General features: G+C 69.1%; 54 protein-coding genes (2 of these 54 running past the window's edge). 34 read left to right on the top strand and 20 right to left on the bottom strand.

Translation table 11 applies throughout. From position 1 onward, the window contains the following. Positions 1-314, bottom strand: the start of a protein-coding gene (locus U858_RS33530) for a LysR substrate-binding domain-containing protein (RefSeq protein ID WP_025135444.1). 640 nt of this gene lie to the left of the window's left edge; only the first 314 of its 954 coding nucleotides appear in the window; it begins with the start codon at positions 312-314; the stop codon falls past the left edge of the window. A 101-nt stretch (positions 315-415) separates the two neighbouring features. Here U858_RS33530 and U858_RS0101600 point away from each other — a divergent pair, with 101 nt between their 5' ends. Continuing rightward, positions 416-1771, top strand: coding sequence for an MFS transporter (locus tag U858_RS0101600; protein WP_025135443.1), 1356 nt, complete (start codon positions 416-418; stop codon positions 1769-1771). Positions 1772-1853: 82 nt separating this feature from the next. Here U858_RS0101600 and U858_RS0101595 read toward each other — a convergent pair whose 3' ends face one another. After that, a complete protein-coding gene (locus tag U858_RS0101595; protein ID WP_025135442.1) occupies positions 1854-2747 on the bottom strand; it encodes a LysR substrate-binding domain-containing protein in 894 nt (297 codons plus the stop codon). Positions 2748-2889: 142 nt separating this feature from the next. Here U858_RS0101595 and U858_RS0101590 point away from each other — a divergent pair, with 142 nt between their 5' ends. Continuing rightward, entirely contained in the window at positions 2890-3549 is a 660-nt protein-coding gene (locus tag U858_RS0101590; RefSeq protein ID WP_025135441.1) for a flavodoxin family protein, read from the top strand. On the opposite strand, the gene U858_RS0101585 is transcribed toward U858_RS0101590, so the two are convergent. The 8 genes from U858_RS0101585 to U858_RS0101550 form a co-directional block, all read right to left on the bottom strand. Then, positions 3458-4480 (bottom strand): alpha/beta fold hydrolase, encoded by a 1023-nt coding sequence (locus tag U858_RS0101585; RefSeq protein ID WP_025135440.1) that lies wholly within the window; start codon positions 4478-4480, stop codon positions 3458-3460. The two genes, U858_RS0101590 and U858_RS0101585, sit on opposite strands and share 92 nt — an antisense overlap. 122 nt (positions 4481-4602) lie before the next feature. After that, the gene (locus U858_RS0101580) at positions 4603-5433 is read right to left on the bottom strand and encodes an AraC family transcriptional regulator (RefSeq protein ID WP_025135439.1); all 831 of its coding nucleotides are present in this window, start codon (positions 5431-5433) and stop codon (positions 4603-4605) included. A 52-nt stretch (positions 5434-5485) separates the two neighbouring features. Then, entirely contained in the window at positions 5486-6445 is a 960-nt protein-coding gene (locus tag U858_RS0101575) for a proline dehydrogenase family protein (RefSeq protein WP_025135438.1), read from the bottom strand. 90 nt (positions 6446-6535) lie between these two features. Next, positions 6536-7450, bottom strand: a complete 915-nt coding sequence (locus U858_RS0101570) for a DMT family transporter (protein WP_025135437.1) — start codon at positions 7448-7450, stop codon at positions 6536-6538. 190 nt (positions 7451-7640) lie between these two features. Beyond that, positions 7641-8888 (bottom strand): D-amino acid dehydrogenase, encoded by a 1248-nt coding sequence (locus tag U858_RS0101565; protein ID WP_025135436.1) that lies wholly within the window; start codon positions 8886-8888, stop codon positions 7641-7643. 178 nt (positions 8889-9066) lie between these two features. Beyond that, a complete protein-coding gene (locus tag U858_RS0101560; protein ID WP_025135435.1) occupies positions 9067-9504 on the bottom strand; it encodes an Rrf2 family transcriptional regulator in 438 nt (145 codons plus the stop codon). Positions 9505-9523: 19 nt separating this feature from the next. Beyond that, positions 9524-10741 carry an NO-inducible flavohemoprotein gene (gene hmpA, locus U858_RS0101555; protein WP_025135434.1) on the bottom strand — a complete coding sequence of 406 codons (1218 nt, stop codon included), beginning with the start codon at positions 10739-10741 and terminating at the stop codon, positions 9524-9526. Between the two features lie 111 nt (positions 10742-10852). Next, complete coding sequence (locus U858_RS0101550) at positions 10853-11515, bottom strand: 4'-phosphopantetheinyl transferase superfamily protein (RefSeq protein WP_025135433.1); 663 nt, start codon at positions 11513-11515, stop codon at positions 10853-10855. Positions 11516-11628: 113 nt separating this feature from the next. Between U858_RS0101550 and U858_RS0101545 the strand changes: the two genes are divergently transcribed. The 19 genes from U858_RS0101545 to U858_RS0101455 all read left to right on the top strand — a co-directional run bounded on the left by U858_RS0101545 (position 11629) and on the right by U858_RS0101455 (position 27762). After that, entirely contained in the window at positions 11629-12381 is a 753-nt protein-coding gene (locus U858_RS0101545) for a beta-ketoacyl synthase chain length factor (protein WP_025135432.1), read from the top strand. Beyond that, on the top strand, positions 12378-13256 hold the full coding sequence (locus U858_RS0101540; RefSeq protein ID WP_025135431.1) for a 1-acyl-sn-glycerol-3-phosphate acyltransferase: 879 nt from the start codon (positions 12378-12380) through the stop codon (positions 13254-13256). Before U858_RS0101545 ends, U858_RS0101540 begins: the two co-directional genes overlap by 4 nt. Before the next feature lie 44 nt (positions 13257-13300). After that, positions 13301-13561 carry a phosphopantetheine-binding protein gene (locus tag U858_RS0101535; protein ID WP_025135430.1) on the top strand — a complete coding sequence of 87 codons (261 nt, stop codon included), beginning with the start codon at positions 13301-13303 and terminating at the stop codon, positions 13559-13561. A gap of 16 nt (positions 13562-13577) precedes the next feature. Then, positions 13578-13835 carry an acyl carrier protein gene (locus tag U858_RS0101530; RefSeq protein WP_025135429.1) on the top strand — a complete coding sequence of 86 codons (258 nt, stop codon included), beginning with the start codon at positions 13578-13580 and terminating at the stop codon, positions 13833-13835. Continuing rightward, positions 13832-14380 carry a membrane protein gene (locus U858_RS0101525; protein ID WP_025135428.1) on the top strand — a complete coding sequence of 183 codons (549 nt, stop codon included), beginning with the start codon at positions 13832-13834 and terminating at the stop codon, positions 14378-14380. Before U858_RS0101530 ends, U858_RS0101525 begins: the two co-directional genes overlap by 4 nt. 3 nt (positions 14381-14383) lie before the next feature. Next, positions 14384-16072: an AMP-binding protein gene (locus U858_RS0101520; RefSeq protein ID WP_025135427.1), complete on the top strand. Its 1689-nt coding sequence runs from the start codon at positions 14384-14386 to the stop codon at positions 16070-16072. Continuing rightward, a complete protein-coding gene (locus tag U858_RS0101515) occupies positions 16059-16811 on the top strand; it encodes a glycosyltransferase family 2 protein (protein ID WP_025135426.1) in 753 nt (250 codons plus the stop codon). Before U858_RS0101520 ends, U858_RS0101515 begins: the two co-directional genes overlap by 14 nt. Further along, positions 16808-17731, top strand: coding sequence for a glycosyl transferase (locus U858_RS0101510; RefSeq protein ID WP_025135425.1), 924 nt, complete (start codon positions 16808-16810; stop codon positions 17729-17731). The genes U858_RS0101515 and U858_RS0101510 overlap by 4 nt, the downstream gene beginning before the upstream one ends. Continuing rightward, a complete protein-coding gene (locus U858_RS0101505) occupies positions 17724-18173 on the top strand; it encodes a thioesterase family protein (RefSeq protein ID WP_025135424.1) in 450 nt (149 codons plus the stop codon). The genes U858_RS0101510 and U858_RS0101505 overlap by 8 nt, the downstream gene beginning before the upstream one ends. Beyond that, complete coding sequence (locus U858_RS0101500) at positions 18170-18910, top strand: outer membrane lipoprotein carrier protein LolA (protein ID WP_232786467.1); 741 nt, start codon at positions 18170-18172, stop codon at positions 18908-18910. The genes U858_RS0101505 and U858_RS0101500 overlap by 4 nt, the downstream gene beginning before the upstream one ends. Continuing rightward, the gene (locus tag U858_RS0101495) at positions 18894-21221 is read left to right on the top strand and encodes an MMPL family transporter (RefSeq protein WP_025135422.1); all 2328 of its coding nucleotides are present in this window, start codon (positions 18894-18896) and stop codon (positions 21219-21221) included. The genes U858_RS0101500 and U858_RS0101495 overlap by 17 nt, the downstream gene beginning before the upstream one ends. 42 nt (positions 21222-21263) lie before the next feature. Beyond that, positions 21264-22511: an NAD(P)/FAD-dependent oxidoreductase gene (locus U858_RS0101490; protein WP_025135421.1), complete on the top strand. Its 1248-nt coding sequence runs from the start codon at positions 21264-21266 to the stop codon at positions 22509-22511. Positions 22512-22518: 7 nt separating this feature from the next. Beyond that, a complete protein-coding gene (locus U858_RS0101485) occupies positions 22519-23088 on the top strand; it encodes a DUF3261 domain-containing protein (RefSeq protein ID WP_029953420.1) in 570 nt (189 codons plus the stop codon). After that, positions 23085-24284, top strand: a complete 1200-nt coding sequence (locus U858_RS0101480; protein ID WP_025135419.1) for a beta-ketoacyl-ACP synthase — start codon at positions 23085-23087, stop codon at positions 24282-24284. Before U858_RS0101485 ends, U858_RS0101480 begins: the two co-directional genes overlap by 4 nt. After that, entirely contained in the window at positions 24281-24736 is a 456-nt protein-coding gene (locus U858_RS0101475; RefSeq protein WP_025135418.1) for a hotdog family protein, read from the top strand. The genes U858_RS0101480 and U858_RS0101475 overlap by 4 nt, the downstream gene beginning before the upstream one ends. Continuing rightward, entirely contained in the window at positions 24733-25464 is a 732-nt protein-coding gene (gene fabG / locus U858_RS0101470) for a 3-oxoacyl-ACP reductase FabG (RefSeq protein WP_025135417.1), read from the top strand. The genes U858_RS0101475 and fabG overlap by 4 nt, the downstream gene beginning before the upstream one ends. Next, the gene (locus tag U858_RS0101465) at positions 25464-26687 is read left to right on the top strand and encodes a beta-ketoacyl-ACP synthase (RefSeq protein WP_025135416.1); all 1224 of its coding nucleotides are present in this window, start codon (positions 25464-25466) and stop codon (positions 26685-26687) included. Before fabG ends, U858_RS0101465 begins: the two co-directional genes overlap by 1 nt. A gap of 36 nt (positions 26688-26723) precedes the next feature. Beyond that, entirely contained in the window at positions 26724-27164 is a 441-nt protein-coding gene (locus tag U858_RS0101460; RefSeq protein ID WP_025135415.1) for a hypothetical protein, read from the top strand. Between the two features lie 136 nt (positions 27165-27300). Beyond that, entirely contained in the window at positions 27301-27762 is a 462-nt protein-coding gene (locus tag U858_RS0101455) for a GatB/YqeY domain-containing protein (protein ID WP_025135414.1), read from the top strand. Between the two features lie 58 nt (positions 27763-27820). Here the strand turns inward: U858_RS0101455 and dinB are convergent, their stop codons facing one another. Then, complete coding sequence (dinB, locus tag U858_RS0101450) at positions 27821-28903, bottom strand: DNA polymerase IV (protein WP_025135413.1); 1083 nt, start codon at positions 28901-28903, stop codon at positions 27821-27823. A 183-nt stretch (positions 28904-29086) separates the two neighbouring features. Between dinB and U858_RS0101445 the strand changes: the two genes are divergently transcribed. Beyond that, entirely contained in the window at positions 29087-29512 is a 426-nt protein-coding gene (locus tag U858_RS0101445; RefSeq protein WP_025135412.1) for a PaaI family thioesterase, read from the top strand. A 273-nt stretch (positions 29513-29785) separates the two neighbouring features. Here U858_RS0101445 and U858_RS0101440 read toward each other — a convergent pair whose 3' ends face one another. Beyond that, the gene (locus U858_RS0101440; protein ID WP_025135411.1) at positions 29786-30223 is read right to left on the bottom strand and encodes a BPTD_2524 family lipoprotein; all 438 of its coding nucleotides are present in this window, start codon (positions 30221-30223) and stop codon (positions 29786-29788) included. A gap of 182 nt (positions 30224-30405) precedes the next feature. Here U858_RS0101440 and U858_RS0101435 point away from each other — a divergent pair, with 182 nt between their 5' ends. Continuing rightward, the gene (locus U858_RS0101435; RefSeq protein WP_369797628.1) at positions 30406-32310 is read left to right on the top strand and encodes an alpha/beta hydrolase family protein; all 1905 of its coding nucleotides are present in this window, start codon (positions 30406-30408) and stop codon (positions 32308-32310) included. Here U858_RS0101435 and U858_RS0101430 read toward each other — a convergent pair. Beyond that, positions 32300-33526 (bottom strand): GGDEF domain-containing protein, encoded by a 1227-nt coding sequence (locus U858_RS0101430; RefSeq protein ID WP_025135409.1) that lies wholly within the window; start codon positions 33524-33526, stop codon positions 32300-32302. The genes U858_RS0101435 and U858_RS0101430 overlap by 11 nt on opposite strands. 554 nt (positions 33527-34080) lie before the next feature. Between U858_RS0101430 and pgaA the strand changes: the two genes are divergently transcribed. Genes pgaA through pgaD form a run of 4 tightly spaced genes read left to right on the top strand, consistent with a single transcriptional unit; the run spans position 34081 to position 40433 of the window. Beyond that, positions 34081-36603, top strand: coding sequence for a poly-beta-1,6 N-acetyl-D-glucosamine export porin PgaA (pgaA, locus tag U858_RS0101425; RefSeq protein WP_025135408.1), 2523 nt, complete (start codon positions 34081-34083; stop codon positions 36601-36603). Between the two features lie 7 nt (positions 36604-36610). Continuing rightward, complete coding sequence (gene pgaB / locus U858_RS0101420; RefSeq protein WP_025135407.1) at positions 36611-38650, top strand: poly-beta-1,6-N-acetyl-D-glucosamine N-deacetylase PgaB; 2040 nt, start codon at positions 36611-36613, stop codon at positions 38648-38650. Further along, the gene (gene pgaC, locus U858_RS0101415) at positions 38647-39984 is read left to right on the top strand and encodes a poly-beta-1,6-N-acetyl-D-glucosamine synthase (RefSeq protein WP_025135406.1); all 1338 of its coding nucleotides are present in this window, start codon (positions 38647-38649) and stop codon (positions 39982-39984) included. The genes pgaB and pgaC overlap by 4 nt, the downstream gene beginning before the upstream one ends. Continuing rightward, positions 39981-40433, top strand: a complete 453-nt coding sequence (gene pgaD / locus U858_RS0101410; protein ID WP_025135405.1) for a poly-beta-1,6-N-acetyl-D-glucosamine biosynthesis protein PgaD — start codon at positions 39981-39983, stop codon at positions 40431-40433. Before pgaC ends, pgaD begins: the two co-directional genes overlap by 4 nt. Here pgaD and U858_RS0101405 read toward each other — a convergent pair whose 3' ends face one another. Next, positions 40434-41699: an MFS transporter gene (locus U858_RS0101405; RefSeq protein WP_025135404.1), complete on the bottom strand. Its 1266-nt coding sequence runs from the start codon at positions 41697-41699 to the stop codon at positions 40434-40436. A 202-nt stretch (positions 41700-41901) separates the two neighbouring features. Between U858_RS0101405 and U858_RS0101400 the strand changes: the two genes are divergently transcribed. Then, the gene (locus U858_RS0101400) at positions 41902-42705 is read left to right on the top strand and encodes a helix-turn-helix domain-containing protein (RefSeq protein WP_025135403.1); all 804 of its coding nucleotides are present in this window, start codon (positions 41902-41904) and stop codon (positions 42703-42705) included. Positions 42706-42921: 216 nt separating this feature from the next. Then, the gene (locus U858_RS0101395; protein WP_025135402.1) at positions 42922-45609 is read left to right on the top strand and encodes a penicillin-binding protein 1A; all 2688 of its coding nucleotides are present in this window, start codon (positions 42922-42924) and stop codon (positions 45607-45609) included. A gap of 105 nt (positions 45610-45714) precedes the next feature. On the opposite strand, the gene U858_RS0101390 is transcribed toward U858_RS0101395, so the two are convergent. Next, the gene (locus tag U858_RS0101390) at positions 45715-46431 is read right to left on the bottom strand and encodes a metallophosphoesterase (RefSeq protein WP_025135401.1); all 717 of its coding nucleotides are present in this window, start codon (positions 46429-46431) and stop codon (positions 45715-45717) included. A 188-nt stretch (positions 46432-46619) separates the two neighbouring features. Here U858_RS0101390 and U858_RS0101385 point away from each other — a divergent pair, with 188 nt between their 5' ends. Further along, positions 46620-47795 carry a PepSY domain-containing protein gene (locus U858_RS0101385; protein WP_025135400.1) on the top strand — a complete coding sequence of 392 codons (1176 nt, stop codon included), beginning with the start codon at positions 46620-46622 and terminating at the stop codon, positions 47793-47795. Next, the gene (locus tag U858_RS0101380; RefSeq protein WP_025135399.1) at positions 47792-47986 is read left to right on the top strand and encodes a hypothetical protein; all 195 of its coding nucleotides are present in this window, start codon (positions 47792-47794) and stop codon (positions 47984-47986) included. Before U858_RS0101385 ends, U858_RS0101380 begins: the two co-directional genes overlap by 4 nt. Positions 47987-48002: 16 nt before the next feature. Here U858_RS0101380 and U858_RS0101375 read toward each other — a convergent pair whose 3' ends face one another. Further along, on the bottom strand, positions 48003-48830 hold the full coding sequence (locus U858_RS0101375) for an aldo/keto reductase (protein ID WP_025135398.1): 828 nt from the start codon (positions 48828-48830) through the stop codon (positions 48003-48005). Between the two features lie 170 nt (positions 48831-49000). Here U858_RS0101375 and U858_RS0101370 point away from each other — a divergent pair, with 170 nt between their 5' ends. Then, on the top strand, positions 49001-50806 hold the full coding sequence (locus U858_RS0101370) for an ABC transporter ATP-binding protein/permease (RefSeq protein WP_025135397.1): 1806 nt from the start codon (positions 49001-49003) through the stop codon (positions 50804-50806). 51 nt (positions 50807-50857) lie between these two features. Next, positions 50858-51247, top strand: coding sequence for a Rieske (2Fe-2S) protein (locus U858_RS0101365; protein ID WP_025135396.1), 390 nt, complete (start codon positions 50858-50860; stop codon positions 51245-51247). 73 nt (positions 51248-51320) lie between these two features. Here U858_RS0101365 and U858_RS0101360 read toward each other — a convergent pair whose 3' ends face one another. Continuing rightward, complete coding sequence (locus U858_RS0101360) at positions 51321-52307, bottom strand: bile acid:sodium symporter family protein (protein ID WP_025135395.1); 987 nt, start codon at positions 52305-52307, stop codon at positions 51321-51323. 106 nt (positions 52308-52413) lie between these two features. Between U858_RS0101360 and U858_RS0101355 the strand changes: the two genes are divergently transcribed. Next, the gene (locus tag U858_RS0101355; protein WP_025135394.1) at positions 52414-53256 is read left to right on the top strand and encodes a LysR substrate-binding domain-containing protein; all 843 of its coding nucleotides are present in this window, start codon (positions 52414-52416) and stop codon (positions 53254-53256) included. A 60-nt stretch (positions 53257-53316) separates the two neighbouring features. Here the strand turns inward: U858_RS0101355 and U858_RS0101350 are convergent, their stop codons facing one another. The 3 genes in view from U858_RS0101350 to U858_RS0101340 are tightly spaced (at most 57 nt apart) and all read right to left on the bottom strand, a layout consistent with a single transcriptional unit that may run on beyond the window. Further along, complete coding sequence (locus U858_RS0101350; protein ID WP_025135393.1) at positions 53317-53850, bottom strand: OsmC family protein; 534 nt, start codon at positions 53848-53850, stop codon at positions 53317-53319. Positions 53851-53907: 57 nt separating this feature from the next. Next, positions 53908-55377 carry a cytochrome c gene (locus tag U858_RS0101345; protein WP_232786466.1) on the bottom strand — a complete coding sequence of 490 codons (1470 nt, stop codon included), beginning with the start codon at positions 55375-55377 and terminating at the stop codon, positions 53908-53910. Next, positions 55371-55554: the final stretch of an ABC transporter ATP-binding protein gene (locus U858_RS0101340; RefSeq protein WP_025135391.1), read on the bottom strand. It continues 629 nt past the right edge of the window; 184 of the gene's 813 nt are visible here — the last part of the coding sequence; its start codon lies beyond the right edge, outside the window; its stop codon occupies positions 55371-55373. Before U858_RS0101340 ends, U858_RS0101345 begins: the two co-directional genes overlap by 7 nt.

Below are 55554 nucleotides of genomic sequence, written 5' to 3'. Positions count from 1 at the left end.
CCGAAGTCCTCTTGCAGGCCCAGGCGCACCTGGCCCTGCAACTGCGCGCCGCGCACCGCCACGGCGGCCTGGTCGTTCAATTCGAGCAGCCGGCGCGCGTAGGCCAGCATGGTCTCGCCCGCGTCGGTCAGCGCCAGGCCGCGGCCGGCCTTGCGCAGCAGCGGCACCCCGGCCTGGTCTTCCAGCTTTTTGAGCTGTGCGCTGACGGCGGACGTGGATCGCCCGAGCCGGTCGGCCGCACGGCCGAAGCTGCCCAGTTCGACGCCGGCCACGAAGCTGCGCAGCACGTCCAGGTCAAACGTGATCGATCGCATGATCGTCCTGTTTTTCAAAACCTTCAGTTGAAAATTTCCTGATTTTCAGAACCATCTTACGAGCGCAGACTCAGACGCGTCAATCCTGCCTGGAACGCGCCATGTCCCTGTCCACCCTGTCCGCCTCGGCCACCCTGCCCGCCTCGTCCCCCCTTCGCCCTGCCCATCGCTGGAAGGTGTTGGCGGTGGGCGTGGCCGCCAATGCGGCGTTTTCGGCCGCCGCGGCCGGGCTGCCCGCCACGGCGGTCTTCATGCGCTCGGGCTATCGCCTGGACAACGACCAGTTGGGCCTGGCGCTTGGCCTGATGGGGCTGGGCGTGGCGCTGCTCGAACTGCCTTGGGGCATGCTGGCCGACCGCTGGGGCGACCGGCCCGTGCTGCTGGGCGGCCTGGGCGCCACGGCGGCGGCGCTGGCCTGGATGAGCGTGTTTGCCGCCCCCGTGCACGGCGCCGCGCCGGCTTTGTGGCTGCTGGCGCTGGGCCTGCTGCTGGTGGGCGTGATGGGCGGCAGCGTCAACGGCGCCAGCGGCCGCGCGGTGATGGCGTGGTTCGACGAGGGCGAGCGCGGCCTGGCCATGAGCATCCGCCAGACCGCCGTGCCGCTGGGCGGCGGGCTGGGCGCACTGGTGCTGCCGTGGCTGGCCTCGCAGGTCGGCTTTGCGGCGGTGTTCGGGCTGCTGGGCGGGCTGTGCGCGGGGGCTGCGCTATTGACGCTGGGATGGCTGCGCGAACCGGATCGGGCACCGGCCAAACCAGCTCGCGCCGCGAATGCTGGCCGGACGTTCAACGGTGCCCCTCCTGCTGGCGCGGCCCGCGTCCAAGCCATATCGTCCAACGCGTCCTCTGCCGCCCACCCGGTGCCCTCCAGCCCGCTGCGCGATGCCCGTGTCTGGCGGGCCGCGCTGGCCATCGGCCTGTTGTGCAGCCCGCAATTCGCGGTGCTGACGTTCGCCACGGTATTCCTGCACGACTACAGCGGCGCCGGCATCGCCACGCTGACCGCGGTGATGGTGGCGGTGCAGGTGGGTGCGATGGTGGCGCGCATCGCCAGCGGCCGCTGGACCGACCGCCGCGGCAACCGCCGCGCCTACCTGCGCGGCTGCGTCTGGCTGGGCTTCACGTTGTTCGCCGCGTTGGCCGGCGTGGCGTGGGCCGTGCGCGACACGGCGACCGATCCCGCCGCCGTGGCGGCGGTGGCCGCGCTGCTGGCGGTGGCGGGCATCTGCGTATCGGCCTGGCATGGCGTGGCCTATACCGAACTGGCTACGCTGGCCGGCGCGCAGCGCGCCGGCACCGCGCTGGGGCTGGCCAATACGTGCGTCTATCTGGGGCTGTTCCTGACGCCGCTGGCGCTGCCGCACCTGGTGGCGGCGGCGTCCTGGCCGCTGGCGTGGGGGGTGGCAGGCGGGTTGATGCTGGCGGCGCTGCCGCTGCTGCCACGAACGGCGCGGGCTTGAGCGACGACCACCCATACCGACCTGCCCGGGCCACACATGCACGCGCTCTTGGAGCGTCGGCGCGAGATCTGCCCTCCGGACCTTAGCCCTTGAATTCCTGCCGCAACCATGCCAGGAACGCCTTGACCGGCGGATGCCGTTCCCGCCCCGGCGCGCACAGGGCGGTGTAGGCGGCCCCCGGCACGCTGACCAGGGGCCGCAACGGCACCAGCGTGCCGGCCTTGACGCTGTCGGACACCATCACCGAGCTGGCCAGCACCAGCCCCTGCCCTGCAATGGCGGCCTGTAGCGCGTAGTGCTCTTCCTCATAAGCGTGTACCGCTGCCGGCTTGCGCCACGCCGGCAACCCGGCCGCCGCGCACCATTGCTGCCAGCCGTCTTCATACAGCGCGGAATCACGCCAGCGCACGGTCACCAGCGCGGGCCGGGTTCGGCCTGCGCGCTGCGCCTGCGCCACCACGGCCGGCGCGCCATAGACGCCAAACCATTCCTGCAATGCGCAGGCCGCGTGCAGCGCCGGATAGCGCCGGCTGCTGTAGCGGATCGCTACGTCGACGCTGGCATCCTGCAGCAGGTCGATGGTTTCGGCCTGGGCCGACAGGCGCAATTGGTATTGCGGATACGCCTGGTAGAAGCGCCCCAGCCGCGGCACCAGCCACAACGCCGCGAAGGAATGGGTGGTGGACAGCGTCAGCGCCCCCGCCGCGCTGGCCGGCCGCAGGGCGTCAAGCGTCTGCGCAATATCGAGCAAGGCGCCGTGCGCGCTGGCGAACAGGCGCGCGCCGCTGTCGGTCAGTCGCACGCCCTGCGGCACGCGGTCGAACAGCGCCACCCCCGCATGGCGCTCCAGCGCCTTGATCTGGTGCGACACCGCCGTGGGCGTGACGGACAGCTCGGCTGCGGCCAGCTTGAAGCTGCGCAGCCGCGCGGCGGCTTCGAACGTGCGCAGCGCCGTGACGGGCAACGAGGCGAACATGAGGAGGCCCTCGTGGATGAATTCAATTCATCGTAGGCGAGAAATGCTCGTTTGTCGCGGCCCGGGCGGGTGCCTACATTTTGAAATCGGCGAGGGTGTCCTTTCCGGCCCGCCCGCCCTTCCTTCATTCGAGGCCTTGAACATGAATTCAAATCATCAGTTGAAGTTGTTGATCCTGGCGGGCAGCCCGCGCCGGGACGGCAACAGCGCCGCCCTGGGCGCCGCCGCCCGACGCGGCGCGCAAGCGGCGGGCACGTCGGCCACGCTGCTGTTCCTGGACGACTACATCAAGGGTTTTCTACCGGACCTGCGCCACGCGTCGGCGCCCGATGACCGCTATGCCGAATTGTTCCTGGACCACTACCTGCCCGCCGACGGCGTGTTGTTCTGCACGCCGCTGTACTGGTATGGCATGTCGGCCCAGACCAAGGCGTTCTTTGATCGTTCGTTCACGCACTATGCCGGCACGGGTCCGGAGCCCGAGCGGGTCAAGGCGGCCATGGCCGGCAAGCGCCTGGGCCTGGCGGTGGCGTCGGAAGAAACCTATCCCGGCGCGGTGCTGGGCGTGGTGCACCAGTTGCAGGAATTTGCCCGCTACACGCACGCGGACTTCGTCGGCTGCGTGCACGGGTCGGGCAACACCCGCGGCGAGATCGCGGCAGACCCGCGCCACCCGCTGCAGGCTGCCCAGGCCCTGGGCGCCGAGTTCTTCACGCGGAAATACTCGGACTACCGGTTAGAGACGCCACGCAGTCGCAACGTATGGGGGTCGCCCCCGCCAGACGACGCTCGCCCCGCGTAAGCCAGCCCAACGCGATGGGCCAGAGCGAGTCGCGGAAACGTTCGTGGAAGAAGGCGAAATGGCCGATGCCGTCCAGCCCCAGCGAGGCCGGGGCCAGCCGCAGATGGGTGCGGGCGCTGCCCGTGAAGTAGCCGAGCAGCCGGCCGATGGCGGCCTCGGTGCCGAATTCGTCGTCGGTCACGCTCAACGCCAGGATGGGCGCCGTGACCGCCGCCATCGCGGCCACGCGGCGCGCGCCCGCCGGCCCGCCGCGCGTCTCGAAGCGCGGGCCCATGAAGCTCCAGTCCCGTACCACGCCACGCGGCGTGTCTTCCAGCCAGCCCAGCCGGCGTCCCGGGAAGTAGCCCAGGCTGGCGGCCAGCAGCGGCATGGCCACGTGCCATTTGGCCAGCATGCGCAGGCGATGCCCTGCGGCGTAATCGCGCCAGTAGGCGTACTGCGCACCCATGGTGAAGATGCGGCGCAGCCCCTGCGCGGACGGTGCCAGGCCCGTGACGAAGCCGCCGATGCTGTGCGCCACCACGTCCACGGGCTGCCCTGGAAAATGCGCCGCGACAAAGCGCAGAACTGCTTCGAAGTCCTGCTCGCCCCAATCCATCCACGAGGCCTGGAAGCCGCGCAAGGAGTCCGGACGCGACTCGCCGATGCCGCGGTAGTCGTAGGTGACGACGTCAAAGCCATGCTGGTACAGGTAGGCCGCAAAGCGCGCGTAGTAGCGGCAGCGCACGGAAGTGGCCGCGTTGATGACGACGACAGGCCGCCGGGCTACCCCAGGTTCAGCGTCATCAGGCCGATCCCCATCAGGCCGGATGGCGTCAAACCAGGCCGCCTCTGGATCGGCGCCGCTTGCGGCCGCATCCGCATGGCGCCACATATAGCCCCCCAGCGCCACCCCGTCCGCGGCGCGCAAGGTGATGCGTTGAGCTTCCATTTTCACATTCCTTTCTATCAATCGATCAAGCAAAGAAACCTGGCGAACAACTCGATTAAATCCGGAGAAAATACCCGATTCAACCGATTATTCGTTGCTCATCACATGATTTATAGGAATGTCTATAGCCCCATTGCGCGGGCGGCCGACCGGTTCATCATCCCCGGCGGACTGCCGTAGACCTGCTTGAATACCCGCGTCAGATGGGCCTGGTCGGCGAACCCGACCGCCGCCGCGGCCTGCGCCAAGGGCAGGCCGCCACGCAGCAGCGCACGGGCGCGCGCCACCCGCCAATTGCGCAGCCAGGCTTGCGGGGGCAGGCCGTAGCGCCGCGCGAACTGCTTGACCAGCGTGCTGCGGTGCTTGCCTTCGGCCCGCGCCAGCGCCTCCAGGTCCGGTGCACAGGCCGGATCGGACCGCATGCGTTCGAACAGCAGCGCACAGACATCCGGCTCGGTCGAACCCGTTGCCTTGCCCCCGTCCATCGCCTCGCCCACCGGCTGCCCATGCGCGGCCAGCAACGCGAACAACGCCGCCGACAAACGGCCGCGGCGCACGGCGGCGCCGGTGTCGTCCGGCGCCAGCGCCGCCAGCCATTGATCGCACAGCGCCGCGCCGCGGATGACCGGCCCCGGCAACGTCAGGCCGTTCTCACGCAACGCCCACGCATGGTCCCGAAACCAGGCCGGCTCGATATACGCCATGCGGTACGCCAGCAGGCCCGCCGAAGTGCCGCCGGTATGCACCTGCCCGGGCGCGATCACCACCAGGTCGCCCTCGCCCGCCTCGAAGGCAGCGCCGCGCACGGTGAAGGTACAGCGCCCCTGGGCGATGGCGCCAATGGACCAGGCGTCGTGAAAGTGGGCCTCGAAGCGGTAGGCGCGCAGGTCGGCAATCAGCACGTCGCCGGGCAGGCCCGCGCCGCAATGCCAGATATGTTGGGAAACCGCCATCGAAGAATCGCCAGGAAAGAAACAGGACCCGCCGCCGCGGCGGCGATGGCGGCTATCCGAAATAGTCGGCCTCCGACGCCAGCGACCGCGCCAGCAGCCAGGCGTTGCGGGGATTTTCGCCCACCCGGCGGATGGCATAGGGCCACCAGTCGGCGCCGAACGGCAGATACACCCTGACGTTATAGCCCAGCCGGCGCAGCGCCAGCTGCCAGTCGGGCCGCACGCCGTAGAGCATCTCGAATTCAAAGGCATCGGGCGCCCAGCCGCGCTCGCGGGCCAGCGCCATGATGGCGCCGGCCAGGCGGTCATCGTGGGTGCCGAACACCGGCAGAAAGCCGGCCGCGCGCGCGGCGGGCGACAACATGATGGACGCGGCGTCCAGATAGGCGTGGTCGATGCCGGCGCGGCCCGGGTGATCCAGCGCGCGTTCGGGAAAGGCGCCCTTCACCAACCGCAGCGAGGTGCGCTGGCCGATCGCCCAGGCCAGGTCTTCGGGGGTGCGGCGGCGCCGCGCCTGCAAGGTCAGGCCGATGGGCAGGCCCGCCGCCAGCAACGCGCGATGCAGCGCGCAGGTGCGGTCGCGGATGGCCGAGTCTTCCATGTCCAGCACCACCCAATCGCGGCCGCCGGCCGCCGCCTGGCGCGCACTGTCGGCGATGCGCCGCGCGTTGCCCGCCCCCAGCGCGTCATCACGCATGTAGCCGATGGCGGTGGGGTCGATGGAGACGTGCACATCCAGCCCCGCCTGGCCCAGGGCCGTTGCCGCCTCGATCGCCTGGCCCACGTTGTGTTCGATGGCGGCCGGGTCGGCCACGTATTCACCCAGGTAGAACAGCGACGCGCGGATGCCGTGCGCTTCGCGCAGCCGGACCGCGGTGCGCACGGCCTGGTCGATGTCGGCCCCGCCGACGAAACGCCGCGCCAGCGAGGTCCGGGCGGCCAGGCCGCGCATGGCCCGGCCGATGCCCGGGCTGCGCGCCAGCGTGATGGCGGTTTTCTGGAATAGGCTCATGGGCGCTCCGTGCGAAAAGCGCCACTATGGAAGGGCCGCGCGGGCCTGTCTTGAACAGGAGTGAATCCCGCGCGGCCAGAACCGATTGCGTCAGACCTTGCCGGCGGCCAGCCCCGCCGCCCGGTCGCGGCCGAACAAGGGCCGCTGCACCGTCTGCGCCAGCAACACCCCGGCCAGCGTCACCGCGCCGCCCAGCAGGTGATAGCCGTGCAGTTGCTCGCGCAGCAGCACGAAGGCGGCCAGCGCGGTGAACAGCGGCAGCAGGTTGATGAAGATACTGCAGCGGTTGGGCCCCAGGCGGTGCACGCCTTCGATCCACAGGAACGACAGCAGCACCGACGAGAAAATGCCGGCATACAGGATCAGCGGAATCGTCTTCGTGTCCAGCGCGGCCTGCGCCGCGGGCACCTGCAAATACAGCGGCAGCATGTACAAGAGCGCAAAGATCGACTGCACGAAAGTGGACTGCCACGCCGGCACCGGCACCTTCCAGTGGCGCAGCAGCACGCCGTACAGCGCATAGGAAAACGCCGCCAGCAGCATCAGGCCGTCGCCCACGTGGATGCCGTGCTGGAACACGCTGAGCATGTCGCCCTGCCCCACCAGGTACATCAGCCCCAGGAACGACAGTGCGCCCCCGGCCGCCATGCCCAGCGTCAGCGGATCACGCAGGATCACCACGCTGAGCAGCATGCTCAGCAGCGGGATCAGCGCAGTCAGGATGGCCATGTTGGTGGCGGTGGTGGTTTCGGCGGCGCGATACGACAGCGCCTGGAACAGGGCCGAGGACAGCGCGCCGTACAGCGCCAGCTTGGGCCAATGGCGCAGGATGGTCTTGCGGTTGCGCCAGGCGGGCACGGCCGTGAACAGACTCATGATCGCCAGCGCCAGGATCAGCCGGTAGAAGGTGATGGCGGTGGGCGAGATGGCGCTGGCGGCCATCTTGGAGACGATGACATTGCCCGCCCAGAACAGGATGGCGAACAATGGAAACAGGTAGGACATGATGGGTTCACTCGCAGGAGGGGAATCGGCTCATCCGCGGCGAGGCAAGCGCCCGGCCAGCAGATGACCGCCATCCTATTGAGCGCCCGCGCGCCCGTCTGCCGATGAACTGGCACAGACTATCTTGAAATGGACATTTCGCTAGCCCCGCCGCCACGAGGCGGCGACGCCAGCCTGGATCACGCCGCGGTCAGGGCCGGAACATCGCCTCGTCCAGCGGCGCCTGCAACCCCGCCATGCGCGCCGTCAGCAGCGCCGCGCTGCCGCAGGCCAGGGTGAAGCCCAGCGCGCCCTGGCCGATGTTCAGCCACAGGTTGTCGGCGGCCGGGCTGCGGCCGATCAGCGGCTTGCCCGTGGGCGTGGCCGGACGCAGGCCGGCCCAGGGAATGGCCTGCGCCAGGTCCAGCGCCGGAAAGGCTTCGGCCACCTGGCGCTTGAGCAGCGCGATACGCACGGGGTCGATGTCGGCGTTGCCGCTGCCGATGTCGACCATGGCGGCAATGCGCAACACTCCGCCGACGCGGGCGTAGACGATGCGGCGTTCGTAGTCGGTGACGCTGATGCGCGGCGCCACGGTGTCGTCGCCCGCCAGCGGCACGGTCAGGCTATAGCCCTTCAGCGGATACAAGGGCACGTCGTGCCCCAGCGGCCGCAGCAGGTCGCGCGTACCGATGCCCGTGGCCAGCACGATGGCGTCCGCCCCGATATCGCCGTCGCGGGTGTGCACGGCCACGATGCGGCGGCCTTCCCGCTGCAAACCCGACACCGGGTTCGACATGGCGCACTGCACATTGGCCACGCCTTGCAGCCGGTCGAACAGGGCCTGCGTGAACTGGCGGCAATCGCCCGCCTCTTCGCTGGGGGTGTAGATAGCACCTGCCAGGCTGGCGCCCATACCGGCCAACGCGGGTTCGCGCGCCAGCGTCTGGGCGGCATCCAGCACCTGCTGGTCGGACCCATGGGCGGCCTGGTAGGCCACCAGCGCGCGCGCCTTGTCCAGCAGGGCCACGCTGCGGTAGGCGATCAGCTTGCCGTTCTTGAGATGGCCGAATTCCAGGTTTTCCTGTTCCAGCAGGGTGTGCATGGCGTCGCGGCTCAGATACGACAGCGCCAGCAGTTGCGCGGTGGAGTCGCGCGCCACCGACGCGCGGCAGGCCAGAGCGAATTGCAGGCTCCAGCGCCATTGGTGGGGGTCCAGCCGCGGCCGAAAGCGCAGCGGCGAATCGCCACGCAGCAACCAGCCGGGCACGCTGGGCAGCACCCCTGGCCCGGCCAGCGGCGCCACGTAGCTGTAGCTGAGCTGGCCGCCATTGGCATAGCTGGAGACCTCGGCCGGGTGCGCATGCGCATCCACCAGCACCACGTCATGCCCCTGGCGCGCCAGGAAATAGGCCGACGTTACGCCCACCACCCCGGCCCCGATTACGCACACGCGCATACCTGCATCCAAATAAAAGATTGGCAACCTTTCTATTCTGGAGGGTGAGACGAACGGTAGCAAATCACCAGGTTCGGGGTGGCCATAACCCAGGCTCATGGGCCTGGGCGCGAGCCGGCCCACGCGACGGACGACATGCGCACGACAGAGCCGGCCGTACGCCGCGACAGGGGCAGGCCTACGCCGCGCGATGCAGCTTGATGATGGCCGCGGCCGTGGGGTCGCGCACCAGGTCGGCCAGCGTATGGCTGTTGAGTGCCTCGTAGAAGGCTTGCAGCGTCTGCGCCAGCACGCCCGCCAGGCGGCAGGCGCCGTCCAGCGCACAGGGCGGCTCGCGGCAGTCGATCAGGGGGCCCTGCTGTTCCAGTTCGCGCACCAGGTCGCCCAGCCGGTACTGCCCCGGCGGATGCGCCAGCGCCAGGCCGCCGCCCTTGCCGCGCGACGTGCTGACCCAGCCGCGCTGCGACATGAAATGCACCACCTTGACCAGGTGGTTGCGCGACACGTCAAAGCGCGCGGCGATCTCCGGAATGGTGACCGCCGCGGGCCGGTCGCGGCATTGCGTCAGGTACATCAGGACGCGCAGGCCGAAGTCGGTGAATCGGGTCAGTTGCATGGGCGCCAGGATACACCGGTCAGGCGGGTGCGCCGCCGCTGCCGAAGGCCTCGGCGTGGATCCGGTCCGCCGCCACCCCCAACGCCAGCAGCGTCTCGCGCTGGGCCCGCATGAAGCCGGCCGGGCCGCACAGGTAGTAGTCGGCGTCCGGCACGATGGCCTGGTCGCGGATGGCGCGCAGGTCGACGCGGCCGGCATGGTCGTAGTCGCGCCCCGGCTGGTCGCCGCTGGCGACTTCTTCGTAGAACACCGCTTTGCGCACGTTGCCGCGCGCGGCGGCCACTGCGTTCACGTGGTCTTTCATGGCATGCACCGCGCCATTGCGACAGCCATGCACGAAGCGGATCTGGCGCGGATCGTCGGTGGCCACCAGGTGGTTCAGCATCGACATCATGGGCGTCAGGCCCACCCCGCCGCTCACCAGCACCACGGGCGCGGCGTTGTCTGCGCGCAGGTGAAAATCCCCCTGCGGCGGGGCCACGTCCAGCACGCCGCCTTCCTGCAGGCGGTCATGCAGCGCGTTGGAGACGCGGCCGGCAGGCGTCTCTGCGCCCGCGGGTTCGCGCTTGACGGAAATACGCAGGCGGTCCTGCCCCGGCGCGTCCGACAGGCTGTATTGGCGCGGCTGCATCAGGCCCAGTTCGGGCACGAAGATGCGCACCGACACGTACTGGCCGGGACGGTAGTCGGGCACCGTGCCGCCGTCGGCCGGCGCCAGGTAGAACGAGGTGATGTCCGCGCTTTCGGGCTGTTTGCCCACCACGCGGAAGGCGCGCCAGCCGGTCCAGCCGCCCGGCTTGGCCGCCGACTCCGCGTACAGGCGGGCCTCTTCGGCGATCAGCATGTCGGCCAGTTGGCCGTAGGCGGCCGCCCAGGCGTCCACCAGTTCATCGGTGGCGGCCTCGCCCAGCACCTCGCGGATGGACGCCAGCAGGTGGCGGCCCACGATCGGGTAATGCTCGGGGCGGATACCCAGGCTGACGTGCTTGTGCACGATGCGCGTCACCACCGGCGCCAGCACCGACGGGTCGTCGATGTGCTCGGCATAGGCGGCCACCGCGCCGGCCAGCGCCTGCTGCTGTTCGCCGCCGGCCTGGTGCCCCTGGTTGAAGACGTGCTTGAGTTCGGGGTTGCCGTCGAACATGCGGGCGTAGAAATGGCGGGTCAACGCCACCCCATGGGTCTTCAGGACGGGGGCCGTGGCCTTGACCAGGGCGCGGATCTGCGGGCTCAACATCGACTGCTCCTTGCGCTGCGGATGGATCCGGCGGAGTTGCCGGACATCCGGTTTTAAACATGCATTAATAATACATCTTTAACTGCGCAAGGCAAAACTGCCTGATGCGGTTCAGCCGGCACCGCCCTCCCATTGGCCCAATTGCCGCAGCGGCGGCAGCTCGCAGCCGGCCGCCGTGCGCCAGTCGATACCCGGGTCCGGTGCGCCCGCGGCGATCTGCCAGACAGCCGCCGCGACCCAATCGTCGCCCAGTTGCCAGACCGCCGCCCGCCAGTGCCCGGGCGGCGGGCGCAGCGCCGGTTGGCCCGCCGGCTGGGGCGCCAGGCCGACCGAGGCCATGTCCGCCGGAAAATCCAGCCCGGCGGCTTTGATGAAGGCTTCTTTCAGGGTCCAGAGCAGGTAGAAGCGCGTCTGCCGCAACGGCGTGGCGGCGGCCTGCAGCCAGGCGCGTTCGGTGTCGCTGCACACCCAGCCGGCCAGGGCGTCGAGATCGCGTGGCCGCAGGCGTTCCAGGTCGGCGCCGACGGCCTGGCCGGCCGGCGCCTGCGCGCACAGGGCGTGGCCGCCACTATGGCTCAGCGACAGCGCGTGGGGCCCGGCGCTGGCAGCGCGCACGGCTTGCAGCAGCGCGCGGCTGACGCGCCAGTCAAGCCAGGCCTTGGCCGAGCGGATGGCTGGGGCGCGGCGAGCGTCGTCGGCGGATAGCTGCTCAGGCCGGTATTGATGGGCGGCGCTTTGGCTGGCCCACCACAAGGCAAGTTCCCGATTGCTCACGCCATTTAGTAACAAATTGATATTTGAAAATGACAAATACGTGCCGTTAACAACATCTTAGTAACGTCTAAAAACAATTCACCTATTTACGATCATAGTAATATCGCGCGCTTATGCTGACCTTCTCAATCGCGCAGTGGCAGGGTTGGACATCGGGTATTGAAGACGCGAGCAGCTGGAAGCATTGGGCTGAACATCCTTATTGTCCCGTTGGCGAAACCTGCCCGCCCCGCCTGGAATTCCTGCCTCCGATGCAGCGCCGTCGCCTGACCCCGATGGCGCGCTCGGTGTTCGAATGCGCCTGGCCGGTGGCTGATGGCCACGCCCCCATGCCGCTGGTATTTGCCTCGCGCCATGGCGAGACCACTCGCAATTTCGGCCTGCTGCAATCCCTGGCTGCCGGCGAACCGCTGTCGCCCACCGCCTTCGGCCTGTCGGTGCACAACGCCATCGCCGGACAGTGGTCGATCATACGCCGCGAAACCACCGAATCCGTGGCCCTGTCGGTCGAAGACGACGGATTGGAACACGCTTTCCTGGAAGCCGGGCTGCTGCTGGCCGACGGCCACGCCGACGTGCTGGTGGTGCTGGCCGAAGAACGCCCTCCCGCGCCGTATGCGCCCTGGATCGACGACGTGCCCTTCTCGTACTCGGCGGCCTTCCGCCTGCGCGCCGGCACCGATTGGCGTCTCGAAGCGGCTGCACGCCCGGCCTTGTCCGCCAAGGCTGCCACCGATGCGTCCGGCGCCGATGCGTCGCAGCCCTGGCCCAATACACTGAACCTGCTGCGCCACCTGGCGCTGCACACCCCCACCTGGCGGCACGCCAACCGCGCCCGCCAATGGCTCTGGACCCGCTCGGCATGACGCCCTCGCCGCTTTCCCCCGCTCCCGCCGTCGCACGCCAGGACTTCTGGCTCTGGCGCCTGATCGCCACCGGCATGGCCTTCACGATGTTCGGCCTGGGCGGGCTGCTGCTGCGCCTGGTGGTGTTCCCGCCGCAGCGCCTGATCCCCGGCAATGCCGCCGACCGCCAGCGCCGCGCGCGCTGGGCCCTGAACGGCACGTTCCGCTTCTTCATCCGCTTCATGGTGCGGGTGGGCATCCTGACGGTCGAATTCAAGGGCGCCGAACGCCTGGGCAAGCCCGGCCAGATGATCCTGGCCAATCACCCGTCGCTGCTCGACGTGGTGTTTCTGGTGGGCCATGTCAAGAATGCCAACTGCATCGTCAAGCACGGCCTGGCGACCAACCCGTTCACGCGCGGCCCCATCAGCAACGCCGGCTACATCACCAACGATGAAAGCTTCGACATGTTCGACCGCGCGGCCGACGTACTGCGCAACGGCGAAACCCTGATCGTCTTCCCGGAAGGCACCCGCACGCCGCCCGACCGCCTGCCGCAGTTCCACCGCGGCGCCTGCGCCATCGCGCTGCGCGGCGCCCGCGTGGTGACGCCGGTGGTCATCCGCATGAATCCGCGCAGCCTGACCAAGGGCGAACCCTGGTATCGCATCCCGCCGTGCCGCATGCGCTATGTCATTCAGGTTGGCGAAGACATTGATCCGGCAACATGGTCCAATGCGCACCCGCTGCCCATCGCCGGGCGCAAGATGAACGACTACCTGCACGCCTATTTCGAAGCCGAACTGACGCGCGATGCGTCCAGCGGCATCGCGGGGCCTGACGCAACGCCGGCAGCCATCTTCCCGGCCGCCAAGACCGATAACGAACACGCCTGATAACGAACAAGCGCGAACCGCGCCGCAAGTGGAGTGCAAGCTGGATGAATCAACTGGAAACCGAGCTCAAGACGCTCGTCATTGAATCCCTGGGCCTGGAAGACATCACGCCCGACGACATCGACCGCGAGGCCCATCTGTTCGGCGACGGCCTGGGGCTGGATTCCGTCGATGCGCTGGAATTGGGCCTGGCGCTGCAAAAGCGCTACGGCATCACGATCGACCCCGAAACGCGCAACATGCGCGAGCACTTCGCCAGCATTGCCAACCTGGCCGAATTCGTCGCGGCCCAGCGCCGCAACTAAGGCATTGGAGTTGACTATGCACACCCGCGACGAAATCTTCGACACGCTGCGCGATGCGCTCAGCGAACTGTTCGAGATCGAACCCGAGCGCATCACGCCAGAAGCCAACCTGTACACCGACCTGGAAATCGACAGCATCGATGCCATCGACCTGATCGACCACGTGCGCCGCCAGACGGGCCGCAAGCTCGACGCCAACGACTTTCGCAGCGTGCGCACGGTCGAAGACGTGGTGCAGGCCATCTGCAAGAAGCAGCAGGACGCCGCCGCATGATGCGAGGCGCGGCGCCCGCCCTGGCCATAGCCGGTCTGGCCTACCCCTTCGTCGTGCATGCGACGCTGGGGCGGGTCGACGCGGCCTGGCTGGCGCTGCCGCTGGCCCTGCTGTGGCTGGCACGCGCCCTGACGCGCGGCGCCGACACGCCCGGCGGGCGCCTCTTGCCGCTGGCCGCCGTGGCGTTCTGCCTGGTGCTGGCGGTATCGAATTCGCAAGACTGGCTGCGCTGGTACCCGGTGATGATCAACGCCATGCTGCTGGCCGTGTTCGGCGCCAGCCTGCGCCGGGGCCGGCCGGTCATCGAACGCCTGGCGCGGCTGCGCCACCCCGATCTGCCCGAGGCCGGCGTGCGCTACACGCGCAAGGTCACGCAGGTCTGGTGCGGTTTTTTCACCCTCAACGGCGCCATCGCGGCCGCCCTGGCGGCCTGGGCCCCCTGGACCTGGTGGACGGCCTACAACGGCGCCATCAGCTATGCGCTGATGGGCCTGCTGCTGGGCGGCGAATGGCTGCTGCGGCCCGCTGCGGCAAAGGCGGTTTGAGCGGTGGCCTGGATTCCCCTGACGCATCTGCTGCTGCCCGCCGACAACGCGCCAGTCGCCGACGACCCGCCCCTGTCGCGCGCCGCATTCGCCGCGCAATGCCTGACGGTGGCCGGTGCGCTGCAGGCCCGCGCGATCGGCCGCGCCGCGCTCTGGTTCGATGACGCGGCCGAGCTGGCCACCGCCCTGTATGCCTGCTGGCGCGCCGGCATCACCGCCGTGCTGCCCGGCGATGCACGGCCCGCCACCTGCACGCTGCTCGACGCCAGTGTCGACGCCTGGCTGACCGACACCGATCTGCCGCCCACCGCGCGCCCGGCCTGGCGCCTGCACACGCTGCAAGACGCGCCGGCCCTGCCGCCCGCCGCACTGGACCCGGCGCAGGCCTTGGTGCTGTGCACGTCCGGCTCCAGCGGCACGCCCAAGCACATCCTGAAAAGCTGGGGCCAGCTGGCGCGCGAAGTCGACGCCCTGCAGCGCCAATGGCCCGACGCCATCGGCCCGGTGCTGGGCAGCGTGTCGGCGCAGCACATGTATGGCCTGCCATTTCGCGTGCTGTGGCCCCTGTGCGCCGGCCGACTGATCGACCGCCGCCAGCGCCATTACCCCGAAGACCTGCAACAGGCCAGCCTGAGCCACGCCGCGTTCACCTGGATCGCCAGCCCCGCGCTGCTGCGCCGGCTGGGCGACCGGCTGGACTGGGCCCAGTTGCGCGGCCGCCTGGGCCGCATCTATTCGTCGGGCGGCGCGTTGCCCGCCGACGTCTCCGACGCCATCGAGCAGCAGCTGGGCCTGCACCCCACCGAAATCTACGGCAGCTCGGAAACCGGCGCCGTGGCCTGGCGCAGCGGCGCCGCCCCGTGGCAGCCGCTGCCCGGCGTGGCGATCAGCCTGGATGCCCAAGGCGCGCTGCGCGTGGCGTCGCCCTGGGTCGAGGCCGCCGACGAGCAGACCGCCGACGGCGCGGACCTCACCGCGGGCGGCTTCCAGCTGCTGGGCCGCCTGGACCGTATCGTCAAGATCGAAGAAAAACGCATCGCGCTGCCCATGATCGAACAGGCGCTGGCGCACCACCCCTTCGCGGCCGAGGCCCGCGTCGGCCGGCCCACGGACGCGCTGCGCCTGACGGCGCTGGTGGCGCTGTCCGCAGCCGGCCTGCACGCGCTGCGCAACCAGGGCCGCCGCGCCGTGGTCGACGCGCTGCGCCTGCACCTGGCGGCAAACGTCGATTCGCTGGCCATTCCCCGCAGTTGGCGGCTGCTGCGCCAACTGCCCTGGAATGCCCAGGGCAAGATGCCGCAGGCGGATTTCGATGCCGCGGCGGGCGAGCGTCCGCTGCATCCCATGGCCGACAGCCAGCCCGCCGACAGCGCCGACGAACGCCGCTACCGCGTCGAGATTCCCTGCGACCTGGCCTACTTCAGCGGCCACTTCCCGACCGCGCCCGTGGTGCCTGGCGTGGCGCAGATCACCTGGGCCCTGTCGCTGACGCAACGCGACCTGCAACCCGGGCTGCGTTTCGCCGGCATGGAAGCCCTGAAATTCCAGCGCTTGCTGCGCCCCGGCGACGTCGCCGAACTGGCCCTGCGCTGGGATGCCGGCAAGCAGAAGCTGTATTTCGCCTACACGCTGGACGGTGCGCCCTGCTCGTCAGGCCGCGTGCTGCACGGAAGCTGCCATGACGCCGCATAGGCTCTGCGCGGTCATCCCCGTGTACAACCATGGTGCCACCGTGGCCGCCGTGCACGCGCAACTGGCGGCGCTGGGCCTGCCTTGCGTGCTGGTGGACGACGGCTCGGCGCCCGATTGCGCCGCGGTGCTGGACGGCCTGGCAACCCGGCCGGACACGCACCTGGTGCGCCGTCCAGAGAACGGCGGCAAGGGCGCCGCCGTGCAAGACGGCCTGCGCGCGGCGCGCCGCCTGGGCTACAGCCACGCACTGCAGGTCGACGCCGACGGCCAGCATGCCCTGACGGACACCGCCGCCTTCGTGCAGGCCTCGCGCAACCAGCCGCAAGCCGTCATCTGCGGCGCCCCGGTGTATGGCGACGATGTGCCGCGCAGCCGCCTGTACGGCCGCTGGCTGACCCGCGTGTGGGTCTGGATCAATACCCTGTCGCTCGATATTCCCGACGCCATGTGCGGTTTCCGCGTCTATCCGCTGGATGCCGTGCTGCCGGTCATCGACCGCGCGCAGGTCGGCCGGCGCATGGACTTCGACATCGCCATTCTGGTGCGGCTGCATTGGCGCAGCGTGCCCATGGCCTGGCTGCCCACCCGCGTGGTCTACCCCGAGGGCGGCGTGTCGCATTTCAAGGCGCTGCGCGACAACGTCCTGATCAGCCGCATGCACGCCCGCCTGTTCTTCGGCATGCTGGCGCGCTCGCCCGCGCTGCTGCTGCGCCGGCTGGCCAAAGGCGTACGCACATGACCGCCGCCGATCCCCACTGGGCCGACCAGTCCGAACGCGGCAGCCCCCTGCTGATGCGCCTGACCGCCTGGGCCGCGCGCAACATCGGCCGCCGCGCCGTGGCGCCGGTGGTGTGGCTCGTGGTGCTGTATTTCTATGTGTTCGGCCCGCGCGCGCGCCGCGCCATCACCGCCTACCAGCGCCGGCTGGCCGCGGCCGGCGGCCTGGCCACGCCGCTGCCCCGGTCCTTGCCCGTCTACCGCCAGTACCTGGCATTTGCCCAGGCGCTGCTGGACAAGCTGGACGTCTGGCAGGGCAAGATCACGCTGGCCGACCTGGACATCATCGACCCCGACGCCCTGCATGCGCAGATGGGCGTGGGGCGCGGCCAGATCCTGGTGGGTTCGCACCTGGGCAATCTTGAGGTGTGCCGCGCACTGGCCGAAAAATCCGGCCTGCTCAAACTGAACGTGCTGGTGCACACCAAGCACGCCGTGCATTTCGGCCGGCTGCTCGACGAAGCCGGCGGCGGCCTGCGCATGATCCAGGTCAGCGAACTGGATGCGGGCGTCATGCTCGACCTGGCCCAGCGTCTGGATCGCGGCGAATGGCTGGCCATTGCCGGCGATCGCGTGCCCTTGGCCGGCGACCGCACGACCCAGGTCGACCTGCTGGGCAGCGCCGCGCTGCTGCCGCAGGGGCCCTGGCTGCTGGCCGGCCTGCTGCGCTGCCCGGTCAACCTGTTGTTCTGCACCCGCCACGGCGCGCGCTACCGCGTGGCCATGGAACGCTTGAGCGACGGCATCGAATGGACGCGCGCCACGCGCCAGCCGCAGATCGCGTCCTGGACGCAGCGTTACGCCGACCGCCTGGGCGCACACTGCCGCCAGGCGCCGCTGCAATGGTTCAACTTCTACCCTTTCTGGAAAGACGATGCGTAAACGCGGCGCCCTGGGCGCGCAAGTCGAGATCCGGGTGCCTTTCTACGACGTCGATTCGATCAACGTCGTCTGGCACGGCCATTACGTCAAATACCTGGAAGAAGCCCGCTGCGAACTGCTCGACAGCCTGGGCTACGGCTATGACGCCATGCGCGCCAGCGGCTACGTGTGGCCGGTCATCGACCTACAGCTGCGCTACGCCCAAGCCGCCCAGTTCGGCCAGCGCCTGGTGGTGCGCGCCGAGCTGGTCGAATGGGAAAACCGCTTGAAGATCAACTACCTCATCTGCGAGGCCACGACCGGCCAGCGCCTGACCCGGGCCAGCTCCGTGCAGGTGGCCGTCTGCATGCAGACCCGCGAGATGCAGCTGGCCTCGCCTGCCGCCCTGGTGGATGCGGTGCGGCGCAAACTTGAAAGCGATGCCTCGGAGCACGCCGCATGAACCGCTACCCGAACGCGCTGCCGCATCACGGGCTGAACCGCCAGCCGAACCCTTTGCCGACCGGGCTGCCGGATCGCTTGTGGCCGCGAGGATTGCCGCGGGGGTTGCCGAATGGGCTACCCCGCCTGGCCGGCGGCATCGTGCAGCGCCTGCTGCTGTGCATCGCGCTGGCCATGCTGCCCTGGGCCGCCCACGCCTTCACGCTGGATGACCTGCAGCAGCAACTGCGCGCCACCCCCATCGTGCGCGGCCACTTCGTGCAGCAGAAATTCCTGCGCTCGCTGCCCCAGCCGCTGACCAGCCGAGGCGACTTCACCCTGGCCAATGGCCGCGGGCTGCTGTGGCTGCTGCGCAGCCCCATCGCGCAGGACCTGCGCATCAGCGCCGACGGCATTGCGCGCCGCGGCCCCGACGGCGCCTGGCAGGCGTTGCCGCAGCATACCGGCGCCGGCCGTGAAAACCGCCTGTTCCTGTCCGTGCTGGCTGGCGACACCAGCGGCCTGCGCGAGAACTTCGACCTGACGCTCACCGGCGACGCCAACGCCTGGCAGCTGATGCTGCTGCCGCGCTCGGTGCTGCTGCGCCAGATCTTCGAAAATATCCAGATCAACGGGGGCAAGCTGGTCGACCGCATCGAACTGCGTGAAGTGCAAGGCGACCGCAGCGTGCTGCAGATGACCGACGCCGTGGCGGCCGACGCGCTGACGCCCGAGGAGCAACGTGCCTTCGGCCTTTGAACGCTGGCTGCCGCGGCTGTTCAAGCTGGGGCTGTTGCTGCTGCTGTGCCTGGGCGCATGGCAGTGCCGCAACGGCTGGCCCGTGTCCGCCAACCTGATGGAACTGGTGCCGCAGGCGCAGGCCGACGCCACCCGCCAACTGGCCGAGGCCCGCATCCAGGAACCGCTCAGCCGCCAACTGGTGGCGCTGGTGGCGGCCCCCGCGGGCGGTGACAGCGCTGCCCCGGCGCGACTGCTGGCGCAGCGCTGGCAGCAAAGCGGCCTGTTCGAATCCGCGTTGGTCGACGTCGACGTCGACCTGCCCGAACTGCGCACGATCCTGCTGGCCAACCGCCTGGCCCTGCTGTCCGCCGCGCAACGCCGCCAGTTGCTCGAAGACACTCCTGCCTTTGCCCAGCGCCGCGCGCGCGAACTGGTCGACCCCTTTGCGTCGTCCAGCGCCGTGCCGGTCAACCAGGACCTGCTCGGCCTGACCCGGCTGGGCGAACAGGCGCTGCGCCCGGGCGGCGCGGTGCAGTACGACGTGGCCACCGGCACGCTGCTGGCCGAGCATGACGGCCGCGCCTGGGTGCTGGTACGCGCCACCACGCGCGAAGACGCCTTCGACAGCAATGCCCCCGCGCGCATCGCCGCGCAGATCGCGCAAGACCGCCAGGCGCTGGCCGCCACCGGCGCCGACCTGCTGGTGGCCGGCGGCGCGCTGTACGCAGCGGCCGGGCGCGCCCAGGCCGTGGCCGAAAGCAGCTGGATCGGCGGCATTGCGGTTGCCGGCATCGTGCTGGTGCTGCTGCTGGCGCTGCGCCGCTGGCAGGCGCTGCTGGCGCTTGCGCCCGTGGTCGTCGGCCTGATCGCCGGCACGGTGGCCTGCGTGGCCGTGTTCGGTTCGATCCACGTGCTGACCCTGGTGATCGGCGCCAGCCTGATCGGCGTGGCGGTCGATTTTCCGATGCACTGGCTGGGCAAGAGCTACGGCATGCCCGACTGGCGCGCCTGGCCCGCGCTGCACCGCGTGCTGCCGGGCCTGACCATCAGCCTGGCGGCCAGCCTGGTGGGCTACGTGGCCCTGGCGTTCACGCCCTTTCCCGCCCTGACCCAGACCGCGGTGTTTTCCGCCGCCGGCCTGCTGGGCGCCTATGCCTGCACCGTATGCCAACTGCCCGCCTGGCTGCGCAACTTCCGCCCCCGCCCCTGGCCGCCGCTGCTGCGTGGGGCCCAGGCGGCGCTGGCCGCACGCGAACGCCTGGCCGGCCGCCGCGGCGTGCTGTGGGCCGGCGCCCTGCTGCTGGCCGCTGCCACTACCGGCGGCATCGGCCGCCTGAACATCCAGGACGACCTGCGCCAATGGCTCGCCCTGCCCGCGCCGCTGTTGCAGCAGGCGCGCCAAATCGGCGAAATCACCGGTTTCATGCCCACCAGCCAGTTCTTCCTGGTGCGCGCCCAAGACCCGGACGAACTGCTGCGCCGGCAAGCGCAGATCGCGCGGCAACTGGATACGCTGGTCGCTGCCGGCGGCCTGCAGGCCTACAACGCCCTGAGCCAGCGCGTGGCGCCCATGGCCGATCAGCAGGCCGCCGCGGCCGCGCTGAACCAGCTGGCCGACCAGCCCCAGGCCTGGCAGCCGCTGACCGACATCGGCGTGCCGTTCGACGTCATCCGGCAGGAACTTCAATCGCTGGCGGCCCTGCCGCCCGTCACGCTGGACGCCGCCATGCAGGGCCAGGTCGGTGAACGCTGGCGCCCGCTGTGGCTGGGCCAGCGGGATGGCGAAGCCGCCGGCATGGTCACGCTGCTGGGGCTGCGCGACCCGGCGGCCCTGGCCGCCATCGCCCAGTCCACGCCCGGCGTCACGCTGGTGGACCGCAGCGGCGAGCTGAACCGCATGTTCACCGCCACCCGCATCGAGGCCGCCGAACTCAAGCTGCTGTCGTACGCCGTAGCGGCGCTGCTGTTGTGCCTGACGCTGGGCCGCGCGGCCGCCTGGCGCATTCTCACCGTGCCGCTGGCCGCCACCGCGTGCAGCCTGGCCGCGCTGGGCTACCTGGGCCAGCCGCTCACGCTGTTCAGCCTGTTCGGGCTGCTGCTGGTGTCGGCCATCGGCGTGGACTACGCCATCTTCATGTACGAGCGGGTCGCCGGCGCGGCGGCCAGCCTGGTGGGCATCGTCCTGGGCGCCCTGACCACCTTGCTGTCGTTCGGCCTGCTGGCCGTCAGCAGCACCCCGGCCATCGCCAACTTCGGCATGGCGGTGGCGCTGGGCGTGGGCTTTTCGCTGCTGTGGGCGCCATGGGTGCGGCCCGCGGCCAAGGCCTGACACCGTCATTCTTTCTATCGATTCTTCAAGGAAACATCCGGCATGGAACATCGGGAAGTGGTTGTCATCGGGGCAGGCCCCGCCGGGGCGGTGGCCGCCGCGCTGCTCAAGCGCCAGGGGCACGACGTCCTGGTGCTCGAACGCCAGCAGTTTCCGCGCTTTTCCATCGGCGAAAGCCTGCTGGCCCACTGCCTTGAATTCATCGAAGAAGCCGGCATGATGCCGGCCGTGCAGGCGGCCGGCTTCCAGGTCAAGAACGGCGCCGCCTTCGCCCGCGGCGAACGCTATACCTACTTTGATTTCCGCGACAAGTTCACTGCCGGCCCCGGCACCACCTTCCAGGTGCAGCGCGCCCAGTTCGACAAGGTGCTGGCCGACGACGCCGCGCGCCAGGGGGTAGACGTGCGCTACCAGCAGGAAGTGACCGCCGCCGATTTCTCGGGCGACGGCCCGCTCCTGGACGTGCGCGGCGCCGATGGCAGCCAATACCAGGTGCGCAGCCGGTTCGTGCTGGACGCCAGCGGCTACGGCCGCGTGCTGGCGCGCCTGCTCGATCTGGAACGGCCGTCGTCGATGCCGCCGCGCAAGGCCATCTTCACCCACATCGAAGACCGCATCGACGACCCCGGTTTTGACCGCGACAAGATTCTCATCAGCGTGCATCCCGAACAAAGCGGCATCTGGTATTGGCTGATTCCGTTCTCGAACGGCCGCTGCTCGTTCGGCGTGGTGGGCGGACAGGACCTGTTCGGCGGCCCCGACCAAGACCTGATGACCACCCTGCGCGCCATGGCCGACGCCGCCCCCAACCTGAAGCGGGTGCTGCGCAACGCCGTGTGGGACACGCCCGCCAACACCATCGGCGGCTATTCCGCCAGCGTCACCCGGCTGCACGGCGAGGGCTTTGCCCTGCTGGGCAACGCCGCCGAATTCCTGGACCCCGTGTTCTCGTCCGGCGTCACCATCGCGCTGCGCTCGTCCAAGCTGGCCGCCGACGCCCTGCACCGCCAGCTGGGCGGCGACACCGTCGACTGGCAGGCCGATTTCGCCGACCCGCTGATGGTCGGCGTCGAGACCTTCCGCGCCTACGTGCAAGGCTGGTACAGCGGCGAATTCCAGGATGTGGTCTTCTATGAAAATGCCCAACCCGAGATCCGCCGCATGATCAGTTCGATCCTGGCCGGCTACGCCTGGGACCAGACCAACCCGTTCGTGGCCAGCCCGCAGCGCCGCCTGCGCATGCTGAGCGAACTGTGCCGCGCGCCCGGCGCCGAACCGGTACCCGCCTGACCCGCCCATGACGCCTGCTTTCTTCCCGTTCCCGCCGCTGGCGCGCGCCATCCGCCACACGGCCGCAGCCGCGCTGGCCCTGGCGCTGCTGGCCGGGTGCGCCGGGGCGCCGCCGGTGCCTGCCCGACTGGCGCCGTTCGACCTGCCGCGCCAGCTGCACGTGGTGCAGTCGCGCCCCGGCCAGCCCGTGCAGGACACGCTGCTGGTGGTACAGCGCGAGGCCGGCGCCACGCGCTGGTCGCTGTTCGACCCCATGGGCGTGCCGCAGGCGCGCCAGATGCTCGAAGACGGCCGCTGGCGCAACGACGGCTTCCTGCGGCCCAACGCCCAGGCGCGCGACCTGTTCGCCGCCCTGGTGTTCGCCTGGACACCCGAAGCCGAACTGGACGCCGCTTATGGCGCGGGCAGCTGGCGCGCCAGCCAGGCGGCCGACGGCGCAGCGCAGCGCGAGCTGCTGCAACGCGGCCAGGCGCGCTGGACCGTACGCTGGCCGCAAGGCGCGGCCGCGGGCGAACTCGATATCCGCGATGCCGACGGCGGCACCTGGCACGTCGCGCCGCTGAAGGAGCAGCCATGAACACCTGGTTGAGCACCCCGGGCGTGGTCTGCGCGCTGGGCGCCGGCATCGAGACCGTGGCGCGCGCCGCCCTGGCCGGCGACACCGGCGGCATGCACCGCCAGGCCGGCTGGGTCGCCGGCCGCGAACTCACGCTGGGCGCCTGCGCCACGCCGCTGCCCGCCATCCCCGACACCTTTGCGGCGCATCACCACAGCCGCAACAACCAGTTGCTGCTGGCCGCGGCCCGCCAGATCGAAGCCCCGCTGCGCGCGGCGGTGGCCCGCCACGGCGTGCACCGGGTCGCCGTGGTGCTGGGCACCAGCACGTCGGGCGTCAACGACAACGCGCCCGCGTTCCGCCCGCTGGCGGCCGAGGGCGCCTGGCCCGCCAGCTACGACTACCGGCGCCAAGTGCTGTCCGCGCCCGCCTCGTTCCTGGCCGAATGGCTGGGCGCCACCGGCCCGGCCTACACGCTGTCCACCGCCTGCACCTCCAGCGCCCGCGCCTTGCTGTCCGCGCGGCGCCTGCTGGCCCTGGGCCTGGCCGATGCCGTGGTCTGCGGCGGCGCCGACACGCTGTGCCGCCTGACGATCAATGGCTTCGCCACCCTGGAAGCGGTGGACGAAGCCCTGTGCCTGCCGTTCTCGGCCAACCGCCGCGGCATCAACATCGGCGAGGCCGGCGTGCTGTTCCTGATGCAGCGCGAATCCACCGGCGATGACGCGGTGGCCCTGCTGGGCGGCGGCGCCAGTTCCGACGCCTGGCACATGTCCGCGCCCGAACCCACCGGCGCCGGCGCGCTGCAGGCCATGCGCGCCGCCCTGCGGTCCGCCGACCTGGTGCCCGCCGACATCGGCTGGGTCAACCTGCACGGCACCGGCACCCAGCACAACGACGCCATGGAAAGCCTGGCGGTGCACGCGCTGTTTGCGCAAGGCGTGCCGTGCGCCTCGACCAAACCCCTGACCGGCCACGCGCTGGGCGCCGCCGGCGCGCTTGAAGCGGCGCTGGCCTGGATCACCCTGGCGCCGGCCAACGCCGACGGCCGGCTGCTGCCCCACGTGTGGGACGGCCAGCCGGACCCGGCCCTGCCCGCGCTGGACTTCTCCACCACGCAGCACCGCTATGCGCCGGGCCGGCCACGCGTGGCCATGAGCAATTCGTTCGCCTTCGGCGGCAACAACGCCAGCCTGATCCTGGGGACGCCATCATGACCGCCTGGCCCATCGCCAGCCTGCTGCCGCACGCAGGCAACACGATCCTGATCGACGAGGTGCTGGCGCACGACGCCGACAGCCTGACCGCGCGCGCGGTCGTCAAGCCCGGCCCCTACTCGCTGCCCGACGGTTCGCTGCCGCCGTGGCTGGGCCTGGAACTCATGGCCCAGGCCGTGGGCGCCTGGGCCGGCTGCCAGGCCCGGCTGGCCGGCACCGCCGTCAAGCTCGGCTTTCTGCTGGGCACGCGCCGCTACGATTGCCACGCCGACAGTCTGCCGGCCGGCGCCGTGCTCACCATTCCCGTCAAGCGCGGGTTCATCGACGACAGCGGCATGAGCGTCTTCGAATGCGAACTGCGCGACGGCGACCGCCTGCTGGCGGCCGCCCGGCTGAACGTCTACCAGCCCAAGGACCCCAACGTTTTCATCCAGGAAGATTCGCCCCAATGAGCGCCGCTCCCATTCTCGTCACCGGCTCCAGCCGCGGCATCGGCCGCGCCATCGCGTTGGCCCTGGCCGACGCCGGCCACGACCTGGTGCTGCACTGCCGCCAGCAACGCGCCCAGGCCGAAGCCGTGCAGGCTGAAGTCGCCGCCCGCGGCCGCCAGGCACGCGTGCTGCAGTTCGATGTGGCCGACCGCGCCCAGTGCGCCGCCGTGCTGCAGGCCGACACCGACGCCCATGGCGCCTACTACGGCGTCGTGCTCAACGCCGGCCTGACCCGCGACGGCGCCTTTCCCGCCCTGACCGGCGACGACTGGGACCAGGTGCTGCGCACCAACCTGGACGGCTTCTACAACGTGCTCAGCCCGCTGGCGATGCCCATGATCCGCCGCCGCGCCCCCGGCCGGGTGGTCTGCATGGCATCGGTCTCGGGGCTGGTCGGCAACCGCGGCCAGGTCAACTACAGCGCGTCCAAGGCCGGCCTGATCGGCGCCGCCAAGGCCCTGGCCGTGGAACTGGCCAAGCGCCAGATCACCGTCAATTGCGTGGCCCCCGGCCTGATCGACACCGACATGATCGACGAGCACGTGCCCGTCGATGAAATCCTGAAAGCCATTCCCGCCCAGCGCATGGGCCGCCCCGAAGAAGTCGCGGCCACGGTCGCATTCCTGATGTCGCCCGGCGCCGCCTACATCACGCGCCAGGTCATCGCCGTCAACGGAGGTCTTTGCTGATGAAACGCGTCGTCATCACCGGCATGGCCGGCATCAGCGCGCTGGGGTCCGACTGGGCCACCATCCAGCAGGCGTTCCAGGCCGGCCGCAGCGCCATCCGGGTCATGCCCGACTGGTCGCGCTACACCGAACTGAACACCCGCCTGGGCGGCCCCATCGACGACTTCCAGGTGCCCGCCCACTGGACCCGCAAGCAACTGCGCAGCATGGGCCGTGTGTCGCAGCTGAGCGTGCGCGCCGCCGAACTGGCGCTGGCCGACGCCGGCCTCCTGGGCGACCCGACCATCGCCGATGGCCGCATGGGCGTGGCCTGCGGCTCGTCGGTCGGCAGCACCGCCGAAATCCGCGCCTTCGGCAACATGCTGCTGAACGGCGTCACCGACGACCTGAACGCCAATTCCTACGTGCGCATGATGCCGCACACCACTGCGGCCAACGTCGGCATCTTCTTTGAACTGAAGGGCCGCATCATCCCGACGTCCAGCGCCTGCACCTCGGGCAGCCAGGGCATCGGCTACGCCTTCGAAGCCATCCGCTACGGCCGCCAGGCCCTGATGCTGGCCGGCGGCGCCGAAGAACTGTGCCCCAGCGAAGCGCTGGTGTTCGACGCCCTGTACGCCACCAGCCAGAAGAACGACACGCCCGAACTGACCCCGCGCCCCTACGACCGCGACCGCGACGGCCTGGTCATCGGCGAAGGCGGCGGCATGCTGGTGCTGGAATCGCTGGAACACGCCCAGGCCCGCGGCGCCACGATCTACGCGGAAATCGTCGGCTTCGGCAGCAATTCCGACGGCACCCACATCACCCGGCCCGAAGCCCGCACGATGCGCATCGCCATGGAAATGGCGCTGGCCGACGCCGGCCTGGCGCCCGACGCCATCGGCTACGTCAACGGCCACGGCACCGCCACCGAGCAAGGCGACATCGCCGAAACCCAGGCCACCCACAGCCTGTTCGGCGCGCGCATGCCGATCAGCTCGCAGAAAAGCTACCTGGGCCACACCCTGGGCGCCTGCGGCGTGCTGGAGTCCTGGTTCAGCATCGAAATGATGCGCAGCGACTGGTACGCGCCCACGCTCAACCTGCAGAACGTCGACCCGCGCTGCGGCGACCTGGACTATCTGCGCGAAGGCCGCCGCATGAGCCACGAATACGTCATGAACAACAACTTCGCCTTCGGCGGCATCAATACGTCGCTGATTTTCCGCCGCTGGCCTTGAAACCCTTCCCTCAACCTGTCACCTGGAACGCAACCCATGAACGTCTCCCATAAGCTGTTTGGCGCCCTGGCCCTGTCGCTGGCCTGCTCGGCCCCCGTGCTCGCCCGGGACACCTCGGTCTACCAGCCCCTGCAAGCGGCCGTTGACGCCGCGCTGGCCGGCGGCAAGATCGACGGCAGCGTCAAGTTCTACATGGCCGGCACCGGCCCCAAAGGCAAGGTCGTGGAAGCGGGCGTGGTCACCAACCGCAAGACCAACGCCGTCGGCAAGTCCGACGACGAAGCGTGCCTGTGGGTCGCCCAGTCGGCCGTGATCGCCCTGCACGAAGCCGCCAAGAAGGCCGGCGCCAATGCGGTCACCAATATCGTCAGCTACTACCGCAAGAACGAATACAGCAACAAGATCAACTACGAGTGCCATGCCGGCGCCACCGTGGCGGGCGTCGCCCTGCGCGGCGACCTGACCAACGTGAAGTGATCCTTGCCCGGGGCCCGGGCCGACGCCCTGCCCCCGGCTGCCCTGCGGGGCGCACCGACGCGGATGTCCGCCACCCGCCCTTGACCCGGGCCGGTTAAACTTCCGCTTTGCCGCAACACCACACAAAGGTTCCCCCATGAGCTCCGCTACGCTCAAGACCCGCCTGTCCGACGCCGTCAAGGACGCCATGCGCGCCAAGGCGAGCGAACGCCTTGCCACCCTGCGCTTCCTGCTGGCCGCGGTGAAGCAGAAAGAAGTGGACGAGCGCCGCGACCTGACCGACGCCGAAATCACCGCCATCATCGAAAAGCAGGTCAAGCAACGCCGCGAATCCATCGCCGCGTTCGAGCAGGCCGGCCGCACCGAAACCGCAGAACAGGAAAAGGCCGAATTGGTCGTGCTGCAGGAATTCCTGCCGCAGGCCGCCACGCCTGAAGAAGTGGCCGCCGCCATCGACGCCGCCTTGGCCGACGTGGCCGCCCAGGGCGTCACCGGCGCGCCGGCCATGGGCAAGGTCATGGCCCTGCTCAAGCAATCGCTGGCCGGCCGCGCCGACATGACCGCGCTGTCGCAGCAAGTCAAAGGGCGGCTCGCCTGAAGCCGCCCGCCAGCGCCATCGCGCTGGACCCGGCGTAGCCGGGTACGGTGCGCCCCCGCTAGAACGCCCCGCCGAACAGGTCCGGCTGGCGCGACTGCTCGGCGGGGTCGGCGAAATTGCTCATGCCCACCCCGGCCAGCCGGTACAGCGTATCGGCCGGCAATTCCACCCGTTCGCACAGCAGCCGCGCCACCGCCGCCAGTTCGGCGGCGGACGACGGCGGATTGGGGCTGGTCTGGCTGCGCGTCAGGATGCGAAAGCGGTCGGTCTTGAGCTTGAGCACCACCGTGCGGCCCAGCGCGCCCTTCTTCAGCGCCTGGTCCCAGACCTTGTCCGCCATGCGGTCGATGGCATCGCCCAGCGCATCCAGCCGGATATCTTCCGAAAACGTGGTTTCGGCCGACACCTGCTGCAGCGGCTGGTCGGTCTGCACCTCGCGTTCGTCGATGCCCCGCGCCAGTTCAAACAGGCGCCGCCCATAGCGGCCGAAATAGTGTTCGAGTTCTTCGGCGCCGTGCGTGGCCAGGTCGCCCACGGTATGGATGCCCAACTGTTCCAGCCGGGCCTGCGTCACCTTGCCCACGCCCGGCACCTTGCGCACCGGCAGCGGCTGCAGGAATTCCAGCACCTTGGTCGGGCGGATCACGAACTGGCCATCGGGCTTGTTCCAGTCGGAAGCGATCTTGGCCAGGAACTTGTTGGGCGCAATGCCGGCCGACGCGGTCAGGCCGGTTTCGGTGCGGATCTGCTGGCGGATCACCTGCGCCACCTCGGTCGCTGACGGCAGGCCCAGCTTGTTGACGGTGACGTCCAGGTAGGCCTCGTCCAGCGACAAGGGTTCGATCAGGTCGGTATGACGGGCGAAGATCTGGCGGATCTGGCGCGAGACGTCGCGGTACCGGTTGAAATCGGGCGGCACGTAGACCGCCTGCGGACAGAGCCGCTGCGCGCGGATGGCCGACATGGCCGAATGCACGCCAAAGCGGCGCGCCTCGTACGACGCGGCGCACACGACCGAGCGCGGTCCGGTCCAGGCCACCACCACCGGCTTGCCGCGCAGGTCGGGGTTGTCGCGCTGTTCCACCGACGCGTAGAACGCGTCCATGTCGATGTGTACGATCTTGCGGCTGGGCTCGCTCATGGGGCAAAACGGTTGCAGGCAAAACGGGCGCGGACCACGCAACGGGTTCGATCAACGAACACTATCGAATGCCCCCTGGACGCTTGCCGGACACCTGGGGGGTGCCAGGCCATGCGCGCGCCGGAAAAGTGGATATTATGACCGGCAAATTCCTGTCTTATTCCTTTCCCGCACACCGCTTCCATGACTGCAACCGCAACCCCCGCCCCGGGTGAGTATTTCGGCCTGGCGATTCCCTTCATGAGTTTTCTGGGCCTGGTGCCCGAAAGCATCGCGCCGGCCTACGCCCGCACCACGCTGCCCTGGCGCCAAGACCTCACCAACAGCCGCGGCGACGTGCACGGCGGCACCCTGATGAGCGTGCTGGACTTCACCCTCAGCGCCGCCGCCCGCGGGTCGGCCGACGCCACCGAAGGCATGGCCACGATCGACATGAACACCACGTTCCTGTCCCCCGCCACCGGCGACCTGGTCATCGAAGCCCGCTGCCTGCGCCGCGGCGCATCCATCGCCTTCTGTGAAGGCGACATCCGCCGCGCCGACGGCGAACTCGTCGCCCGCGCCACCGCCACCTTCAAGATCATCCGCCGCCGACCCGGCGGCGATTAATCCTTCGCCAGAATCAATAGCGCTCGCTAGAACAGCCACCCGGCCGCCCGGCCGCCCGAAGGCCGGGTAGCCCCCTTGGGGGGCAGCAAGCGCGAAGCGCGCAGCGTGGGGGCCCATATCCCTCTCGGCCGCCCGAAGGCCGGGTAGCCCCCTTGGGGGGCAGCAAGCGCGCGAAGCGCGCAGCGTGGGGGCCCATATCCCTCTCGGCCGCCCGAAGGCCGGGTAGCCCCCTTGGGGGGCAGCAAGCGCGCGAAGCGCGTGCGGCGTGGGGGCTCACCGCTTGGCCGGGGGACGCGGGTCCAGCGGCATGTAGGACGAGCACGACGTCAGGTTGTAGTAGATCGCGTCCTGCATGGCGCGCATCGCGGCCGCGTCCCAGGTGCCCTTGCCCCACATCACGATGCGGGTGTCGGTGGTCTTGGGGCCCGCCGCCTTGAGATCGACGCGGGTCATTTCGTTGTCGGTGTAGGGGGCCAGCACCCGCACCACGCCGGACTGCGCGCTTTCGTCCAGGTTGGCCACCACGCGGTAGGCGTTGTCGGTGCTGCGCAGGCAGGCATTGGCCTGGCGCACGACGGTCGCGTAGGCGTCCTTGTAGTTCACGGGCGCCTTGAATTCGCTGTGCGGCGACGCGCTGTCTTGCGAGATGCCGAGCGAGCAGCCCGCCAGGCCCAGGGCCAGCGCCGACACCGCGACCAGATTCCTAACCATGTGTTTCTCCAGATTGATAGCCGCGATTATCCCGCAAACGAGGCAATCCCGGGGACCGCTCCCGGCGGGACAATTCGGTCACCCGGCGGTTCGACACCCCGGGCGCGGCTATGGCATTATCGATGAGTCCGGCGGCAAGTGCAGCCGGCTGCATCCGTCGGAGGTCCGCCTTGCTCTCATTCATGAAACACACCCTTCTGGCTGCCGGCATCGTCGGCGCTTCGCTGGGCGCTCACGCCGCGCAGCCCCCCCGTGCCTACCCGCTGAAAGACTTCTTCCGCAACCCGGAACGCGGCTTTTTCCGCCTGGCCGACGACGGCAAGACCCTGGGCTTCATGCAGCCCACCAGCGTGGACGGCAAGCCGCCCCGCATGAACATCTACGTGCAGGCCCTGGAAGGCAGCAAGCCGGTGGGCGAACCCCGCAAGCTGACCAGCGAAACCGCTCGTGACATCAGCAATTTCTTCTGGAAAGGCCCCGATGTCGTGCTCTACCAGAAAGACTTCGGCGGCGACGAGAACTTCCACGTCCTGGCGGTGGACGCCAAGACCGGCAAGATCACCGACCTGACCCCGTATGACGGCGTGCGCGCCAGCATCGAAGACGATCTCGAAGACGATCCCGACCACATCCTGATCAGCCACAACCAGCGCGACCCGCAGGTGTTCGACGTCTACCGCGTCAACGTGCACACCGGCGCCGGCGTGCTGGTGGCCCAGAACCCCGGCAACATCGTCGGCTGGCAGACCGACCACGCCGGCAAGGTGCGCGCCGCCGTCACCAGCGACGGCCTGAACACCACCCTGCTCTACCGCGACAACGAAGCCTCGGAATTCCGTCCGCTGCTCACCACCGACTACCGCACCAGCGTCAGCCCCGCCTTCTTCACGTTCGACGACAAGAAGTTCTACGCCCTGTCCAACCGCGGCCGCGACAAGCTCGGCCTGGTGGTCATCGACCCGGCCACGCCCGACAAAGAAGACGAGATCTTCACCCCGGATACCGTCGACCTGGACGCCGCCGGCTTCTCGCGCAAGCGCCGCGTCCTGACCGTCGCGTCCTACCAGACCGACAAGCCGCAGTTCAAGTTCTTCGACAAAGAAACCGAAACGCTGTTCAAGAACCTGTCAGCCAAGCTCGAGGGCTACCAGTTCGCCATCCAGGGCGCCAACCGCGACGAAGACAAATTCATCGTCGCCGCCTACAACGACCGCACAGCAGGTTCGCGCTACATCTACGATGCCCGCGCCGACACCCTCAGCAAGCTGGCCGACATCAACCCGGCCCTGCCCGAGGCCGACATGGCGCGGGTGCAGCCCATCAGCTACCAAAGCCGCGACGGCCTGACCATTCACGGCTACCTGACGCTGCCGGCCGGCCGCGACCCCAAGAACCTGGCGTGCATCGTCAATCCGCACGGCGGCCCGTGGGCCCGCGACGGCTGGGGCTACAACCCCGAAGTGCAGTTCCTGGCCAACCGCGGCTTCTGCGTGCTGCAGATGAACTTCCGCGGCTCCACCGGCTATGGCCGCAAGTTCTGGGAAGCCAGCTTCGGCCAGTGGGGCCTGAAGATGCAGGACGACATCACCGATGGCGTGCAATGGCTGGTGCAGCAAGGCATTGCCGACCCCAAGCGCATCGGCATCTATGGCGCCAGCTACGGCGGCTACGCCACGCTGGCGGGCGTGACCTTCACGCCTGACCTGTACGCGGCCGCGGTCGATTACGTGGGCGTGTCCAACCTGTTCACGTTCATGAAGTCGATTCCGCCCTACTGGAAGCCGATGCTGGCCAAGATGCAGGACATGGTCGGCGACCCCGAACGCGACAAGGCGCGCCTGGCGGCCACCTCGCCCGCGCTGCACGCCGACAAGATCAAGACGCCGCTCTTCATCGCCCAGGGCGCCAAGGACCCGCGCGTCAACAAAGACGAAAGCGACCAGATGGTCAAGGCGCTGAAGGCCCGCGGCGTCGAAGTGGAATACATGGTCAAGGACAACGAAGGCCATGGCTTCCACAACGACGAAAACAAGTTCGAGTTCTACGAGGCGATGGAAAAGTTCTTCACCCAGCACCTCAAACCGTAGGGCTTTGCGCCGGCGTCGCCAACGCGGCGGCGCCGTCTTCCCGGGCCGCCTGGCGGCCCGGCAGGCGCCCGCTCCAGGCCATCTCGATGCGGTCGCGCCCCAGTTCCTTGGCCTTGTACAGCGCCAGGTCGGCGCGGGCCAGAATGCCATCGGCCGTATCGCCCGGCTGAAACGTCGCCACGCCACCGCTGGTGGTCATGCGCACTTCCTGCCCTTGCAGGGTCAGCGGCGAATCGCGCAACGCATCGCACACCCGCTGGGCCTGCACCAGCGCGTGGGCGGCATCGCAGCCGTACATCAGCAGCACGAATTCCTCGCCCCCCAGGCGGCCGAAACGGTCGCTGGCGCGCACCGCCTTGGGCACCACCTGGGCGAAGTGCCGCAACGCGCTGTCGCCCGCCGCGTGGCCGTAGCGGTCGTTGATGGACTTGAAGTGGTCGATGTCCAGCACCAGCACGGCCAGCCGGCCGTCGCCGCGCTCGCAGCGCTGCAATTCATGTTCCAGCTCGTCCAGGATGCTGCGGCGCGAATAGGCGCGGGTCAGGCTGTCGAAGGTCAGCGCGGCCTGCATCTGCTCGGACAGCGTCGTCTGGATCAACAGCAGCAGCGCCAGGAACAACGCCGGCACCGTCACCGAGCCACAGACGATGAAGAACAGCCCCCACGGCGCCGGGTCGAGCAGCGACACCGCATGGACCCAGCCGCTGCCATAGACCACGGCGCGCAGCGCGCTCAACGCGGCCAGGCCGAACATCGCCAGCATCACGTACAGCATCACGCCCGGCGTCTGGATGCGTTGGCGCTGGCGGTACGCCACCCGCCCCGTGGCGCCCATCAGCACACAGGTGTAGCCGGAAAACAGCGTCATGCGCCCGACCAGGTTATCCGTGGCGTACAGCATCAGCGCCATCGCCAGGATGCCGACGGCAGCGGCCACGGCGGCGCGCCGTGCGTGCGGGCGCAGGCCGAAGAACTGCCGCACGCCCACGTACACCAGGCTCATCGCGGCCAGCCATGCGGCGTTGGACACCATCACGTAGAGGCCGGGCGGCAGCAGGTCGGATGAGGCGTAGGCCAAGAGCGACAGCACCGCCAGCGCGTTGGCTGCCGTGAAGGCCCGCACGCCCTCGATGCCGCGCGCGTGAAACGGCAGCAATAGCGGCAGCGCCAGCGCCGTCGCCAGGCCCCAGACCAGAAAAAATAGAGCAGTCGTCATGTGTTTGCCGGCTTCTCGCCCCCGTGGGCGGTCGCCGTCGCTTGGAACATCTGTTGCACCGGATTCACAGTCGGGGACACGTTACACACCCGTATCTTTGACGTTTTTTGTTACCAGCGTGGCAAAAGCCACCTGCCATCTCCGTCGCATGAAACGTTCCGTGCCGGGTCGGCCCGACTGTCGGCATACCGCCACGACGGTTGTGCGGTATGCGGCAAAGAATACGCCAAGGGTTCGCACCGCGGCCCGTCCTTTGCACTAATTGACAGTTGGATCTGCCGAAAACCCATAAAGTTCGGCCTGTCGACGGCGCCGCCAGAAGCGCCGCGATCACGCCCTGCGGGCGTGGCGCGTACTAGCCATGCACTCCCGGATTTCCGCGCGAGTGCGAAGGTCCCCGTAGCGGGCGCCGCGCAGTGAAAAACCTGAACGCTCATTCCCTTCGCCGCCGGCGCCATTGGCGCTTGTGCTGCGCATGATTCGGCAACGCGGCCTGCCCGCGTCCGGCTGGCGGAGCCACGAGCGCCCATATTGCAACTGCGGAAGTGCTACAGATGCTGAAAAAAGGAACGCCCCGACGGGGCGAGGACGCCCGCCACGCTCTGCCCGCCCAGCGGATCCTGCCCGGACGGCGCACGGCCCGCCCCGGCTGGCAGGCGCTGACGGCCTGTGCGGTACTGGCGCCAGCCCTGGCTTGGGCCGCGCCGACCAACGATTACGACGCGCTGATCGCACGCGCCCGGGCCGGCGACTACGAACCTGCGCTGGCCATGCTGCGTGAGCAAGGGCCCGGCGCCGGCCGCCAGGCGGTCTACGACCATATCGTCATCGCCAGTTGGGCCGGCAAGCCCGCCGAAACCGTGGCCGCCTACGAAACGCTGCCGGCCGCCGCCGCCCTGCCCCCCGACATCCAGCTGGCCGCAGCGCGCGCCTATCGCGACCTGCAGCGTTGGCCCGAAGCCCTGGCCGCGTACCGTGCCGGCCTGCGCCGCCACCCCGGCCAGGCCGCCTTTGCCGCCGGTGAAATCATGACCCTGGCCGACGCCGGCCAGACCGCCGCGGCGCGCGAGGCCGGCCAGGCCTGGATCAAGCGCGAACCGCGCAACGCAGACGCCCGCCTGGCGCTGAGCTACGTCCACGTGCGCCTGCGCCAGCCGTACGAGGCCCTGCACCAGGCCGACCAGGCGCTGGCCATCGCCCCCGGCACGCCCTACGTGCTGCGCGAATATATCGACGCGCTCAGCCGCGCCCGCATGGCCGAACAGGCCTTGGCGCTGGCCCGCCAGCATCCCGACCTGTACAACGCCGCCCAACTGCGGCGCTTCGAGGCCGACGCCGTCGCCCAGCAGGTGCGGCTGGCGTCCATGCCCACCCGCAGCGAAGCCGAACGCTTCGTCATCGCCGATCGCGCGCTGGCCCGTTACGCCGACCTGATTCCCGCCTGGCAGGCGCTGGGCGAGCCGGCGCAGGCCGACGTGCTGCGCGCCCGCATCGACCGCCTGCATGCGCTGCACGCGCGGGTCCGCATGGCCGACCTGGTGGCCGAATACGAGGCGTTGCGCGCGCAGGGCGTGGCCGTGCCGCGCTATGCGCTGAACGACGTCGCGTCGGCCTACCTGTATCTGCGCCAGCCCGAAAAGGCGCGCGACCTGTACCGCGAGGTTGCCGCCGACGACGCCTGGCGCCAGGACGATCCCGAAGACCGCCTCAGCACCGAGACCGGCCTGTACTACGCGTTGGCCGAAGCCGAACAGTTCGACCAGACCGCCCCGGTCACCGATGCGGTCGGTTCGGGCTATGCCCCGTGGCTGTATTACAAGGGCCAGGCCACCCGCAACCCCAACGACCTGAAGCTGGCCAGCGCCCAGACCGTGGCGTCCGCGCGGCTGCTGGCCGACGACACGGTGGCCGCCCAGCAGCAACAGGAAGACATGGTCGCCAACGCGCCCAACAATTCCACGCTGCGCGCCGACCTGGCGTCCACCTACCGCAAGCGCGACTGGCCGCGGGCGTCCGAACGTGAACTGAAGCTGGCCGAAACGCTGGCGCCGCGCGCGCTGTCGGTCGAGAACGGCCAGGGCTTCACCGCCATGGATTTGCAGGAATGGCGCCAGGCCGAAGCCCTGTCCGCCGACACGCTGGCACGCGCGCCCGACGACCTGACCAGCCGCCGCCTGGCCCGCGAATGGGAAGTGCACAACAAGTCCGAACTGCGCATCGAAGGCTACCGCGGGCTGGCGTCCGACAGCCCGGTGAACGGCAATGGCGACTTCGGCATCGACGCGGTGCTGTACTCGCCGCCCATCGACTACCACTGGCGCGCCTTTGGCGGCGGCGGTTATGCCACCGGCAATTTCGAGGAAGGCCGCGGCAACTACCGCTGGCTGCGCACCGGCGTCGAGTGGCGCGGCCGCGACCTGACCGTGGAAGGCGAAGTCTCGACCCACAGCTACGGCCATGGCGTCAAACCCGGCGTGCGCCTGTCGGCCGCGTATGACCTGGACGACCACTGGCAGGTGGGCGGCGGTGGCGAAATCATGTCGCGCGAGACGCCGCTGCGCGCCTTGACCAACGACATCTCGTCCAACCGGCTGAACGGCTTTGTGCGCTGGCGCGCCAACGAGCGGCGCGAATGGACGCTGTCGCTGGCGCCGTCGCGTTTTTCCGATGGCAACCAGCGCTGGGAACTGGGCCTGGCCGGCCGCGAACGCGTCTACACCGCGCCGCACCTGAAGGCCGACCTGACGCTGGACCTGTCGACCCAGCGCAACAGCCGCGACGACGCGCCCTACTTCAATCCCCGCTCGGACCTGATGCTGCTGCCCGGCGCGCGCGTCACCCACACGCTGTACCGGCGCTACGAAACCGCGTGGGAACAGATCGGCACGCTCGGCGCCGGCACCTACACCCAGCAGGGCTACGGCACCGGCGGCGTCATCGCCCTGGGCTATGGCCAGCGCTACCGCGCCAACGACGTGCTGGACATGGGCGCCATGGTCACCGGCATCAGCCGCCCCTACGACGGCCAGCGCGAGCGCGAACTGCGCATCACGTTCGACCTTGCCTATCGCTTCTGAGACCGACATGCTGCTCAAGCTACCCACCCGCATCCTCCTGGCGGCCTTGCTGCTGGGGCTCATCCTGGTGCTGACCGCCTGCGCCAAGGACATTCCCGTCTACACGCCGCCATCCGCGCGCCCCGTGGCCGCGGCTGAACAACCCTGGCAATCCGGCCACTTCCTGGCGCTGGCCTACCACGACGTCGAAGACGAAGACCCCGACCAGGGCTTTCTCAGCGTGCGCACCGACCGCCTGGTCGACCAGCTGGCCTGGCTGCGTGAAAACGGCTACCAGGCCGTCACCGTCGACCAGATCCTGGCCGCACGGCAAGGCGGCGCGCCGCTGCCCGAGCGTGCCGTGCTGCTGTCGTTCGACGACGGCTACCGCAGCTTCTACACCCGCGTGCTGCCCATCCTGAAGGCCTACCGCTGGCCCGCCCTGCTGGCGCCCGTGGGCACCTGGATGGACACGCCGGCCAACAAGCCCGTGGACTTCGGCGGCAGCCCCGAACCCCGCGGCCGTTTCCTGAACTGGGACGAGATCCGCGAGATCTCGCAGTCGGGCCTGGTCGAGATCGCCGCGCACACCAACGCCTCGCACTACGGCGCGCTGGCCAATCCGCAAGGCAACACCGAGCCCGCCGCCGCCGTGCGCGCCTACGACGCCGCCACCGGCCAATATGAATCCGAAGCGCAGTTCAACGCCCGCATGGGCGCCGACGTGGCCGCCATCAGCCGCAAGATCGAACGCGTGACGGGCAAGGCGCCGCGCGTCTGGGTCTGGCCCTACGGCGCCGAAGGCGGCACCACCCTGCGCATCACCGCCGAGCACGGCTACCAGCTGGCCCTGACGCTGGAAGACGGCGCCGGCCGGCTCGACCGGCTGATGTCCACCCCGCGCCTGCTGCTGGCCAGCGATCCCGCGCTGAAGTCCTTCGCCAACAGCGTCGTGGGCATGGAAACCACGCCCTTCATGCGCGTGGCCCACGTGGACCTGGACTACGTCTACGACCCGGACCCGGCCCAGACCGACCGCAACCTGGGCGAGCTGGTGCAGCGCATTCTGGACATGCAGATCAACACGGTGTTCCTGCAGGCCTATTCGGACCCCACCGGCGACGGCCTGGTGCGTTCGGTGTACTTCCCCAACCGTTGGCTGCCGATGCGCGCCGATCTGTTCAACCGCGCCGCCTGGCAGCTGCACAACCGCGCCAACGTGATGGTCTACGCCTGGATGCCGGTGCTGGCCTATGACCTGGACCCGGCCATCGCGCGGGTCACGCGCTGGCAGCCGGACTCGCCCCAAGCCGCGCCCCAGCCCGACCCCGACCAGTACCGCCGCCTGTCGCCGTTCGACGCCACCGCGCGGGCCCGCATCGGCGACCTGTACGAAGACCTGGCGCGCCACGCGATCTTCGACGGCATCCTGTTCCACGACGACGCGGTGCTGTCCGACTTCGAAGACGCCAGCCCCGGCGCGCTGGCCGCCTACCGCGCCGCCGGCCTGCCGGGCGACATCGCGCAGCTGCGCGCCGACCCGGCCACGATGCAGCGCTGGACTCGCGTGAAGAGCCGCGCGCTGATCGACTTCACCGCCGAACTGACCGCCAAGGTGCGCGCCGTGCGCGGCCCGCAGATCAAGACCGCGCGCAACCTCTTCGCCATGCCGATCCTGGACCCGCAGTCCGAAGCCTGGTTCGCGCAGAACCTGGACGATTTCCTGGGCGCCTACGACTGGACCGCGCCGATGGCCATGCCGTTGATGGAAAACGTCCCCAAGGGCCAGGAAAACGCCTGGCTCGACCGGCTGGTCGACCAGGTGGCCAAGCGCCCCGGCGGCCTGGACCGCACCGTGTTCGAACTGCAGGCACGCGACTGGCGCACAGGCCCCGGCCGCCCCGAGGTGACGCCGGTGGACACCGCCGTGCTGGCCGGCTGGATGCAGCGCCTGCAACGGCGCGGCGCCCGCAGCTTCGGCTACTACCCCGATGACTTCTCGCAAGACCAGCCCCGGCTGCAAGGCATCCGGCCCGCCATCTCCGAAGCCTGGTACCCCATCCGATGATCGACCGACTGATCGCCCTGATTATCCTGCTGGCGGTGCTGGGCGCGCCGTTCGGCTTCACCATGATGCTGACCGGCCAGGCGCTGCTGGGCTTTGTCTTCTTCTACCCGCTGTTCATGTCCGGCATGTGGATGGCCGGCGGCCTGTATTTCTGGTGGCACTGGGAACGGCGCTGGGACTGGGGCCCCGGCCACCCGCCGCCCGCGCTTGCCGGCGACCCGCTGATCTCGATCCTGGTGCCCTGCTACAACGAGGCCGCCAACGGCGAAGAAACCCTGCTGGCCGCACTGGGCCAGCACTATCCCAACATCGAAGTCATCGCCATCAACGACGGTTCCAGCGATGACACCGGCCCGATGCTGGACCGCCTGGCCGCCCGGCATCCGCGCCTGCGGGTCGTGCACCTGGCGCAGAACCAGGGCAAGGCCATGGCGCTGCGCATGGGCGCGCTGGCCGCGCGCAGCGAATACCTGGTCTGCATCGACGGCGACGCCGTGCTGGACCCGGACGCGGCCGCCTACCTGGTGGCCCCGCTGATCGACAACCCGCGCGTGGGCGCCGTCACCGGCAACCCGCGCATCCGCACCCGCTCGACCCTGATCGGCCGCATCCAGGTAGGCGAGTTCTCGTCCATCATCGGGTTGATCAAGCGCACCCAGCGCGTCTACGGCCAGGTCTTCACCGTGTCCGGCGTGGTCGCGGCCTTTCGCCGCGCCGCGCTTGACCGGGTGGGCTACTGGAGCCTGGACATGATCACCGAAGACATCGACATCAGCTGGAAGCTGCAACGCGACCACTGGTCGATCTTCTACGAGCCGCGCGGCCTGTGCTGGATCCTGATGCCGGAAACGCTGCGCGGGCTGTGGAAGCAGCGCCTGCGCTGGGCCCAGGGCGGCGCCGAGGTGTTCCTGAAGAACCTGCGGTCGATCTGGACCTGGCGCCACCGCCGCCTGTGGCCGCTGATGCTGGAATTCTGCCTGTCCACCGCCTGGGCCTTCGCCTTTGGCGTGTCGGTGCTGCTGTGGCTGGTCAGCCAGGTCGTGACCCTGCCGCACAACATGCACATCGCCAGCCTGATGCCGCCCGCCTTCACCGGCATGATGCTGGCCGTGGTCTGCCTGCTGCAGTTCGCCATCAGCATCCTGATCGACCGCCGCTACGAGCCCGGCCTGTGGCGCGCGCTGTACTGGGTCATCTGGTATCCGCTGGCGTACTGGATGGTCAGTCTCTTCACCACCCTGGTCAGTTTCCCCAAAGTCATGCTGCGCAAGCAGGCCCGGCGCGCGCGCTGGACCAGCCCCGACCGCGGCATCAAATCTTCGGACGCCTCATGATCATCACCACGCAACGCTCGCGCGCGGGCTACCTGTTCGACCTGCTGCTGACCGCGGTGGGCTGGTTCGCCTTCGTCTACCTGTTCGGTTCCGGCATCGCCGCCATCCTGCGCGGCGCCGCCAGCGGCCCGCAGGCGCCGCTGTGGCCGACCTTCCTGCCCACGCTGCACACGCTGGCCGGCTACGCCCTGCTGGCGCTGGCCAACGCCGCCGTGCTGGTGGCCTGGGCCGTCTACAACCACCTGCGCTTTCGCGGCAAAGACCGCCGCCAGCCCATCGATGCCCTGAACGACCATCAACTGGCCATGAGCTTCGCGGTGACGCCGCAGCAACTGGCCCAGCTGCGTGGCGCCCGCGTCGCCGTCATCCACCACAGTGGCGATGGCGAAATCCGGGGCATCGAAGCGGCGCGGCCGCGGCTGGCGGCAGTGGCGGGCGCGGCGGCCTGATCAGGCCTGCTTGCGCGCTACCTGCTTGCGCTCCACATTCGGCAGCAGCACCGCCACCACGCCCAACAGCGGCAGGTACGCGCACACCTGGTACACATAGCCGATGCTGGTCGCATCGGCCAGCTTGCCCAGCGCCGCCGCGCCCAGGCCGCCCATGCCGAACGCAAACCCGAAGAACAGGCCGGCAATCATGCCGACCTTGCCTGGCACCAATTCCTGCGCATACACCACGATGGCCGAGAACGCCGACGCCAGCACCATGCCGATGATCACCACCAGCACGCCCGTCCAGAACAGGTTGGCGTAGGGCAGCATCAACGTGAACGGCGCCACGCCCAGGATCGACACCCAGATCACGATCTTGCGGCCGATGCGGTCACCCACCGGCCCGCCCACCACCGTACCCACCGCCACCGCGGCCAGGAACAGGAACAGGTACAGCTGGGCTTCCCGCACCGACAAGGCAAACTTGTCGATCAGGTAGAACGTGAAATAGCTGTTCAGGCTGGACAGATAGAAGTACTTGGAAAACACCAGCAGCCCCAGCACGCCCAGCGCGCCCAGCACCTGGTTGCGCGTCAGGCCGTTGCCGGCCCCTTCGCGTTTGGCCCGCGGCTTCAGGCGCACGCGGTTGGCGCTGTACCAGCGGCCAATGCCCGTCAGCACCACGATGCCGAACAGCGCCGCCAGCGAAAACCAGGCCACGCTGCCCTGGCCGTGCGGAATGATGAACAGCGCCGCCAGCAGCGGGCCCAAGGCCGACCCGACATTGCCGCCCACCTGGAACAGCGACTGCGCCAGGCCATGACGCCCGCCCGAGGCCATGCGCGCCACCCGCGATGACTCGGGGTGGAACACCGACGAACCCGTGCCCACCAGCACCGCGGCCACCAGCAGCCAGCCGAACGACGGCGCCACCGACAGCAGCAGCAAGCCCACCAGCGTGAAGCCCATACCCACCGGCAGCGAATACGGCTTGGGATTGCGGTCGGTATAGAAACCGATGAAGGGCTGCAGCAGCGACGCCGCCAATTGGTACACCAGCGTGATCAGGCCGATCTGCGCGAACGACAGGCTGAATGATTCCTTCAGCATCGGGTAGATGGCCAACAGGATCGACTGGATCATGTCGTTCATCAGGTGCGCCACGCTGATCGCGCCCAGCACCTTGAAGGCGGTGGACGGGTCGGACACGGCGGGGTTCGGCGCGGCCGCCGGGGCGGACAGGTCCGGCAGGTCGGCGGCGGGATTCTGGGCGGAATTCATGGGGTGGCGGGATCAGGAACAAAGGACCCTGCGCCGGCGATACGCCGCGAACAGGGGGCCATCGGGGCGACAAGACGCCCCGCACAGGCCCCAGTGTAGGAACGGCGGCTTTCCTCTGCCTGCCAATTTTCGTCGGGAAAGTGACAAAATAGCCTCATTCCCACCCTTATTTCGGGCTCATCCTATTGCTGGAAGTGACACCATGCCGACCCGGCCCACCCGCCCCGACCCCGCCCGCAGCATCGACGCGCAGGACTACCAGCACCGTCCGCGCAGCGTCACCGCCATGGCCAAGGAATTTTCGGCCGGCGCCCGCACCGGCGCCCACTCGCACCCGCGCGCCCAGCTGATCTATGCCGTCCAGGGTGTGATGCACGTCACCACGCCCAGCGGCTTCTGGGCCCTGCCGCCCCTGCGCGCGCTGTGGGTGCCGGCGGGCGTGCCGCATGGGGTCGACATGATCGGCGCGGTCTCGATGCGTTCGCTCTACATCCAGCCCGATGCCGCCCACACGTATTGGCCGCAGTGCCAGGTCATCGAGGTCAGCGGCCTGCTGCGCGAACTGATCCTGACCCTCACCGCCGAGCCCATCGACTACCCGCTGGGCGGCCGCGCCGAGCAGGTGGCCGCGCTGATCCTGTCCGAACTGGCCGCCGCCCGCGTGGTGCCGATCCAGATTCCGTGGCCGCGCGACCGCCGCCTGCAGACCATCTGCGAGGCCATCCTGGACCAGCCCGGCCTGCAGCGCGGCATCGAAGACTGGGGCAGCGAAGTCGGCGCCAGCGCGCGTACCTTGATCCGCCTGTTTCAAGCTGAATTGGGACTGAATTACCGACAGTGGGTGCAGCAGGTGCGCTTGGCCGATGCCGTCTGCCGCTTATCGTTGGGCGAACCGGTCGCGCGCATCGCGGCCGATCTCGGCTACCGCAGCCCCAGTGCGTTCAGCGCCATGTTCCACCGTGCGCTGGGTGCACCGCCGCAACGCTACCTGCAAAACGCCGCATGACATCTGCAACCGGCCTTGCCGTTTGTCACGGCGCGCAATACATTTCACGGCGCGCTTGTGCAGCGCCGCAGCGCGAAACCCGCGCAGCGCGTATGCTCAACCCCGTCCCTATATCCTTTACCCGTCGTGCGGACCATCCCGCCGGGCAAGTTTGGTTACTGAAACCTTCCGGTGCGGTCGCCGGTCTATGAAGGTTCTGCCCTAGAATCGCCAGCAATGAGCACCCCCCAGCAATCCTCCGCCACCCCGGGCGGCAAATCGGGCTTCCCCTGGAAACGACTCCTCATCAAGGCGGGCGTCGCCGTCGCCGGCCTCGGCGTCTGCGGGGCGGTGCTCGTCGGCCTGGCGCTGGCCCTGGCCTGGCCCAGCCTGCCCGACCTGCACGCCATGACCGACTACCGGCCGCGGGTGCCGCTGCGCATCTACACGGCCGACAAGGTCCTCATCGGCGAATACGGCGAAGAACACCGCAACGTGCTGCGATTCGATGAAATCCCGCCGGTCATGCGCCAGGCGGTGCTGGCCGCCGAAGACGACCGCTTCTACCAGCACGGCGGCGTCGACTGGATGGGCATGGTGCGCGCGGTGCTCGTCAACCTCGTCAAGCAGTCCAAGACCCAGGGCGGCAGCACCATCACCATGCAGGTGGCGCGCAACTTCTACCTGTCGTCCGAGAAAACGTATTCGCGCAAGTTCTACGAACTGCTGCTGACCTACAAGATCGAATCCGAGCTCACCAAGGACCAGATCCTTGAGCTCTACATGAACCAGATCTACCTGGGGCATCGCGCCTACGGCTTTGCCGCGGCCTCGCGCACCTACCTGGGCAAGCCGCTGGCGGAAGTCACGCCGGCCGAAGCCGCCATGCTGGCCGGCATTCCCAAGGCGCCGTCGCGCTTTAACCCCATCACGAATTTCCCGCGCGCCGAAATCCGCCAGCATTACGTGCTGGGCCGCATGAAGACGCTGGGCTACCTGACGCCCGAACAGGCCGACGAAGCCCTCAAGCAGCACATCACCATCCGCGGCGCCGACGGCTCCAGCACGCGCGGCTTCGCCATCCACGGCGACTACCCCGCCGAACTGGCGCGCCAGCTGATGTACGGCGTCTTCCAGGAACAGACCTACTCCAAGGGCATCGACGTCTACACCACCATCGATTCCAAGGCCCAGGAAGCCGCCTACCGCGCCGTGCGCGACGGCGTGCTGGACTACACCCGCCGTGCCGTCTACCCCGGCCCCGAAGACCAGATCGAGCTGCCCGACGGCGTTGAAAAAGACCCGGCCGCGCTGGACGACATCCTGGACGGCGTGCAGGAAAAAACGCCCGACAGCGAAGACCTGCTCGCCGCCGTGGTGCTGGCCGCCAGCCCCCAGGAAGTCACCGTGGCGCGCAGCGCCCGCGACATCATCACCATTTCCGACAAGAAGGCGCTGGCCGTGGTGGCGCGCGCCCTGAACCCCAAGGCCAGCGACAGCCAGCGCATCAGCCGCGGCTCGGTGGTCTATATCCACAAAAACGGCGACAGCTGGGAAATCATCAACATGCCGGCGTTGCAGGCGGCGCTGGTGTCGATGGCCCCGCAGGACGGCGCCATCCGCGCCATGATCGGTGGCTTCGACTACAACCGCGGCACCTTCAACCGCGTCACGCAGGCCTGGCGCCAGCCCGGTTCCAACATCAAGCCCTTCGTCTACGCCGCGGCGCTTGAACGCGGGCTGACCCCGGCCACGCAGATTTCCGATCAGCCCTTCATGCTGACCGCGGCCCAGACCGGCTCGAAAGACTGGCAGCCCAAGAACGACGGCAACCGCTACGAGCCCATGCTGACGCTGCGCCAGGGCCTGTACAAGTCCAAGAACATGGTCACCATCCGCATCCTGCAGGCCATCTCGCCGCAATATGCGCAGGACTACCTGACCCGCTTCGGCTTCGACAAGGCCCGCTGGCCGGCCGTGCTGCCGCTGGGCCTGGGCGCTGGCGGCGCCACGCCGCTGCAGGTGGTCAACGGCTACAGCGTCTTCGCCAACGGCGGCTACCGCGTCACGCCCTACCTGGTGGACCGCGTCACCGACCGCTCGGGCAACGTGCTGATGCAGGCCCAGCCCGTGGTGGCCGGCGACGCCGCCGCGCGCGCCATCGACCCGCGTACCGCCTGGGTCATGGACGACATCCTGCGCGGCGTCACCACCAGCGGCACCGCCGCGCGCGCGCACCAGGTGCTCAAGCGCAACGACGTCGGCGGCAAGACCGGCACCACCAACGAAGCCGTGGACGTCTGGTTCTCGGGCTTCACGCCCACCTTGGCCACCACCGTCTGGATGGGCTTTGACCAGCCCAAGTCGCTGGGCACCAACGAATTCGGCAGCGGCCTGGCCCTGACCACCTGGCTCGACTACATGCAGCCGGTGCTCAAGGGCGTGCCCGAAGCCAAGCCCGCGCCCCGGCCGGACGGCCTGTTGGTCGACAACGGCGAATACTATTTCTCGGAATTCCCGCCGGGCCAGGCCGTGGCCTCGCTGGACCTGTCCAGCGGCGACGCGCTGACCGACTTCCTGAACAACAACCGCTCGACCGACGGCGTGGACAACTCGGTCAAGCCCCTGCCGGTGCCGGGCGCCGCCGCGCCGCAAACGCAGGTGCCGCAAACGCAAACCCCGCAGGCGCAGGCGCCGCAAGGACAGCCGTTGCAAGCTCCCGGTACCGGCGCCCCGCAGCAAGCGCCCGTGGCCCAGCCCATTCCGGTGCCGGCGGCCGGCGGCGGCGTCCTCAGCAACGGGGGCAACAGCGGCAGCAATGCGCCCATTCCGCCGATCCCGGTGCCGCGCGTGGACGCAGGCAGCGATGGCGTGCGCACCAGTGCGGTCAATGGCAGCGGCCCGCTGGCCGCCCGCCCGCTGTAAACCGCGTTTTTCCCACCATCGTCATCCGTCGGCGCGCGATCGCGCGCCGACTCACGCCAGCGGCATTGCGTGCCCGCGGCGCCCAGGCGGCGCCGCTCCCCAGCGTCAATCCTCGGTTTCGGCCAGCTCGGTCACCACCGCGCGCGGCCATGCCGTCAGCGTTTCCAGGTCCAGGAAGGTGAAGTAGCCGCCGCGCCAGCCCTCGGTGTCGATGTGGTACACGTTGCCCAGCGCCAGCGGCTCGACCACCGGGGTGTGCCCCGCCACCACCGCCCGCACGCCGCGGATGCCGGTGCGGTCCATCTGGCGCAAGCGATCGCGCGACCACTGGCACGCCGCGCTGGTGCGCTTGTAGCGGTCTTGCAGGGCCGATTCCAGCCGCGGCCAGAACAGCACCGGACAATCCGCGTGCAGCAGCCCCACGGGGCCCGACGACGTTTCCACCTCGATCGCGATCGGCAGTTGGTCGAAGGCGTCGGCAAAGACCTGCTGGCGTTCGGGCGGCAGATCCAGGAACCAGCCGCCGCCGTAGCTGCGCCAGTTGTCCACGTCGACCTGTTTCGTGCGGATGTGCCGCACGGCGTAGTCTTCGTGGTTGCCCTGCACCGCGTAGAACCAGGGTTGTTCCAGCCAGGCCAGCACGGTTTCGCATTCCGGGCCGCGGTCGACCAGGTCGCCCACGGAAAACAGGCGGTCGCGCGTGGGGTCGAACCCCAGTTGGTCCAGGCCCTGCTGCAGGCGGGTAAAACAGCCGTGCACATCGCCCACCGCGAAATCACGGCCCAGCGCGTTGCGCGGCACTTTCAGAAAACGTTGCTGCATGATGATCCAGCTTGCCCGATCAGACCCAAGCCTCTTTTTTAACCCGCTTTGAATACGTCCCTTATTAATGACCCCATTCGCTTCGTCGTGCAAATTCCGGTACGAGAATAGCTATTATTCGTGATAATGTTCCGACTTTCCCAAACCATACCTTGAACGGGGCCGCGCCTGCCGCCCCCGCCGTCGCCATGACCGCCGCCTCCACCATCAAAACCTGGTACCTGGTCCATAAATGGACCAGCCTGGTCTGCACGATCTTCCTGCTCATCATCTGTCTTACCGGGTTGCCGCTGGTGTTCCACCACGAGATCGAGCACTGGCTGGACGACGCCAAGCCGCTGTCCGACGTGCCCGCCTCGACCCCGCCCGCCAACCTGGACAAGCTGGTGGAAAACGCCAAGGCCATGTACCCGGGCGAAGTCGTCGACTACCTGTTCTTCGACCCTGACGAGCCCCAGGTCTACGTCGGCATGGCGAAAAAGCCCGGCGATGGCCAGGTGTCCGGCCACGCGGTGCGCATGGACGGCCGCACCGGCGACGTCCTGCTCGACGGCCCGCTCTACACCGAAGACAAATTCTCGTTCATGGGCATCATGCTGGCCCTGCACGTCGACCTGTTCGCGGGCCTGCCCGGCGAACTGTTCCTGGGCTTCATGGGGCTGTTGTTCTGCATCGCCATCGTCTCCGGCGTGGTGCTGTACGGTCCGTTCATGAAAAAGCTGGAATTCGGCACCGTGCGCGCCGGCCGCTCCACCCGCCTGAAGTGGCTGGACCTGCACAACCTGCTGGGCATCGTCACGCTGGTGTGGGCCTTCGTGGTGGGCGTCACCGGCGTCATCAACGAACTGTCAACGCCGTTGTTCCGCCTGTGGCAGGGCACCGAACTCGTGCGCATCCTGGAACCCTACAAGGGCCAGAGCGTGCCCGCCCAGTTGGCCTCGGCCCAGGGCGCGGCCGACACGGCGCGCAAGGCCCTGCCGGGCAACGAAGTGTCGTTCATCGCCTTCCCCGGCAACGCCTTCGGCAGCCCGCACCACTACATCACCTGGATGCGCGGCGCGACCCCGCTGACGTCCAAGATGAACACGCCCGTCCTGGTCGATGGACGCACCGGCGAACTCACCACCGTCGCCAAAATGCCCTGGTACCTGACCGCCCTGGAGCTGTCGCGGCCGCTGCACTTCGGCGACTACGCCGGCCTGCCGCTCAAGATCATCTGGGCCGTGCTGGACCTGATCACTATCGTGGTGCTGGTCAGCGGCCTGTACCTGTGGCTGGCGCGGCGCCGCGCCACCGAAGCCCGCATCGCCGAACTGGTGCGCAAGCACCAGGCCGCCGCCACGCCCCAACGGAGCCCCGCATGAGCAAGAACAGCCGTGGCTTCATGTTCGTCTGGGGCGTGCCGATCCTGTTGGGCATCCTCAGCGTCTTCGGCCTGCTGGCCGCCCTGCTGGGCACCGGCGGCTGGCACTGGGCGTCCTGGACGACGCTGACCGTCCTGATCATCGTCATCGTGCGCTACTGGTTCTTCCCGCCCAGGCAGCCGGCGCAGTAGCCGCGCCAGGCCCGCCTTACTTGCCGAACTTCTCCGGATCGGGTCCCAGGCGGCCCGCTTCCTTGATCGCATCGATCGCATCCATCTCGGCGCGCGACAGCTCGAAGTCGAACACGTCGATGTTCTCGCGGATGCGCGCCGGCGTCACCGATTTCGGAATCACGATCAGGCCGTGCTGCAGGTGCCAGCGCAGCGTCACCTGCGCCGGCGACTTGCCATGCTTTTTGGCCAGTTCCAGGATCGTCTTCTCTTTGGTGATGCCGCCCTGCGCCAGCGGGCTCCAGGACTCGGTCGCGATGCCGTGCTTGTCGTGGAACGCGCGCAGTTCGCGCTGCGCAAAGCCCGGGTGCAGCTCGATCTGGTTGACCGACGGCGTCACGCCGGTGGCGTCGATCAGCCGTTCGAGATTGGCCTGCGTGAAGTTGGACACACCGATCGAACGCGCACGGCCGTCTTCCTTCATCTCGATCATGGCGCGCCAGGCGTCCACGAATTTGTCGCTGCCGGCCACGGGCCAGTGGATCAGGTACAGATCCACGTAGGCCAGGCCCAGTTTTTCCAGGCTCTCGTCCAGCGCCTGGTGCGCCGCGTCGAAACCGTGCTTGTCGTTCCAGAGCTTGGTCGTGACGAACAGGTCCTTGCGCGCCACGCCCGCGGCGCGCAGCCCGGCGCCCACGCCGGATTCGTTGCCGTAGATCGCGGCCGTGTCCACCGAACGGTAGCCGGCCGCCAGGGCCTCCTTGACGCTGGCGGCGGCCTGGTCGTCGGGCACTTGCCAGACCCCCAGGCCCAATTGCGGAATCTTGCTGCCGTCGTTCAGTTTTACTGCGGGTACCTTCACCATGAGTCCCTCCGAAGTAGGCGAAATGCGGATGCAAAACCCCTGGAATTCGGCAGAAAGTGGTACTTCCGTCCCAGGGGTTTTCCACTAAATAATAGCGCCCGTGCCGGATAATGGCCGTCATACCCGGCCTGCGCCTTGCGCCGGCCCCCACCATTGCTCCCTGCCGACCCATGCCCGCACCTGACTCCCGGCCGCCCGGCCGCGGCGGTTTTTCCACCCTTCGCACCCTGTTTCCCTACCTGTGGCCGCCCGGCCAGACGGGGCTCAAGCTGCGGGTGGTGGCCGCCCTGCTCTGCCTGTTCGCCGCCAAGGCGGCCACCGTCTACGTGCCCATCCTGTACAAGCACGCCATCGATGAACTGGGCCAGGGCGCGCCGGGCGCCGTGACCGTGCCGCTGGGCCTGATCCTGGCCTACGGCGCGGCCCGGGTTCTGTCCCTGTTGTTTTCCGAACTGCGCGACGCCATCTTTGCCCGCGTCGGCCAGCACGCCATCCGCTCGGTCGGCCTGCAGATCTTTCGCCACCTGCACGGCCTGGCGCTGCGCTTTCACCTGACCCGCCAGACCGGCGGCCTGACCCGCGCCATCGAACGCGGCACCAAGGGCATCCAGACCCTGCTGTCGTTCCTGCTGTTCAACATCCTGCCCACCTTCTTCGAGATCGGGCTGGTCTGTATCGTGCTGTGGAAGATGTTCGATGCCTGGCTGGCGCTGGCCACCGGCGCCACCGTCATCCTCTACATGGGCTATACGCTGGCCGTCACCGAGTGGCGCTCGAAGTTCCGGCGCCAGATGAACGAAACCGATTCCGAAGCCAACACCAAGGCCATCGAAAGCCTGCTGAACTACGAAACGGTCAAGTACTTCGGCAACGAAGAGCACGAGGCCCGCCGCTACGACGCCTCGCTGACCCGCTACGAACGCGCCGCCGTGCGCAGCCAGGTCAGCCTGTCGGTGCTGAACATCGGCCAGGCCGTCATCATTTCCGCCGGCCTCACCCTGGTCATGTGGATGGCCGCCCGCGGCATCGCCCAGGGGCGCTACACGCTGGGCGACTTCGTGCTGGTCAACACCTACCTGCTGCAGCTGTACACGCCGCTCAGCTTCTTCGGCTTCATCTACCGCGAAATCAAGCAGGCCCTGATCGACATGGAACGCATGTTCGAACTGCTGGGCCAGGACCGCGAGGTCGCCGATCGCCCCGGCGCACAGCCGCTGCGCGTGGCCGGCGGCGAGGTCGAATTCCGCGACGTGCGCTTCGGCTACGACGAGCGGCGCCAGATCCTCAAGGGCGTCAGCTTCACCATCCCGGCCGGCAAGACCGTGGCCGTGGTGGGCACCTCGGGCGCAGGCAAATCCACCATCGCCCGGCTGCTGTTCCGCTTCTATGACGCCGACAGCGGCGCCATCCTGGTCGACGGCCAGGACGTGCGCGACGTCACCCAGGCCAGCCTACGCGCCGCCATCGGCGTGGTGCCGCAAGACACCGTGCTGTTCAACGACACCATCCGCTACAACATCGGCTATGGCCGCCCCGGCGCGTCCGATGCCGAGATCGAAGCCGCCGCCCGCCTGGCCCATATCCACGACCTGGTCATGGCCATGCCCGACGGCTACCAGACCATGGTGGGCGAACGCGGCCTGAAGCTGTCCGGCGGCGAAAAACAGCGCGTGGCCATTGCGCGCACGCTGCTCAAGAACCCCGCCATCTTCCTGTTCGACGAAGCCACCAGCGCGCTGGACACCCACACCGAACGCGAAATCCAGGCCAATCTGCGCGAAGTCAGCCAGGGCCGCAGCACGCTCATCATCGCGCACCGCCTGTCCACTGTGGCCGACGCCGACGAAATCATCGTGCTCGAAGATGGCCGCATCGCCGAACGCGGCCGCCACGCGCGACTGCTGGCCCAGAATGGCCTGTACGCGGCCATGTGGACCCGCCAGCAGGAAAGCGCGGCCGCGGCGCCCGCGGATTGACAAGCCCGTCCCCCTATCCGAATATCGCACCCTTTGATTCCAAGGCCCGCCATGCAGGATTCCTCCAGCGCCCCCGCCATCCGCGTCTGCGCCGCCTCCGACCTGGTCAACGGCGGCCTGGGCGTCAAGGTGCCCGTCACCGACAGCGCCGGCCAGACCACCGCGTTCTTCGTGCGCTACCAGGACCGCGTGCACGGCTACCTGAACCGCTGCGCCCATGTGGGCGTCGAACTCGACTGGGAAGGCAGCTTCTTCACCCGCGCCGGCGACCTGATCATGTGTGCGCGCCACGGCGCCACCTATGAGCCCGACACGGGCTTGTGCGTGGGCGGCCCCTGCCGCAATGGCCGCCTGACGGTGCTGGCGGTGCAGGAACGCGAGGGCGCCGTCTATTGGCAGCCCAGCGGCAAGATCCGGCCGCTGGACGCCGCCGAAGGCTGACCGCCGCAGCCTTGGCCGCCCGCCCTGCGCGGCAATCGGCCGCGCCGGTAGCCGGCGCGGCGGCACGCCAGGCTCAGGCCTGGGCGGGCGCGGCGACCTGGCCCGGCTCGCCGCGGTCCGCATAACGGCGCGCCAGCACCGCGCAGACCATCAGCTGCATCTGATGAAAGATCATCAGCGGCAGCACCACGATGCCCATCTGCGAGGTGCCGAACAGCACCGTCGCCAGTGGTATGCCCGAGGCCAGCGACTTCTTCGAGCCGCAGAACACCAGCGTGATCTCGTTTTCCTTGGACAGGCCCAGCTTGCGGCTGCCCCACGTGGTGATCAGCAGCACCGCGCCCAGCAGCAGCGCATTGACCAGCACCATCGTCGCCAGGTCGATGGCCGGAAACGCGTGCCAGATGCCCTGCGCCACCGCCTCGCTGAATGCCGTGTACACCGCCAGCAGGATCGAGCTGCGATCCACCTTGGACAGCACGCGGCTGTTGCGCTGCGCCCAGGCGCCGATCCACGGCCGCAGCAGGCTGCCCACCGCGAACGGCAGCAGCAGCTGCAGCAGGATGCGGCCGGCGTCGGCCAGCCCATGCCCGCCGCCCTGGCGATGCAGCAGCACCGCCACCAGCAACGGCGTCAGCACCGTGCCCAGCAGATTCGACGCCGTGGCCGCGCAGATGGCGCCGGGCACGTTGCCGCGCGCCATCGAAGTGAACGCAATCGACGACTGCACGGTGGACGACAGCGTGCACACGAAGATCACGCCCAGCCACAGCGCCGGCGTCAACAGGCCCGGGAACAGCGCGCGCAGCCCCAGTCCCAGCGCGGGAAACAGAATGAAGGTACAGCCCAGGATCAGCGCGTGCAGCCGCACGTCCTTCACCCCCGCCACGATCGCATCGGTGGACAGGCGCGCCCCGTGCAGAAAGAACAGCAGCGAAATGGCCACGTTGCTGGCCACCATCATGAACGACGCCCCCTTGCCCACCGCGGGAAAGAAGCTGGCGAACGCCACGGTGGCGATCAGGATGAGCGTGAACTGGTCGGGCAAAAAGCGGCGCATGGCGGGGTTTTCCGGGAAATTTGCGCCACTATAGGCGCGCCGCTTGCTATCGTGAAGGCCACTGGTTACTTTAACTGTCATCGGAATATCCTATGACCAGCCCGCCATGCTCAACCCGCTTTGGCTCAAGACCTTCGCCGCGGCCGCGGCCTCGCCCAGCTTCAGCGAAGCCGCACGCCGGCTGGGCCTGACCCAGCCCACCGTCAGCGAACACATCCGCCAGCTCGAACAGGCGCTGAACCGCCGCCTGTTCCTGCGCGATACGCATTCCCTGGCCCTGACCAGCGACGGCCGCAGCCTCCTGGTGCACGCCGAAATCATCCTGGATGCCCACGAACGCGCCGAACGCCTGTTCGACGCCCCGCGGCTGCGTGGCCGCGTGCGCCTGGGCACGTCCGACGACCTGGCGATGGGGCCGCTGCCCGACGTGCTGGCCGCGTTCCGGCAAGCCCACCCCGAAGTGGAACTGGACATCACCATCGGCGTCACCAGCGATCTTTACCGGCTGCTGGACGACAACGGACTTGACGTCATGATCGGCAAGCGCCGCCGCGGCGACCGCCGCGGCCAGACCCTGCACAAGGAAGCGCTGCTGTGGCGCGCCAAGGAAGGCCTGCGCATCGCGCCGGATGCGCCGCTGCCGCTGATCCTGCTGCGCGAGCCCAGCGTCACCCGCACGCTGGCGCTGGATGCGCTGGCGCGGGCCGGACGCAACTGGCAGATCGTCTGCACCAGCACCAGCTACGCGGGCTGCCAGGCGGCTGCCCGCGCCGGCCTGGGCATCACCGTGCAGCCCTCGCACCTGTCCACGGCCGGGCTGGCCGCGCCGGCCGGCGTGCACGCCCTGCCGGCCCTGCCCCAGGTGGAATTCATCGTCATCTCGGCCGCCGCGCCCAACAAGCCCACGCGCGCGCTGACCGAAATCCTGATGCGCAGCTCGCTGACCTGACGCTGCGGCAACACACGGGCGCCGCCGACAAGCCGGCGGCTGGAAAGCGCCCGCAATGCCCTACTGCGCCGACGGCCGCGTGTGCCGCACACTGCCTTCCAGCGGCTGCGGCTGCTTGAGCAGGTTCAGGATCGGGCACCACTGCTCGACTGCCTCGTGCACGGCGCGTACCGCGCTTTCATCGGCCGGCGACACGATGTGCGCGGTATAGCGGATGTTGTGCGGAAAGAACGGCACTTTCTCATAGCCCGGCTTGCCGCCGCGCGGGTCCAGGTCGCCTTCGATCTCGACTTCCAGCGATTCCAGCGGCAATTCCAGCTCGGCCGCCTTGATGAGGAAAATGTGCGTCAGGCAACTGCCCAACGACCCCAGCAGCAGCTCGGGCGAGCTCGGCCCCAGGTCGTAGCCCGCGAAATCGGCTGGGCTGTCGCTCACCACCTGATGGTCGCGGATGCGGATGCGGCGCACGCCGCTGCGGCCTTCGGCGCTGACATGGGCGCGCAGCTTCACCGGCGTCACCGTCTGCGGATCGCGCGCATTGCGCACCAGCACGGCCCGCCGCTTCTGGCCCAGGTATTCGTTCAAGGTACTCATGTTCCTGCCTCGCGTAAGTAATAGTGGAAGGGTTAAAGCGGATGTGCCCGCACGGCGCTACTGCCAGCGCCGCGTATCCGGAATGCCGATGGGGGCACGGTCCATCGCCAGCAACAGCGCGCCCAGCCCCTGGGCGGATGTGTTTTCCATGCGGCCGCCCGGGCCGCAGACGTTGTCCGCGCTGGTCCAGGCCGGGGCCGCGCCTGGCAGCCGCCGCGCGCGCAGCCAGCCGCGGCGGTCCACCATGAACTGCGCGCCGGCCAGCGCGTCGGGTGGCACGCCCGCCGCCAGCGCGTAGGCGTTCCAGGCGTCTTCGCCCGACGCCACGCAATCAGCGCCCGCCGAATTGCCGTCCGCCGAATACCCGCCGCCCCAGGTCAGGGCCACGGTCAACAGACGCGGGTCCAGCGGCTCTTGCATCGCGTTCGGTGCAGACGCGCTGGCCGCCGCGGCCCCAATCCACAGCGGCAGGCCGCGCAGCTCCGCCAGCGTGGTCGCACGGCCATCACGGCACGTCACCGCCACGCCCGGCGCCGGAATCGCCGGCATGCCCGTGCCGCCGCTCACGCCATAGGCCCGCAACCGCAAGTAGTCCAAGACCTGCCAGATGTCATCGGCCCCCAGCGCTGCGCCAAAGCCCGGCATGGCCGAGGCCCCGCCGCGTCCGTCGCCGCCGTGTGCCACCCGCCAATGCAGCTCGCCTTCCAGGCGGTTCTCGAACAGCGCTGGCCCCAGCACGCTCGGCCAGACGGGCAACCCCGCCGCCAACGGCCCGCGGCCATCGGCCTGGGCGCCATGGCAGCCAGCGCAGTGCGCCTGATACAGCCGGCCGCCTTGCAGCACGTTGCGATCCGTGAACGCCAGCGGCGATCGTTGATACGACGTGCGCGTCGCCTCGGTCATCAGCAGTTGCGGTGCGGGCCAGCTCGCGCAGGCCAGCAGGCCGGCCGCGGCCGTCAGCCACACCAGGCGGCCGCGCCGCGCGAACAAGGCTGCCACCAGCAATGCCAACGCCAGCCCCGTCAGCCCCGCCGCCAACCACAGCCGGTGCCAGGTCTGCGTGCCTACCGGCAGGTCAGGGTCATAGCGCCAGGCGAAGGGCCAATGCGCAATGGCCAGCGCCTCTTCGGGCTGCCACGCAATCGCCGCCGCGAGCAGGCCGGCCAACAGCGCCAGCGCCCCCAACAGCATGGCCGCGGCGTGACGCCACGGCGCCTGCGCCGCGCGCCCCGTGGCACGGCTGTGCAACCAGGCAGCCGCCAGCGCGGTCAGCAGCAACACCGCCACCGCCGCCAGCACCAGATGCCCCAGGCGCGACCCCAGCAGGCCCGGCGCACCCTGCGCCCGCTGCCAGCCCAAGGCCAGCACGGCGGCGGCCGCGATCAGGGCCAAGGCCGCCTGCCCCGGCAACGGCACGCCGACAGTGATCGCCGCGCCACCGGCACGCCTGCGCGCCGCGGCCAGACCCGCCAGCATGCCCACCGGCGCCGCCACGGCCGCCAGCGCCACCGCCGCGTTGCTCACCACGTCGCATCCAGCCCCAGCAACGCCAGCGCCTGACGGCGCAATTCGGCCAGCCGCGGATCGCCGCGATGGCGCGGGTACGGCAAATCATTGACGATCTCGTCCTTGATCCGCGCCGGCCGCTCGCTCAGCACGATGATGCGCGACGCCATGAACAGCGCCTCTTCCACATCGTGCGTC

Origin of the sequence: Achromobacter sp. DH1f (assembly GCF_000633435.1) — a bacterium.
Lineage (GTDB): Bacteria > Pseudomonadota > Gammaproteobacteria > Burkholderiales > Burkholderiaceae_B > Achromobacter > Achromobacter deleyi.
This window is presented reverse-complemented; position numbering and strand designations above follow the sequence as displayed.

Coding starts and splice junctions, on each gene's coding strand:
- fabG (WP_025135417.1), top strand. CDS start 24,733: ATGAGCGCCGCTCCCATTCTCGTCACCGGCTCCAGCCGCGGCATCGGC.
- pgaD (WP_025135405.1), top strand. CDS start 39,981: ATGATCATCACCACGCAACGCTCGCGCGCGGGCTACCTGTTCGACCTG.
- U858_RS0101395 (WP_025135402.1), top strand. CDS start 42,922: ATGAGCACCCCCCAGCAATCCTCCGCCACCCCGGGCGGCAAATCGGGC.
- U858_RS0101355 (WP_025135394.1), top strand. CDS start 52,414: ATGCTCAACCCGCTTTGGCTCAAGACCTTCGCCGCGGCCGCGGCCTCG.
- U858_RS0101545 (WP_025135432.1), top strand. CDS start 11,629: ATGCTGACCTTCTCAATCGCGCAGTGGCAGGGTTGGACATCGGGTATT.
- U858_RS0101510 (WP_025135425.1), top strand. CDS start 16,808: ATGACCGCCGCCGATCCCCACTGGGCCGACCAGTCCGAACGCGGCAGC.
- U858_RS0101585 (WP_025135440.1), bottom strand. CDS start 4,480: ATGGAAGCTCAACGCATCACCTTGCGCGCCGCGGACGGGGTGGCGCTG.
- U858_RS0101575 (WP_025135438.1), bottom strand. CDS start 6,445: ATGAGCCTATTCCAGAAAACCGCCATCACGCTGGCGCGCAGCCCGGGC.
- hmpA (WP_025135434.1), bottom strand. CDS start 10,741: ATGTTGAGCCCGCAGATCCGCGCCCTGGTCAAGGCCACGGCCCCCGTC.
- dinB (WP_025135413.1), bottom strand. CDS start 28,903: ATGAGCGAGCCCAGCCGCAAGATCGTACACATCGACATGGACGCGTTC.
- U858_RS0101350 (WP_025135393.1), bottom strand. CDS start 53,850: ATGAGTACCTTGAACGAATACCTGGGCCAGAAGCGGCGGGCCGTGCTG.
- U858_RS0101445 (WP_025135412.1), top strand. CDS start 29,087: ATGACTGCAACCGCAACCCCCGCCCCGGGTGAGTATTTCGGCCTGGCG.
- U858_RS0101560 (WP_025135435.1), bottom strand. CDS start 9,504: ATGCAACTGACCCGATTCACCGACTTCGGCCTGCGCGTCCTGATGTAC.
- U858_RS0101530 (WP_025135429.1), top strand. CDS start 13,578: ATGCACACCCGCGACGAAATCTTCGACACGCTGCGCGATGCGCTCAGC.
- U858_RS0101435 (WP_369797628.1), top strand. CDS start 30,406: ATGAAACACACCCTTCTGGCTGCCGGCATCGTCGGCGCTTCGCTGGGC.
- U858_RS0101480 (WP_025135419.1), top strand. CDS start 23,085: ATGAACACCTGGTTGAGCACCCCGGGCGTGGTCTGCGCGCTGGGCGCC.
- U858_RS0101590 (WP_025135441.1), top strand. CDS start 2,890: ATGAATTCAAATCATCAGTTGAAGTTGTTGATCCTGGCGGGCAGCCCG.
- U858_RS0101460 (WP_025135415.1), top strand. CDS start 26,724: ATGAACGTCTCCCATAAGCTGTTTGGCGCCCTGGCCCTGTCGCTGGCC.
- U858_RS0101540 (WP_025135431.1), top strand. CDS start 12,378: ATGACGCCCTCGCCGCTTTCCCCCGCTCCCGCCGTCGCACGCCAGGAC.
- U858_RS0101370 (WP_025135397.1), top strand. CDS start 49,001: ATGCCCGCACCTGACTCCCGGCCGCCCGGCCGCGGCGGTTTTTCCACC.
- U858_RS0101515 (WP_025135426.1), top strand. CDS start 16,059: ATGACGCCGCATAGGCTCTGCGCGGTCATCCCCGTGTACAACCATGGT.
- U858_RS0101465 (WP_025135416.1), top strand. CDS start 25,464: ATGAAACGCGTCGTCATCACCGGCATGGCCGGCATCAGCGCGCTGGGG.
- U858_RS0101455 (WP_025135414.1), top strand. CDS start 27,301: ATGAGCTCCGCTACGCTCAAGACCCGCCTGTCCGACGCCGTCAAGGAC.
- U858_RS0101365 (WP_025135396.1), top strand. CDS start 50,858: ATGCAGGATTCCTCCAGCGCCCCCGCCATCCGCGTCTGCGCCGCCTCC.
- U858_RS0101595 (WP_025135442.1), bottom strand. CDS start 2,747: ATGTTCGCCTCGTTGCCCGTCACGGCGCTGCGCACGTTCGAAGCCGCC.
- U858_RS0101485 (WP_029953420.1), top strand. CDS start 22,519: ATGACGCCTGCTTTCTTCCCGTTCCCGCCGCTGGCGCGCGCCATCCGC.
- pgaB (WP_025135407.1), top strand. CDS start 36,611: ATGCTGCTCAAGCTACCCACCCGCATCCTCCTGGCGGCCTTGCTGCTG.
- U858_RS0101385 (WP_025135400.1), top strand. CDS start 46,620: ATGACCGCCGCCTCCACCATCAAAACCTGGTACCTGGTCCATAAATGG.
- pgaC (WP_025135406.1), top strand. CDS start 38,647: ATGATCGACCGACTGATCGCCCTGATTATCCTGCTGGCGGTGCTGGGC.
- U858_RS0101490 (WP_025135421.1), top strand. CDS start 21,264: ATGGAACATCGGGAAGTGGTTGTCATCGGGGCAGGCCCCGCCGGGGCG.
- U858_RS0101375 (WP_025135398.1), bottom strand. CDS start 48,830: ATGGTGAAGGTACCCGCAGTAAAACTGAACGACGGCAGCAAGATTCCG.
- pgaA (WP_025135408.1), top strand. CDS start 34,081: ATGCTGAAAAAAGGAACGCCCCGACGGGGCGAGGACGCCCGCCACGCT.
- U858_RS0101525 (WP_025135428.1), top strand. CDS start 13,832: ATGATGCGAGGCGCGGCGCCCGCCCTGGCCATAGCCGGTCTGGCCTAC.
- U858_RS0101380 (WP_025135399.1), top strand. CDS start 47,792: ATGAGCAAGAACAGCCGTGGCTTCATGTTCGTCTGGGGCGTGCCGATC.
- U858_RS0101405 (WP_025135404.1), bottom strand. CDS start 41,699: ATGAATTCCGCCCAGAATCCCGCCGCCGACCTGCCGGACCTGTCCGCC.
- U858_RS0101390 (WP_025135401.1), bottom strand. CDS start 46,431: ATGCAGCAACGTTTTCTGAAAGTGCCGCGCAACGCGCTGGGCCGTGAT.
- U858_RS0101580 (WP_025135439.1), bottom strand. CDS start 5,433: ATGGCGGTTTCCCAACATATCTGGCATTGCGGCGCGGGCCTGCCCGGC.
- U858_RS0101505 (WP_025135424.1), top strand. CDS start 17,724: ATGCGTAAACGCGGCGCCCTGGGCGCGCAAGTCGAGATCCGGGTGCCT.
- U858_RS0101440 (WP_025135411.1), bottom strand. CDS start 30,223: ATGGTTAGGAATCTGGTCGCGGTGTCGGCGCTGGCCCTGGGCCTGGCG.
- U858_RS0101400 (WP_025135403.1), top strand. CDS start 41,902: ATGCCGACCCGGCCCACCCGCCCCGACCCCGCCCGCAGCATCGACGCG.
- U858_RS0101430 (WP_025135409.1), bottom strand. CDS start 33,526: ATGACGACTGCTCTATTTTTTCTGGTCTGGGGCCTGGCGACGGCGCTG.
- U858_RS0101565 (WP_025135436.1), bottom strand. CDS start 8,888: ATGCGCGTGTGCGTAATCGGGGCCGGGGTGGTGGGCGTAACGTCGGCC.
- U858_RS0101535 (WP_025135430.1), top strand. CDS start 13,301: ATGAATCAACTGGAAACCGAGCTCAAGACGCTCGTCATTGAATCCCTG.
- U858_RS0101500 (WP_232786467.1), top strand. CDS start 18,170: ATGAACCGCTACCCGAACGCGCTGCCGCATCACGGGCTGAACCGCCAG.
- U858_RS0101570 (WP_025135437.1), bottom strand. CDS start 7,450: ATGTCCTACCTGTTTCCATTGTTCGCCATCCTGTTCTGGGCGGGCAAT.
- U858_RS0101360 (WP_025135395.1), bottom strand. CDS start 52,307: ATGCGCCGCTTTTTGCCCGACCAGTTCACGCTCATCCTGATCGCCACC.
- U858_RS0101475 (WP_025135418.1), top strand. CDS start 24,281: ATGACCGCCTGGCCCATCGCCAGCCTGCTGCCGCACGCAGGCAACACG.
- U858_RS0101600 (WP_025135443.1), top strand. CDS start 416: ATGTCCCTGTCCACCCTGTCCGCCTCGGCCACCCTGCCCGCCTCGTCC.